The following is a 56,041-nucleotide window of genomic DNA, read 5'->3' on the forward strand; positions in this document are numbered from 1 at the left end:
GTGGCGGACTGCGATGCCGACTATCTGCGCAGGATCCTCGGCCACCTCTCCGGCCGCGGGTTGCTCCGGCAGGAGGAGCGCGGGCGGTTCGCGTTGACCGAGGCGGGGCAGCAGTTGCGGGGCGAGGGAGCTCGGCTCGGGTACGGGCTGGACGGGCTCGGTGGCCGGTTCGCGCATTCCTGGACGACCCTGCTCGAGGCCGTACGGCTCGGCCGACCGGTCTATCAGGAGAGGTTCGGCCGGCCGTTCTGGGAGGATCTGGCCGCTCATCCGGAACTGTCCGCGGACTTCGACGCGCTGATGGGCCCGGCCGGGCACGGCGATCCGGATCCGCGGATCCTGCCCGAGCAGGCCTGGGCCGGCGCGACGACGATCGTCGACGTCGGCGGGGGTGCGGGCTACAAGCTGGCCGCGATCCTGAAGGCCCGGCCTGAGCTGCGCGGGACGCTGGTCGAGCTGCCGCCGACGGCTGCGCGGGCCGAGCAGGTGCTGGCCGAGGCGGGCCTGGCCGATCGGGCCGAGGTCGTGGCGCAGAGCTTCTTCGACCCGCTGCCGGCGGGCGCCGACCTCTATCTGCTGTCCAGCATCATCAACGACTTCCCGGACCCCGAGGCCGTGGCCATCCTGACCCGCTGCGCCGAGGCCGCCGGTGCGACCGGCCGGGTGCTGGTCCGCGGCGGGGCCCTCGACGCCGAGCAGCCCAGCGGGCTCGAGGTCGAGTTGGTCCTGCTCGGCGGCCGGGTGCGGGACCTGGCCGAGTTCACCGAACTCGCGGCGGGCGCCGGGCTGTCGGTCCTCGCCGCGCACCGTCAGCCGGCCGGGCTCGTGGTCGAACTGCACCGACGGCCTGAGAACGTGCCCTCCGTCACTTAGTGAAGCCTTATTTGAAACCAAACGCAGAATAAGAGCACACTGGCGTTGTGAAAAACGCGGACGCTGATTCCTCGACCAGGCAGCGGGTCGCGTCCTCGATCCTCGAGTACGGCCCGTCGACCGCGGCGGCACTGGCCGAACGCCTCGATCTTACGGCGGCGGCCATTCGCCGCCATCTCGACGTGCTCACCGAGCAGGGCCAGATCGAGGCCCGGGAACAGCGCGTGTACGGGCATCGCGGGCGGGGCCGCCCGGCCAAGGTGTTCGCGCTGACCGACGCCGGCCGGCAGGAGTTCTACGCGGCGTACGACGAGTTGGCGATCTCCGCGCTGGACTACCTGCGCGAGCACGCCGGGCCGGACGCCGTGGCGGCGTTCGCCGACGCCCGGATCGCCGAGACCGAGCAGCGCTACGGGCGGATCCTGGCCCAGTCCGGGCCGGAGGTCACGCCGGCCGAGGCGCTGGCCACGGCGCTGTCGGACGACGGCTACGTCGCGGCGAGCCGTCCCGCCGGCGCCGGCGAGCAGCTGTGCCAGCACCACTGCCCGGTTGCGCACGTGGCCGAGCGGTTCCCCGAACTCTGCGAGGCCGAGACCAAGGCGTTCGCCCGGCTGCTCGGCGTCCACGTCCAGCGGCTGGCGACGATCGCCCACGGCGACGGCGTCTGCACCACCCATATTCCGAAGGCCACCACCGAAACCGCAACCGAAAGGTCTCACTCATGACGCAGACCCCCGACATCGCGAACCGTCCCGTCGGTACCGGTCACACCCAGGAGGAACACCTGGAGGCGCTGGGCAAATACCAGTGGGGCTGGTCCGACTCCGACACCGCGGGCGCCGCGGCGCGCCGCGGGTTGAGCGATGACGTGGTCGCCGACATCTCCCGGCTGAAGAGCGAGCCGGACTGGATGCTCGACCTGCGGCTCAAGGGACACAAGCTGTTCCGGCGCAAGCCGATGCCGACCTGGGGTGCCGACCTGTCCGGCATCGACTTCGAGAACATCAAGTACTTCGTCCGCTCCACGGAGAAGCAGGCCGCCAGCTGGGAGGACCTGCCCGAGGACATCAAGAACACCTACGACAAGCTCGGCATCCCGGAGGCGGAGAAGGCCCGCCTGGTCGCCGGCGTCGCCGCCCAGTACGAGTCCGAGGTGGTCTATCACAAGATCAACGAGGAGCTCGAGAAGCAGGGCGTGGTCTTCCTCGACACCGACACCGCGCTGAAGGAGTACCCGGAGCTGTTCCAGGAGTACTTCGGCACCGTGATCCCGGTCGGCGACAACAAGTTCGCCGCGCTGAACACGGCGGTCTGGTCCGGCGGCTCGTTCATCTACGTGCCGAAGGGCGTGCACGTGGAGATCCCGCTGCAGGCGTACTTCCGGATCAACACCGAGAACATGGGCCAGTTCGAGCGGACCTTGATCATCGTCGACGAGGGTGCCTACGTGCACTACGTCGAGGGCTGCACGGCGCCGATCTACTCGTCGGACTCGTTGCACTCCGCGGTGGTGGAGATCGTCGTCAAGAAGAACGCCCGGTGCCGCTACACGACGATCCAGAACTGGTCGAACAACGTGTACAACCTGGTCACCAAGCGCGCCACCTGCGAGGAGGGCGCGACGATGGAATGGGTCGACGGCAACATCGGCTCCAAGGTGACCATGAAGTACCCGGCGGTCTACCTGATGGGCGAGCACGCCCGCGGCGAGACCCTGTCGGTCGCGTTCGCCGGCGAGGGCCAGCACCAGGACGCCGGCTCCAAGATGGTGCACTGCGCGCCGCACACCTCGTCCTCGATCATCTCGAAGTCGGTCGCCCGCGGCGGCGGCCGGGCCTCGTACCGCGGTCTGGTGCAGGTGGACGCCGGGGCGCACCACTCGGCCTCCGTGGTGAAGTGCGACGCGCTGCTCGTCGATCAGATCAGCCGCTCCGACACGTACCCCTACAACGACATCCGCGAGGACGACGTCTCGATGGCCCACGAGGCGACCGTGTCCAAGGTGAGCGAAGATCAACTCTTCTACCTGATGTCGCGCGGGCTGGAGGAGGACGAGGCGATGGCCCTGATCGTCCGCGGCTTCGTCGAGCCGATCGCCCGCGAACTGCCGATGGAGTACGCCCTCGAGCTGAACCGGCTGATCGAGCTGCAGATGGAAGGCGCGGTCGGCTGACGCCGAGCGGCTCCTTCGACAGGCTCAGGACACAAGACCAAAGACAGAAAGCGAAACTGTGACGACGACAACCCCGAACGTCGCTGGTGCGGTCGAGACCAGCGACCGGGTGGCCAGCCACCTGCACCCGGAAGGGTCCTTCGCGGTCGATGATCATGCCGTGCCGACCGGGCTCGAGGAGGTGTGGCGGTTCACCCCGCTGAAGCGCCTCCGCGGCCTGCACAAGGACGCCCCGTTCGGCGGCGGCGCGATCACGCTCGACGCCGTGCTGCCCGAGGGTGTCACGGTGGCCGAGGTGCCGGCCGACGACGCGGTGGTCGGGTCCAGCGGCTACGTGCCGGCGGACCGGATCAGCGCGCGGGCCTGGCAGGCGGCCGAGACGGTGACCGTGATCAAGGTCGCCAAGGAGGCCGTGGTGGACGACGCGGCGGTGATCACCCACGTCGGGTCGAGCACCGAGACGGCGTCCGCCGGGCATGCGGTGATCGTCGCGGAGCCGTTCTCCAAGGCGACCGTGGTGCTCCGCTTCGAGGGCAGTGCGACCGTCGCCGACGTGATCGAGATCGTCGTCGGTGAGGGCGCCCAGCTGACCGTGGTGAGCGTGCAGGACTGGGCCGACGACGCGGTGCACCACACCTCGCAGCACGCCCTGGTCGGCCGCGACGCCACCCTGCGGCACGTCGCGATCTCGTTCGGCGGCGACCTGGTCCGGATGAACGCCTCCGTCGCGTACGAGAGCACCGGCGGCGACGCCGAACTGCTCGGGCTCTACTTCGCCGACGCCGGGCAGCACCTGGAGCACCGGCTGTTCGTCGATCACAACGCGCCGAAGTCGCGCAGCAACGTCGACTACAAGGGCGCGCTGCAGGGCGAGGGTGCGCACGCGGTCTGGATCGGTGACGTGCTGATCCGCAAGGCGGCCGAGGGCATCGAGACGTACGAGTCCAACCGGAACCTCGTGCTGACCGACGGCTGCCGGGCCGATGCCGTGCCGAACCTCGAGATCGAGACCGGCGACATCGCGGGTGCGGGCCACGCCGCGACCACCGGCCGGTTCGACGACGAGCAGCTGTTCTACCTGCGCAGCCGCGGCATCGACGAGGCCGAGGCCCGCCGCCTGGTGGTGCACGGCTTCTTCGCCGACATCATCCGTAAGATCGGCATCCCGGCCGTCGAGGACAAGCTGATGCAGGCGGTCGAGGCGGAGCTCGCAATCAACATCGGCCTGCCGGCGGCATCCTGATGACCTACATCAGGGCCTGTTCGGCGGCCGAGGTCGAACCGGAGTCGGCGATCCCCGTCGACGTCGATGATCATGAACTGGCGATCGTCCACTCGGGCGGCGCCTACTACGCGATCGCCGACGAGTGCTCGCACGCCGCGATCCCGCTCTCCGAGGGCGATGTCGGCGACGGCGAGATCGAGTGCTACCTGCACGGGTCCCGGTTCTCCCTGAAGACCGGCGAGCCGCTCGGCCTGCCCGCGACCGAACCGGTCGCCGTCTATCCCTGCAAGATCGTCGACGGCGAGGTTCTGGTCGACGTCACCAACCCCAACTCTGCAACGAACTAGACCAGGAGTCACAGCCCCACCATGTCCAATCTCGAGATCCGCGACCTGCATGTGACGGTCGAGACCGAAGCCGGCACCAAGGAGATCCTCAAGGGTGTCGATCTCACGATCAACAGCGGCGAGACGCACGCGATCATGGGACCGAACGGCTCCGGCAAGTCGACCCTGGCCTACTCGATCGCGGGCCACCCCAAGTACACGATCACCCAGGGTTCGGTGACGCTGGACGGCGAGGACATCCTGGGCCTGACCGTCGACGAGCGCGCCAGGGCCGGCCTGTTCCTGGCCATGCAGTACCCGGTCGAGGTGCCGGGCGTCTCGGTGTCCAACTTCCTGCGCACCGCCAAGACCGCGGTCGACGGTCAGGCGCCGAAGCTGCGCACCTGGGCGCGTGACGTCAACGCTGCCATGGAGCGGGTCGACATGGACCCCGAGATGGCCAACCGGAGCCTCAACGAGGGCTTCTCCGGTGGCGAGAAGAAGCGGCACGAGATCGTCCAGTTGGAGCTGCTGAACCCGAAGTTCGCGATCTTGGACGAGACCGACTCCGGCCTGGACATCGACGCGCTGCGGATCGTCTCCGACGGGGTCAACCGCTACAGCGCCCAGGGCGACCGCGGCGTGCTGTTGATCACCCACTACACGCGGATCCTGCGCTACATCAAGCCGGACCACGTGCACGTCTTCGTGGCCGGCCGGGTGGCCGAGCAGGATGGCGCGGAACTGGCCGAGCGGCTCGAGGCCGAGGGCTACGACCGTTACGTGAAGGCCGCGCGGGCCAGTGTCTGAGTTCGCGTTCGACGTCGACCACCTCCGGGCCGACTTCCCCATCCTGGAACGCCAGGTGGGTGGCCGGGACGTGGTCTACCTCGACTCGGCCAACACGTCGCAGAAGCCGCGCTGTGTGGTCGAGGCGATCGAAGATCATTACCTGTACCACAACGCCAACGTGGCCCGGGCGATGCATCAGCTGGGCTCCGAGGCGACCGAGGCGTACGAGGGAGCCCGGCGGATCATCGCCGGCTTCATCGGCGCCCCGCGGCCGGACGAGGTGATCTTCACCAAGAACGCGTCCGAGGCGCTCAACCTGTGCGCCCACACGCTCGGCGCCAAGCTTGCTCCGGGCGACGAGATCGTGATCTCGGTGATGGAGCACCACTCCAACATCGTCCCCTGGCAGCTGCTGGCGGAGCGGACCGGCGCCACGCTGCGCTGGTTCGACGTGACGGAGGAGGGCCGGCTCGACCTGGCCGGCGCCGAGCGCGACGGCTTGATCAACGAGCGGACCAAGATCGTCTCGGTGACCTACGTCTCCAACGTGCTGGGCACGGTCAACCCGGTCGCCGAGATCGGCGAACTGGCCCACGCGGTCGGCGCCGTGCTGGTCCTGGACGCCTCGCAGGCGGTCCCGCAGCTCCCGGTCGACGTCACGGCCACCGGAGCCGACCTGGTGGCCTTCACGGGGCACAAGATGCTCGGCCCGACCGGGATCGGCGTGCTCTGGGGCCGCTACGACCTGCTGGAGACCCTGCCGCCGTTCCTGGGCGGTGGCGAGATGATCGAGGTCGTCGAGCTGGAGCGCTCCACCTTCGCTCTGCCGCCGTACCGCTTCGAGGCCGGCACGCCGCCGATCGCGCAGGCGGTCGGGCTCGGCGCCGCGGCCGGCTACCTGTCCGCCGTCGGGATGGACAAGGTGGCCGCGCACGAGCAGGAGATCACGGCGTACGCGCTGAAGGGCCTGGCCACCGTGCCGGGGCTGCGCGTCCTGGGCCCCACCGAGCCGGTCGACCGGGGTGGCGCGATCTCGTTCACGCTGACCGCCGGCGGCCTCGACGTGCACCCGCACGACGTCAGCCAGCTGCTGGACAGCAAGGGGGTCGCGGTGCGCGGCGGCCACCACTGCGCCCGCCCGCTGCACAAGCGGTTCGGCGTCCAGTCCTCGACCCGCGCGTCGAGCTATCTCTACACGACCCGGGCCGAGATCGACGTTCTCGTCGACTCCCTGGAATATGTGACGCACTTTTTCGGTCGAGGTAAAGCGTGAACGTCGAGGACATGTACCAGGAGATCATCCTGGACCACTACCGGGAGAAGCATCACAGCGGCCTGCGCGAGCCGTACGGAAGCGAGGTGCACCACGTGAACCCCAGTTGCGGGGACGAGGTGACCCTGCGCGTGCAGCTGGACGGCGACCGGGTCGCCGACGTGTCGTACGACGGCGTCGGCTGCTCGATCTCCCAGGCGTCGACGTCGGTGATGACCGATCTGGTGATCGGCAAGCCGTACGCGGACGGCCTGGAGTTGCACCAGGAGTTCTTGGAACTCATGCAGGGCCGTGGTGAGATCGAACCGAACGAGGATCGGCTGGAGGACGGCATCGCCTTCGCCGGCGTGGCGAAGTTCCCGGCCCGGGTGAAGTGCGCCCTGCTCGGCTGGTCCGCCTTCAAGGACGCGGTGCTGCAAGCCCGCGGGAACGAGGAGAACTGATGACCGAGCAGCAGATCCGCGACGACCTGCCGGAGGTCGACCTGTCGGAGACCCCGCAGCCCCCGGCGCCGACCAGCAAGCCGACCGTCGAGGACCTCACCGAGGCGATGAAGGACGTCGTCGACCCCGAGCTGGGGATCAACGTCGTCGATCTCGGCCTGGTGTACGGGCTCACGGTCGAGGACGACAACTCCGTCACGATCGACATGACTCTGACCTCGGCCGCCTGCCCGCTGACCGACGTGATCGAGGACCAGACCAACACCGCCCTGGAGGGTCTGGTCACCGACTGGCGGATCAACTGGGTCTGGATGCCGCCGTGGGGCTTGGAGAAGATCACCGACGAGGGTCGTGATCAGCTCCGCGCGCTCGGTTTCAACGTCTGACACGTGCCCTGAGCCTGTCGAAGGGCCTTGGCTGTGGCCGCCCCTTCGACAGACCCAGGGCGCGAGTGATTCCGGAAAGGATTTGGCCCCGGCGGATCTCTGGGGAACCCTTGTCCCGTGTTAGTTGCCCATGATCTTGAGGTCCGTGCGGGTGCGCGGCTGTTGTTGGAGCATGCCTCGTTCCAGATCGCTCCCGGGGACAAGATCGGACTGGTCGGCCGGAACGGCGCCGGCAAGACGACGCTGACCAAGATCCTGGCCGGCGAGGGACAGCCGGAGGCGGGGACCGTGCAGCGGCCGGGCTCGGTCGGCTACCTGCCGCAGGATCCGCGGACCGGTGATCTCGAGGTGCTCGCCCGGGACCGGATCCTGTCCGCCCGCGGGCTGGACCAGGTGATCAGCAGGCTGCGCCGGGCCGAGCAGCAGATGGCCGACGCCGACGACGCCGTACGCGATCGCGCGATGAACGCGTACGCGCGGGCGGAGGCGGAGTTGATCTCCGCGGGCGGCTATGCCGCGGAGGCGGAGGCGGCCCGGATCGCGAGCAACCTCGGCCTGCCCGACCGGGTGCTCGGCCAGCCGCTGCGGACGCTGTCCGGCGGCCAGCGCCGCCGGGTGGAACTGTCCCGGATCCTCTTCTCCGGCGCGGACACGCTGCTGCTGGACGAGCCGACCAACCACCTCGACGCGGATTCGATCATCTGGCTGCGCGGCTTCCTGCAGACCTATCCCGGCGGGATGGTGGTGATCAGCCACGACGTCGCGCTGCTGGACCAGACCGTGACCAAGGTGTTCCACCTGGACGCGACCCGCGCTGTGCTGGACGTGTACGCGATGAACTGGAAGCGGTACCTGCTGCAGCGCGAGACCGACGAGAAGCGGCGGAAGCGGGAGCGCAAGAACGCCGAGAAGAAGGCCGACCAGTTGATCACGCAGGCGGCCAAGATGGGCGCCAAGGCGACCAAGGCGGTCGCGGCGCAGAACATGGCGCGCCGCGCCGAACGGCTGCTGTCCGGGCTGGAGGAGGTCCGGGTGGCCGACAAGGTCGCCAAGATCAGGTTCCCGGACCCGGCCCCGTGCGGCAGGACGCCGTTGACCGCAAGCGATCTGAGCAAGAACTACGGCTCGCTCGAGGTGTTCACCGGAGTCGATCTTGCGATCGACCGGGGCAGCCAGGTCGTGGTGCTCGGGCTCAACGGCGCGGGAAAGACCACGTTGCTGAGGATCCTGGCCGGACTCGAGGAGTCCGACACCGGTCAGGTGCACAACGGTCACGGCCTGCGGCTCGGGTACTACGCGCAGGAGCACGAGACGCTGGAGCTGGACCGTTCGGTGCTGGACAACATGAAGTCGGCCGCTCCTGATCTTGGTGAGACCGAGGTCCGCAAGGTGCTCGGCTCGTTTCTCTTCTCCGGCGACGATGTGGACAAGCCCGCGGCTGTCCTGTCCGGTGGCGAGAAGACCCGCCTGGCGTTGGCGATGTTGGTCGTCTCCAGCGCCAACGTGCTGCTGCTCGACGAGCCGACGAACAACCTCGATCCCGCCTCGCGCGCCGAGGTGCTGAACGCGATCAGGACGTACCGCGGTGCCGTCGTCCTGGTCACCCACGACGAGGGCGCGGTGCACGCTCTCGATCCTGATCGGGTGCTGCTGCTGCCGGACGGAACCGAAGATCTTTGGAGTCCGGAGTACGCGGAGTTGATCTCGCTCGCGTGATCAAGGTTGCCGGTTCGAGCAGTTGATCACCCCTCATTCGAGGCGGAATCACCGCTGATCTTGGTGCGAATTGGAAAAAAGTTCGCGAAAAGTGCTACAAATGATTGATCACTGATCTTGAAATGTCGATCATAAGTCCTGTAAGTCATCGGGCGACCCTGCGCGATGATCCCAAAGTACGAGGAGGGCATGGTGGCCAAGGCACTAGCTAAAGGCTCACGCATCACGGGCGCCCAGCGTGACACGCTGGCCAGCCAGTTTTCCAAGCGGTACGCGTCCGGGGAGAGCATCCGCAAGATCGCTGACGACGCTGGTCGTTCGTTCGGCTTCGTGCACGGCGTGCTGGTCGAGGCCGGGGTAGAGCTCCGCGGCCGCGGCGGCGCGACCCGCGGCGCGGCGAAGAAGGCCCCGGCCAAGAAGGCGGCGGCGAAGAAGGCTCCTGCGAAGAAGGCACCGGCCAAGAAGGCTCCGGCTGCGAAGAAGACGGCGGCGAAGAAGACCGTGGCGAAGGCCCCGGCCAAGAAGGCGCCGGCGAAGAAGGCTCCGGCCAAGAAGGTTGCCGCGAAGAAGGCTCCGGCCAAGAAGACGGTCGCCAAGAAGGCTCCGGCGAAGAAGGCCCCGGCCAAGAAGGCTCCGGCGAAGAAGACCGTGGCCAAGGCTCCGGCCAAGAAGGCCGTGGCGAAGAAGGCTCCGGCGAAGAAGGCTCCGGCCAAGAAGGCTCCGGCTAAGAAGACGGCGCGTAAGCGCTGACGCCGGTCCGGCACGGTCGTTGATCAGGCCCGGGTGGGGATTCCCACCCGGGCCTGATCGCGTCCCGGCGCCGATCGCACTCGGCTTGATCACGCGGCGGACCTGATCACGGCCTGGGTCCGAGCGAGCCACTGATCATGCTGCAGACGTCTGATCACGCTCGAGGGGCCTGATCACGTCGCAGGGGCTGATCACCCTGCACCGGACCTGATCACGCTGCACGGGCCCGAACACGTCGCAGGGACTGATCACGCTGCAGCGGGCCGCTGATCACGCTGCGGGGCCGCTGATCAGGCTGCAGGGCCCGAGCACGTCGCAGAGGGCCGATCAGGTCGCAGGACGGTCGATCAGGTCGCAGGACGGTCGATCAGGTCGCAGGACGGTCGATCAGGTCGCAGGACGGTCGATCAGGTCGCAGGACGGTCGATCAGGTCGCAGGGGGTCGATCAGGTCGCAGGGGGTCGATCAGGTCGCAGGGGGTCGATCAGGTCGCAGGGGGTCGATCAGGTCGCAGGGGGTCGATCAGGTCGCAGGGGGTCGATCACGTGGCAGGGGGTCGATCACGTGGCAGGGGGTCGATCACGTGGCAGGGGGTCGATCACGTGGCAGGGGGTCGATCACGTGGCAGGGGCCCGATCACGTGGCAGGGGCCCGATCACGTGGCAGGGGCCCGATCACGTGGCAGGGGGTGATCACGCTGCCAGGGGGTCTGATCGCGTCGGGGCTGATCACGCTGCAGTGGGCCGCTGATCACGCTGCGGGTCGCTGATCGGGCTGCAGGGCCCGATCACGTCGCAGAGGAGCCATCAGGTCGCAGGAGGCCCGCTCAGGTCGCAGGAGGCCGCTCAGGTCGCATGGGGCCGATCACGTGGCAGGGGGCCGATGACGTCGCAGGGGCCGATCACGTCGCATGGGGCTGATCACGCTGTCCGGGCTCTGATCACGTAGCGGGGCAGATCACGCTGCACGGGAGCCGTGAACACGCCGCAGGGGCGTGATCGTGCCGCAGTGGCCGATCCCGCTGCAGGGATCACGCCACGAGGCCCAGAACATGCCGCAGCGCGTCGGATCGCGCGGCAGGAAACCGATCACCGAGCAGACGTGATCACGGCGTGGCGGTCTGATGACCCATGAGGCTCACCACCCGAGGGCCGCGTGTCCGGGTCGCGCACATCTCCTGTGATCAACGTGGTCTGATCACCCGGTCCGGGCGGCGCGTGCCTTGCGCTCGCGAAGATCACCACGGATGAAGACCACGATGCCGGCCACGCCGATCGCGGTGAACATGAACCACTGGACGGCGTACCAGAAGTGCGGGCCGTCGGACAGTTCGGGCAGCTGGACCGGCGTCAGGTCGCCCTGCTGCGGCGGATCGACGGTGAGCGCCCCGATGTAGCCGTCCGGCACCGGGTACGGCAGCGCCTTCGCCAGTTCCGGCGAGTTGATCAAGCGGACCTGGCCGTCGGACGGCTGCACGGCACCGCCGCTGCCCTCCTCGTTGCGGCGGACGTGGCCGATCACCCGGACCCGGCCGCCCGGCGGCGCCGGCGCCACCGTGGGCAGCGGCTCTCCGGTCGGCACCGCAATGAAGCCGCGGTCCACCAGCACCCAGCCGGCGTCGGTGCGCAGCGGCGTGACGACCTCGTAGCCCTTGGCCTCGGCGCCGTTCGGGTCGGTGCCGTTGCGGAACCGGACCACGAACTGATGATCGGGATCGAAGGTGCCGACCGCCTCGACCCGCTGCCACTGGTCGTCCTCGCCGATCGGGTGGGTGAACACCTCGGTGTACGGCCGGACCGGCGCCTGTTCGTTCGCGATCGTGTGCGCGTTGTGGCCGCGCCGCTCGTCGAGCCGGGCCAGCTGCCAGCGGCCGAGCAGTACGAAGGCGGTGCCGAGCAGGATCACGAAGACGATCAAGGCCGTCCAGCGCACCCAGAGCGGGCGGGCCGGGCGCGCGTCCTCGACGTCGGTGCCGCTGGGGTCAGACACCCGCCGTGCCCTCCTCAGTGCCCTCAGCCGCCTGGGCGCCTGCCGCCGGGTGGGCGTCGCCCAGGAGCAGCTCGGTCGCCTGCGCGGCGACCGAGCCGAGCGAGGCGCCGCGGCCGACCGCGACGCCGACCAGGAACGCGGTCAGTGGCGCCGCCGGGCGCTCCACCTCATGGGCCGCGTCGCGGGCCAGATCGAGCACGATGTGCATGGCATCGGCATCCATCGGGATGTCCTCGGTGCCGATCCGGGCGGACAGGGCGGCCAGCCATTCATCGCGGTCCATGACTGACGAGGATAGTTGCGACGACTTCCGGCAACGACGACTGCCCAGCACGCAGCAGGTGCCCCGCTCCCGCACGGGTCATGGCTCCGCACCGGAGAGCAGACCCCGACGATCGACTAGGTTCACCCGTATGGGACGGCTCACCCGCAGGCATCCGGTCCTTCGACTGACGGCCGAGGAGGAGCGGCGCCGGATCGACGTCCTCGCGGTCGAGGAGCCGCTCGAGCTCCGGATCGACGGCGAACCCTTCGTGGTGACGATGCGCACGCCGGGCGACGATCTCGACCTGGTGCACGGCCTGCTGCACGCCGAGGGCCTGATCACCGGCGTCGCCGACGTCACGACGGCCCGCTACTGCGGCGGGGCGGGGGAGGACGGCGAGAATCCGTACAACCAGCTCGACGTGGCGCTGGCGGCTGGCGTGGAGCCGCCGACGGCCGCCCAGCGGCGCCAGGTGCTCACCAGCAGCGCCTGCGGCCTGTGCGGCGCCACCTCGATCGACCAGGTGCTGCGGGACGGCCGGTACGAACTGACCGACGAGCTGCGGATCGACCGGGCGGTGATCGCGGCCGCGCCGGACCGGCTGCGGGAGCGGCAGCGGACGTTCGAGAAGACCGGCGGGCTGCACGGTGCGGGTCTGATGGACGCGGCGGGCGACCTGGTCTGCGTCCGGGAGGATGTGGGCCGGCACAACGCGGTCGACAAGGTGATCGGCTGGGCGCTCCGGCAGGACCGGCTGCCGGCCCGTGACCTGGCCCTGGTGGTGTCCGGCCGAGCCTCCTTCGAACTGACCCAGAAGGCGGTGCTGGCCGGGATCGCGATGTTGATCGCGGTGTCCGCCCCGAGCTCGCTCGCGGTGGAGCTCGCCGAGCGTTCCGGGCTGACCCTGGCCGGCTTCGTCCGCGGCGGATCGATGAACGTGTACACCCACCCGGATCGGGTCGTGGCCGTGCGTAGTAGCGTCACGCAATGACACGCAGGATAGGGAGAAGCCGAGAGGAGAAGCATGGGATCCGCACGTGATCTTGGTCTGCTGGTGCTGCGGCTCGGCATCGGGGGCGCGGTGTTCGCCCACGGCGCGCAGAAGCTGTTCGGCTGGTTCGGCGGCGCCGGCCCCGAGGCGACGGCGGCGAGCCTGGAGAGCAAGGGGTTCGAGCCGGGCGACCGGAACGCCCTGCTGTCCGGAGTCGGCGAGACGCTCGGCGGGGCGATGCTCGCCGCCGGTCTCGGCACCGGCCCGGCCGCGGCCGCCGTGTCCAGTTCGATGGCGGTCGCCTCGACGACCCATGTCGACAACGGCTACTTCAACAGCAAGGGCGGCTTCGAACTGCCCGCCGCGTACGCCATCTCGGCGACCGCGATCGCGATGACCGGCCCGGGCAAGCTCTCGCTCGACCACGCGACCCGCAACGTGTTCAACAAGAAGTGGATGCGCCGGGTGGCTTACCTGGTCACCTTCGGGCTCGCCGCGTACGTGATCAGCGAGCGGCAGGCCACGCTGGACAGCCGGTCGATGGATCGGGCGAGATCGTAGCGAGGGGAGGGCGGATGCGTGCGCTGACTGACCGCTACGGCAGAGTGGCCACGGATCTGCGGGTGTCCCTGACCGACCGGTGCAACCTGCGCTGCGACTACTGCATGCCGGCCGAGGGGCTGGACTGGCTGGGCCGCGACGAGTTGCTGACCGACGACGAGACGGTCCGCCTGATCGACATCGGGGTCCGGCTGCTCGGCGTCCGTACGGTCCGGCTGACCGGCGGTGAGCCGTTGCTGCGGAAGAACCTGGAGGGCCTGGTCGCCGCCATCGCCGACCTCGCGCCGCGGCCGGAGATCGCGCTGACGACGAACGGGATCGGGCTGGACCGCCGGGCCTGGGCGCTGCGCCGGGCCGGCCTGGACCGGCTCAACGTCTCGCTGGACACCCTGGACGCCGACACGTTCGCCAAGATCACCCGGCGCCGCCGGCTGCCCGACGTGCTGGCCGGCATCCGGGCCGCCCGGGAGGCCGGGCTGTCGCCGGTCAAGATCAACACGGTGCTGCTGCGCGGCGTCAACGACCACGAGGCGCCGGACCTGCTGGCCTGGGCGCTCGCCGAGGGCGTCCGGCTGCGGTTCATCGAGCAGATGCCGCTGGACGCCCAGCACGGCTGGCGGCGGTCCGAGATGATCACCGCCGAGGAGATCCTGGCCCGGCTGTCCGAGCGGTACGACCTCGTCGAGGACCCGGCCGAGGCCCTGCGCCGGGGCAGCGCGCCCGCGGAGACGTACCGGGTGGCCGGCACCGACGACACCGTCGGCGTGATCGCCTCGGTGACCCGCCCGTTCTGCGGCGCCTGCGACCGGGTCCGGCTGACCGCCGACGGACAACTCCGCAACTGCCTGTTCGCCCGCGAGGAGTCCGACCTGCGCACCCCGCTGCGGACCGGCTGGACCGACGAGCAGATCGCCGACCGCTGGGTCGCCGCGCTCGCCGGCAAGCGGGCCGGCCACGGCATCGACGACCCGACCTTCCTGCAGCCGGACCGCCCGATGTCCGCGATCGGCGGCTGAATCCCGCCTTGGAAAGCCCTTGCCTTAGGCGTGGTAAGGCTTAGGGATCTCTTGAGTCAGCTTTGACCGCAATTGAACGTACCCGCAGTTAGAGTTTTACCCATCAGGTCCGTTATCCCGAGTTCCCGCAGGCTCGGTCGAGAGCGGGCCTGATCACTTTTCCCGGCCTTGTGTCGCAGGGGTCAGTGCCTCGGCAAGGTCCTGGCCCGGGAGTGCCGACCAGCGCCGCGGTGATCGGATGCGCACGACGTGGGCGGTGACCGTGCCCAGGGCCCAGCCAGCGACCTAGGCGCCCCACCTCACCAACTTTCCTGTCGCTATACCCGAGAAGCTTTCCTGGTAAAGCGACAGTTTTTCACGCTACGTGAAAAACTGCCCCGCCCCCTCGAGCCGGGGGTCCGTGGCCACAAGAGATGCGACGGAGACCCTGGTCGCACGGATCAATCATCCAGCGAACGGCCGGCCCAGCGCTGGTACAGCGGCTGCGCCACGACCTCGACCGCGACGTCGAGGAGTTGCGCGGCGGGCTGCTGTTCGCGCAGGCCCGACCCGGCCAGCGCGAGGTCGAGCGCGTTCCGGAAGCCGGCCACCTCGACCAGGCGGCCCACGAGCACCAGGGTGGTGTCGTCGATCAGCCGGGCGGCCGCGGCGCAGGTCTCGACGACGTCGCGTGCGGACCGCGCGACGAGCTCGGCGGCCTCCCGGTCCCCGGCCGCGGCGAGCTCGCAGACCATCAGCGCGAAGGTGGCCAGCCGTTCGACGCGGTTCGGCGTCGCGAGCAGCTCGATGGCCGCCGGGATGTCGGGGCGCCGGCCGAGCCAGGCCGTCGCCGCGGCCACCAGGCCGGGCGCGGACACGACGCCGTCGATCGCGGAGCAGGCCAGCCGGAGTCCGGCCCGGCCCAGGTCACCCGCGCTGCCGCGGTCGCCGAGGTCAGGTCCCCAGGCATCGAACCGGCGCAACCGGCCGTGCGTGTCACAGCCGACGATCGCCGTCCCCGTGCCGACCGCGGCCACCGTGCCGGGACCGCCCAACGCCGCGGCATGGTTGAGCACGCCGTCGGTGAGGACGGTGATCCCGGCACCCGGGAACAGGTCGCCGAGGCGTCGTACGGCATCGGCGATGGCCGGCCGGCTGGGCAGGAACGTGGTGCCGATCGTGACCGACGAGACGGTCCCGGCGCTCGGTGCCGCGGCCCACGGCCCGCGGACGAGTTCGAAGAGCAACGCCCCGGCCTCGGGGCTGCCGGCTCGCTCCGGCGGCGCCCCCGGGCCGGTGAGGGTGTCGCCCAGGGCCTGACGGCGGATGCGGGTGCCGGACTTGCCGATGTCGACGACGACATGACCCGCCCGCCGGCCGGCGTCGGGCCCGGAACGGTTCATCGTGCCGTGTCCAGGACGGTGACGCGACGGACCAGTTCCAGGGTGTCGGCCGCCCTCAGCGGCGAGGCCTCGGACTCGTAGCTCCGCTCGGCATGGCCGGCCGGGTCGGCGAAGTAGCCGACATAGCCGTCCGCGCAGCTGATCAACCTGGTGCCGGGGGCAGCGGCCGCCAGGTCCAGGCCGAACGACGCGACGATCTCTCCCGGGACCGCGAGCCACCGGTGCGAGCCGACGGCGATCGCCGAGATCGGCATCGACTCCGTGACCGGGGGTGCCCAGCGCGAGGGCAGCGTGACGGTGTCGCGGACCAGTCGTACGTCAGCACCGGTCAGCGGCTCGGCCTGCTCCAGCGCGGCCAGCAGCTGCTCGGCGACCAGCGAGCCGAGTCGATCGACCTCCGACGGTTGGCGTCCCTTGCGGTGGTGGCGCGTGCTCACGTCGCCGGCACAGCCCTGCGCGAACACCACCGGCAGCGCCGTCCCGAGCCGCCGGCGCAGTGCCGCCCTGGCCGCGCCCACCCAGTCGGCCGAGACCAGGCGGTTGTCCGGACCGAGGACCGTCGGATGGCAGGCGAAGTCGTACAGCAGCGCCGCCGGGGTTCCGTCCGGCTCGCGGGCCAGCAGACAGCGTGCGCTCGGGTCGAACGGCCCGTCCCGCCGGGCGCGGTTGGCACCGATGCCGTCGATCCGTGCGGTGGCGGTCTCCAGTCGTACGTCGGTCCGTCGCAGCGGCATGCCGCGGATCGCGTCGGCCAGCTCGGCGAGCAGGCGGTCGTCGACCGGTGCGGGCAGGCTGGGCAGGATCTGCCCGACCCAGCCCGACGGTGCGGCATGGGTGTGGGACGCCGTCACGACGACGTCCCCCGGGGCGCACCCGGTGACCGCCGCCACCGCCTCGACCACGACGCGGTGCAACTCCGGCTTCACGGCCAGCGCGTCGATCCCGACCCAGGTCAGGGTCCCGCGTCCCGGCGCGCTGAGTGCGGCGAGGTTGAGCTCGAGATCATCGAGGACGCCGGTGGACTCGCCGGTCCGGTCGGCGAAGCCGCCCAGCGGCACCGGCCGGCTCGGCGTGATGGCCACGGTGCCCGCGGTGAGGCTCCAGCCGGCCGCCGTGGATGGTGGGGCAGTCATGCGTCCTCCGGTGGGCTAGTCCAGCGTTCCGTCGAGTGTGGCCGGCACAAGATCCTGGGCGGCCGGCGGGGTGCCCGCCTGGCCGCTCGGGCCACGGCTGATGTCGAGGTCGTAGCGGTCGCCGCGGTAGACCGAGCGCCCGACTTCGATCACGTGCCCGGAGATATCCCGCTGGACCAGCGTGACCTCCAGGCAGGGGGCCGCGAGGCCGATCTTGAGCAGCTCGGCCTCTTCGGTGGTGGGCAGGATCGCCGTCACGTGGGCCTGCACGCTGCTGGGCTCGGCGCCCCAGCGGGTGCGGATGGTCTCGTACAGCGACGCAGTCTCGAAGTTCACCGACTCGAGACCCGGGAAGCGCTCCAGGGAGAGCGTCGACCGTTCCACCCCGGTCGGGGCGCCGTCGGTGGTCCGGACCCGGACGAGCCGCAGGGCGCGGCTACCGACGGGCACCTCGAGCAGGGCCGCGAGGCGGCTGGTCACGCGGAGCACGTTGTGCTCCTGCACGATGGCGCCGGCCCGCTGGCCACGGCGCCCCAGCTCCTGGGCGAAGGAGTAGCCGACCCCGTACCGAGGGGCGGCCGGGTCGGCCACCTCCGCCGCGACGCCGGTCCGGATCCGGATCACCCCGTCCGCGGCCAGCCGCCGGACCTCGCCCCGGACGGTCATCCTGGCGACGCCGTACGTCTCGGCCAGCTGCCGCTCGGACGGCAACCGGGCGCCGGGTCCGAGGCGGAACGCCAGGCTCTCCAGCACCTCCCGCAGCTGGTCACCCTTCGGACGGTCGTCGTCCAGCCGGTCCGGCAGCCCGAAGGCCCCCGGATCGAACGGCTCCTTGGGTCGGCGCGCCACGATGCTCGGTCCTCCCTGCCCTGTCCGGTACGTCCGGTGAGCCATGGCCGCAAGGTTCGGCCGGCCATTGCCATAGTGGGCTAGTCCACTTTACGATAACCGGGCTCGACGAGAGCAGGCGGATGCCGCGGGCCGCGTCACATTCAGGTTCAGGAGGAACACCATGTCCGAGCCGCACGACTCGGCCCGTCGACTGCAGCGGGTCACCCTCGATCGACGACAGCTGCTGGCCGGCGCCGGCATCGCAGCGGCAGCCCTTGGCCTGGCGGCGTGTGCTCCGGGCACCTCGCCCGTCGGTACGGCTCCGTCGAACGACCGGCCCACCGGGCCCGCCGAGATCACCGGCAAGATCACCTTCTGGACGATCAACCTCCGGGAGGTCTACTCCGACTACGTCACCGGGTTGATCACCGCGTTCGAGGCCGCGCACCCGGGCACCAAGGTCGACTGGGTCGACGTGCCCGGCAACCAGATCGAGCCGAAGTTCCTCACTGCCCTGGCCTCGTCGGAGGTTCCCGACGCGGTGAACATCACCAACCTGCAGGTGGCGGGCGCCGCCAACCAGCTGGTCGACCTCGGCACGATGCTGCCGGCGGACCAGTTCGCGGACTACGTGCCGGGCATGCTCGATCCCTTCAAGATCGACGGCAAGCAGGTGGCCATCCCCTGGTACCACGGCGGCGCGCCGATCATGTTCTATCGCAAGTCGGTGCTGGCGAAGGTTCCCGGGTTCGACTACGCCGCCTCGCCCAAGGACTACCCGGAGGTCGTCGACCTGGCCCAGAAGATCTACGACGCCGCGCACATCTACGGGACCACGGTGATCCCGACCGGCACGGTGATGCGGTACCACGGGATCCCGATGATCTCCGACGACAAGAAGACGGCCGCCTTCAACTCGCCGGAGGCCGCCGCGGTGATCGAGCGCTACAAGGACGCGTACGGGAAGAAGGCCATCTCGCCCGCGGCCATCTCGTCGACGGCCAATGCCACCTATCAGGTGTTCGACACCGGCCAGGTGGGTTTCATGATCAGCACGCCGTACATCCTGGCGTTCCTCAAGAAGAACTCGCCCAAGGCGTACGCCGATCTCGAGATGACCCCGGCGCCGCGGACGGCCGAGGGCAAGTTCCTGCTGGACGGCATGCAGACGCTGGTCGTGCCGGCGAAGTCCAAGAACCCGGCGACGGCCGCCGCCTTCATCCAGTTCATCACCAACGCCAAGAACCAGGTCGACTTCTGCAAGCTGGTGCCGATCTATCCGTCGTCGCTCGAGGCCATCGCCGACCCGTTCTTCAAGGAGGAGACCGGGAACGTCCTCGAGGACCGGGCCAAGCAGATGATCGCCGAGGAACTGCCCGACACCCTGTACGTCTCGTACGGCACGAAGCACGACGCCGAGCTGACGAAGGTGTTCGACGACGGGATGAAGGCCTATCTGGGTGGCTCGACACCGGCCGCGACCGAACTTGCCGACCTCGCCGACAAGTGGAACACGATCCTGGCGGACTGACCGGTGACCACGTCCAGAATCGCTCCGGTAGGCCGACTCGCTCCGCCGGGCAGGCCGTCTCGCTGGCGGCTGGCGCCGCTGGACCGACCGGTCGGACAGCGCCGGGTGACCCCGTACCTGTTCCTGGTGCCCGGCATGCTGCTCTTCGCCGTCTTCATCGTCTGGCCGGCAAGCTCGGCGATCCAGCTGGCCTTCTACGACTACGACATCTTCGATCCGCCGACCTTCATCGGCCTGGCCAACTTCCAGCGGCTGTTCCAGAGCAAGGAATTCTGGGAGACGTTCCGCAATTCGATCGTGTACCTGCTCGGGATGATTCCGTTCACGGTGGTCTTCCCGCTGCTGTTGGCGATCCTGGTGAACCAGAAGATCAGGGCGATCCAGTTCTTCCGGACGATCTACTTCCTGCCCGTCGTGACCTCCATGGTGGCGATCGCTGTCGCCTGGAACTTCGTCTACGACGATCTCGGGGTGATCAACGGCCTGTTGCGCGGCATCGGCGTGATCGACGAGCCGATCCACTTCCTCTCCGACCAGAACACGGCGCAGGCCGCGGTGATCTTCGTCGAGGGCTGGAAGGTGACGGGGACGTACATGATGATCTTCCTGGCCGGGTTGCAGACCATCCCGAGCGACCTGTACGAAGCGGCCACGGTCGACGGCGCGGGCTACTGGAGCAAGCTGTGGCACGTCACGCTCCCGTTGATCAGGCCGTTCATGGCGGTGGCGTTGACGCTGGAGATGATGGGGGCGATGCAGGTCTTCACCTCGGTGTACATGCTCACCGACGGTGGCCCGGACAACCGGACCGCATCGCTCGGCTTCTTCATCTACAAGCAGGCCTTCGTCGGCAACCGGATGGGGTACGCGAGCGCGGCCGCCCTGGTGATGGCGCTGTTCCTGGTGCTGCTGTCGACGCTCAACCATCGTCTCGGCAAGCTGGCGGACTCCTGACATGGCCACCGAAGTCGAGATGCGGCCCAGCACGGTCCACCGGGACGCTCCCGCCCTGCGGCGCGCGGTGCCGGTCGGCAAGGTCGTCCGGCGGATCGGCATGTACCTGCTGCTGGCGGCGATCGGCGCCGTGTTCATCGTGCCCTTCCTGGTGCTGCTGTCGACCGCGCTCAAGCCCGGCTTCCAGGACGTGTTCAGCAACCCGCCGGACCTGATCCCGCGGCCGCCGATCTTCGATGCCTTCGTCCGGGCCTGGACGACGATCGAGTTCCCGCGCTACCTGCTGAACTCGCTGCTGCTCATCGTGCTGATCGTCCCGGCCAACGTGGTGATCAGTGCGCTGACCGCCTATCCCTTGGCCAGAATGAACTTCCGCGGCCGGACGTTGATCTTCTTCGGGTTGATCGCCGCCATGTTCCTGCCGATGGAGGTGATGTTGATCCCGCAGTACCTGATCGTCAACCAACTCGGCCTCGTGAACAGCTACGGCGGCGTCGTGCTGCCGAACCTGCTCACGGTGTTCGCGATCTTCCTGCTCCGGCAGGCGTTCACCGCCGTGCCGAAGGAGCTCGCCGACGCCGCCCGGATCGACGGCTGCAACGAATGGCAGGTCTTCTGGCACGTCATGCTGCCGGTGACCCGTCCCACCTTGGCGATCGTCGCGATCTTCGGCTTCATCAACGTCTGGAACGAGTTCCTCTGGCCGCTGGTGGTGCTGAGCGACCAGAATCTCTACCCGGTCGCGCTGGGTGTCGCCTACCTGAAGGGGATCGGTGGCGTCGACCTGCGGCTGATGGGGGCCGGCACGGTGATCTCGGTGCTGCCGATCATCGTGTTCTTCATCATTCTCCAGCGCCAGATCATGGAGAGCGCCCAGGGTGCGGTCAAGGGCTGACCGGCCTCAACCGGCGGCGACGGCCTCGATGTCGCGCAGGAAGCCCCGGGCGGACAGGAAGGCGGCCAGGGATTCCCGGTGCTCCGGGCAGGCGAGCCACTGCTTGCGGCGGTCCGGGGTGTGGATCTTCGGGTTGTTCCAGAGCAGGGTGTAGCCGGCCGGCTCCCGGCAGCCCTTCGCCGAGCAGATCAGCTGGTCGCCGGCGTCGTCAGGCTGCGTCATCGCGCTTCCGTTCGTCGGGCTCGGGGTCGGGGTCCGGTTCGATGATCTGTACGGACTCGAGCTGCGGCCGGTCCGGCTCGGCGGCGGCTTCGGCGGCCGGCTCGCTGCGGCCGGCGATGCGCCGGGAGTCCACCTGGTTGGCCAGGATCACCGCGATGTAGGGCAGGAAGACCGCTCCCGCGCCGAGCACCCAGCGCCAGACGCCGGGGACGAAGAAGATGGCGACGAAGCAGGCCAGCCGGAACAGCATCGTGATCACGTACCGCTTCTGGCGCCGGCTCAACTCCGCACTCGCGGCGCCCGGCGCGTCGGTGATCACGGCGGCCTTTCTCACAAGGTCAGCCTACGCGTTCGCCCGCGCGGTCGGGGAGTCGGTAGCGTGTCCGCCGTGACTGCAGCTGAACAGGAATCGTCAACCGAGTCCCGCGTCGTGCTGGTGACCGGCGGCAGCCGGGGCATCGGGCGGGGGATCGCCGAACGGATGGTCCGGGCCGGGCACCGGGTGGCCGCGACGTCGCGGTCCGGCGAGGCTCCGGCCGGCGTGCTCGGGATCGAGTGCGACGTCACCGACGCGGGCCAGGTCGAGGCGGCGTTCGCCCAGGTCGAGGCCGCGTACGGTCCGGTCGAGGTGCTGGTGGCCAACGCGGGCATCAACCGGGACACCCTGGTCATGCGGATGTCGGACGAGGACTGGGACGCGGTGATCGCGGCGAACCTGACCGGTGCCTTCCGGGTCGCCCGGCAGGCCGCCCGGCCGATGATCAGGAACCGGTTCGGCCGGATCGTCTTCATCTCCTCCGTCGTCGGCCTGCTCGGGTCGGCCGGCCAGGTCAACTACGCGGCCTCGAAGTCCGGCCTGGTCGGGATGGCCCGGTCGCTGGCCCGCGAGCTCGGCTCGCGCGGCGTGACGGCCAACGTGGTCGCCCCCGGCTTCATCAAGACGGCCATGACCGACGAACTGGACGACAAGCTGGTCGCCAAGTACGCCGAGCAGATCCCGCTCGGCCGGTTCGGCGAGGTCGACGACGTCGCCGGCGTGATCGAATTCCTGGCCGGGCCGGCGGGTTCGTACGTCACCGGGGCCGTGATCCCGGTCGACGGCGGCCTCGGCATGGGCCACTGAGCCGCGAGTAGACGAGGACGGGGAAGCGATGGGAATCCTGCAGGGCAAGAACATCCTGGTGGCCGGCGTCACGCTGGACACCTCGCTCGGCTTCGCGACGGCCAAGATCGCGCAGGCCGAGGGGGCGAACGTGATCATCTCCAACTTCGGCCGGGCGATGAGCCTGACCGGGCGGGTGATCAAGAAGCTGGACCCGGTGCCGCCGCTGCTCGAGCTGGACGTCTCGAACGAAGATCATCTGGCCGGCCTGGCCGACGCGCTGCGCGAGCACGTCGACCGGATCGACGGCGTGGTCCACTCGATCGCCTTCGCGAACCCGGAGACCGCGCTCGGCGGCGGCTTCCTGACCACGCCGTGGCCCGACGTCGCGACCGCGGTCCAGGTGTCGGCGTACTCGCTCAAGGCGCTGACCATGGCCTGCCAGCCGCTGTTCGGCGAGACCGCCTCCGTGGTCGGCTTCGACTTCGACGCCACGGTTGCCTGGCCGGTCTACGACTGGATGGGCGTCTCCAAGGCCGCGCTGGAGAGCACCTGCCGCTACCTGGCACGCTATCTCGGTCCGGAGGGTGTCCGGGTCAACCTGGTCGCCGCCGGGCCGCTGGACACGCTGGCCAAGCGGGCGATCCCCGGCTCCGAGGAGTTCAACGAGGTCTGGGCCGGCCGGGCCCCGCTCGGCTGGGACACCAAGGACCTGGAGCCGGCAGCCCGGGCCGCCGTCGCGTTGCTCAGCGACTGGTTCCCCAAGACGACGGGCGAGATCATCCACGTCGACGGCGGCGTGCAGATGACCGGCGCCTGACCGACCCGGACACCGCAGCAGTGCCGAGGCCGCGCCACGAGCCGGACTCCGCCGCGACGGACGCGCTCGCCGTCGAGCCGGCCGCGCCGGACGGGCCGAAGGGCCGGCACATCAGCGACGTCCTGGCGGCCCTGGTGCTGCAGTCCCGGGACGGTGCGCTGCTGCCCTCCGAGCGGGTCCTGGCCGAGCGGTTCGGGGTGGCCAGGATGACCGTCCGCGGCGCCCTGGGCGAGTTGGAGAACCAGGGCCTGGTCCATCGCGTCGCCGGCCGGGGCACCTTCGTCCGGCAGCCGGCCCTGACCCATTCCGACATCTTCCGGTCGTTCAGCGAGGAGATGCGGATCCGCGGCCTGACCCCAGGCGCACGGAGTTTCCGGGCTCGGACCAGGCCGGCCGCGCGGGCGGTGGCGGCACGGCTCGGGATCGAGCCGGGAGCACCGGTGCACGCGATCGAACGGGTCCGGACCGCCGACGGCGTACCGATGGCCCTGGAACGGACCAATCTCTCGGCCGACCGATTCCCGGACCTGCTCGCCGCGCTGGGCCGGGACAACTCCCTCTACGACCTGCTCGCGAGCCGGTTCGGGGTGCGGCTGGAGTCGGCCGAGCAGACCGTCGCCATCGCGCGGCTGACCGCGGCCCAGGCCCGCCGGCTCGAGGTCGCCGAGCAGGATCCGGCGTTCCTGATCGAGCGCGCGGCGCTGGACAGCATGGGCCACGTGATCGAGTTCGGCCGGTCCCTCTATCGCGGCGACCGGTACTCGGTCCGGATGCACGTCGGCAGTCCGTCCGGCCGCTGAGTGAACCCTCGGGGAACTCTCGCTCTCGTACCGAACAACCCCTTGGCCTAGACCAGGCCGCCGTGTTACGTTCGCCGCGAATACCGGTCTAGACAGGAATCATCGACGCCGAGGATGTGTGTGATGAAGATCAGGTACGTACTCCTGGCCATGATCGCCTGCGCGGCGATGGCGGCCCCGATCATGAGCCTCCCGAGCCAGTCCGCCGACGCCGCCACTCAGCGGCAGGATCGCCGGATTCGCTTTCTGGACTTCAATTTCGCCGGCAACGGGTTCAACGGCGGCAGCACCGGGGCACCGGTGACCGACACCGTGGCGAAGATCGCCGAGCAGCGCGCGGAGATCATCGGGCTGAACGAGATGTGCTACACGCAGTGGGTCGCGCTGCGTGATCAACTCAAGGCGAAGCCCGGCTACGCGGGGCTGACCGAGCACGTCGTGGTGACGAACTACAACATCACGAACTGTGTCGATCCGGTGGTCAACCCGGAGGGCTGGTACGTGATGGGACTGCTCAGCAGGTACGACTCGGAGCGGGTCCAGTTCGGCGACACGCCCTATCTCGATCTTGGCTACCACTACCGGCAGCGCTTCCGGAAGCTGGTCTGCGCCGATGTCGCGGTGCCGCGGGCGAAGGCCGTCCGGGCCTGCGTGACGCATACCGAGGTGCCCCTGGTGTTGATCAACGAGACCTCCTTCCCGGGCGACCCGGCCATCGCCGACGATCCGCACTACGGCCGGTCGGTCAACTACGCCCAGGCGAAGCTGATCGGCGAGACGCTGACGCCGATGACGAAGCGGATGCCGGTGGTCCTGATGGGCGACCTGAACGAGCTGCCCTTCCTGCCTTCGCTGGACTTCTTCTACTCCCGCTGTGGCGGCAAGGGGGTGTTCGAGGAGGTCGACGGCCGGGATCCGCGCTGGCGCGGCAACGTCCGGGAGTTCAACCTCGGCACCGAGGACTGCCCGCTCCGGCAGGGCGAGTGGACGATGGGCGCCGAGGGCAATCCCGATCAGTACGACAAGCCGTATTCGAGCAATCGCCACATCGACTACATCTTCGTCGATCAACGGCACTTCAAGGTCGGCCCGGACTCCGGCTGGGTGATCACGACGCCGTACTCGGATCACCGGATCGCCGTCGGCGACGTGATCTTGAAGCGTTGAGGGGAGTCCGATCATGCGTGGGACGACCAGGCTGGCAGCGGCGCTCGGGCTCCTGATGGTGCTGGTGGCGGGCGCGCTACCGGCGCACGCCGCGGAGCAGCGGACCTTCACCGTGTGGGACTGGAACATCACCGGCAACATCTGGCACCAGGGCTCCACCACGGACGGCATCGTGGCGGCCGTGGTGGACTCGATCATCGACAGCGACGCCGACTTCGCCTCGCTGAACGAGGTCTGCTGGAACCAGTACAAGGCGATCCAGACCCAGCTCGCCGCCCGCGGCTGGCCGGCCTCGGCCGACTTCGCCCGCTTCGCGGCCACCCGCGACGATCCGGTCCCCGGGCTCTGCAACGGCGCGGAGACGTTCGGCCAGGCGCTGTTCAGTCGTGCGGATCTCGGCAACTCCCATCAGTACGTGTTGCCGGATGACGGCAAGCTGGGCACCAAGAAGCTGCTCTGCGCACCGCTCCAGGCGGACCCGCTGATGAAGTTCTGCACGGTCCACATCACCACCGTGACCGGAGCGGCCGCGCCGCAGCTGAACCGGGTGCTGGAACTGCTGAACGGTTTCCACGCAGCCGGCGAGACGTACCTGATCGCCGGCGACTTCAACGCCCAGCCGCACTACGACCGGCTGAACGGCTACTACGCGCCGTCGGTGAACACGACCTACAACGCCGACAACACCGGCGCCCACCGCGAACTCGACGACGACGACCCGGCCAACTGCCCGGGGTACGGCGCGTGGACAGCCGATGTGGTGCCGGACGATCCCAACCGCTGTGCCGAGGGACGGTGGAAGGTTGACTCGATCTTCGTCCGCGAGTCCTGGATCGTCGGCGCGTACGAGGCCCGGGCGCTGGACATCCCGGCGACCTGCACGGGCCTGCCGAAATGTTCGGACCATCGGGCGATCGTCGGCACGGTGACCGTGCGGATCGGCTGATGCGTAACGATGTAATGGGATCGTGACGTCCGGCCCGGTCGTCTGCGGACCGGACCGGGTGACAATTGGGAAAGGGCCTTCCCAAATTGCTCCAGGGGGACCCGCCGGACCTGTCCCCGTTCTGTACTTGGGGGTGCGGGGACGGTTCCGGCCAAGACCTCAGCCGAACTCGTGCCGCCCGGCGGCCAACCGCCTCGGCTCGGCACCGGCCGCCGTGACCCGCAGCGGCCGGTCGGTGATCACCGTGTACCGCAGCCGCGATCCCTCCCGTCGCCAGGCGACCTCGACCTGACCATCGGGGCCGATCGGCAGCACGCCGCGGGCACGGTCGAGCGATCCCGGGTTCGGCCGGATGACCAGCTCGGTGCCGCCGACCACCCGCGCACCGAGGACGTACCGGGTGAGTTGCCAGGTCGGCGCGCCGCTCCAGAAGTGGCACTGGCTCCAGCGGTCGTCGAAGACCTCCCACCAGGTGGTCGCGCCGCGGTCCAGCATCCAGCCCCAGCCCTGTCTCCAGAAGCCGATCGCGTCGTCGGTACGGCCCGCGTCGAGCAACACCGGCATCGAGTAGTTGGTGAAGTACGGCGTCACCACGGACCGGTCGACCCGGCCGGGGTCGCGCAGCCTGGGAGCCGCCGGATCGAAGGGGAAGCCGGCCCGGAGATGATCATGGACCACCGGGGCCGCCCGGTCCAGCGGGACCAGGCCGGCCAGGTGGCCGAGGGCGGCGGCGTGGTAGTCCAGCGGCCGCGCCGGATCGCCGAGCTGCCGGCGGAGCAGGCCGGCCAGTCGGTCCCGGCGATTCCGTACCTCATGATCATCGGGGCGGCCGAGCCGGTGCTGCCAGCCGAGCCAGGCGTCCAGACCACGCAGGACGTGCAACAGCGTCGCGACGTCCGGCCGCCCCGACTCCGGCGCGTGGCCCCAGTCGACGAAACTCCAGGGCAGCGTGGTCGATCCGTCGTTGTCGATCATGGCGAGCAGGGCCGCGGCGTTGGCCCGGCCGGCCGGCTCGAGCTCCCGCAGGACGGCATCGTCGCCGGTCGCCTCGGCCTGGTGCAGACAGACGTTGAACCATTGCGCGGCGTAGGTGCCGACGTAGATCGGCTCGCCGGGCACGCAACCGGCCACCAGCCCGTCCTCGCGCGCGCACGCGGCGGCGTGCAGCAAGGCGCGGTGCACCAGCCGTTGATCACCCCAGCCGACCGCGAGCAGGTCCACCGCGGAGGCCATCACATCGCCGACCCACTCGCCGCGCTCCCGGATCGAGTCGATCAGCACGTCCTCGGCGCAGGCCCGCAGCGTGTCCAGCCCGACCTGCCAGATCCGGTTCAGCAGCGGTTCGTCACACTCGAACGTGCCGCGGGGCGGGCCGAGGAAGTCGCGGTCGCGGAAGCCGGCCTCGCCGATCCTGGCGTCACCGGTGACCCGGACCTCGACGTAGCGGCCGCCGAGGGCGCCGAACGGCTCGATCCTGGTCCGGCCCGCCGGCACCGCGTAGCGCTGGACCATCCGGGTCGGCCCGGTGGACAGCGCGACGACCGGCGCCACCCGGCCGTGCGGATCGAGCCGGTCCGCGTAGCCGAGGGTGATCACGGCCGGCCGGTCGGTCTCGACGGTGAGTTCGAGGTGGCCGATCCGGATCCGGCCGAGGTCGTAGCGGACCCAGCTGCCGTCATGATCATCACGGTCCGGCGGGTCGAGATCGGCCAGCACGAACTGCATCGCGGGATCGTCGAAACGGTAACCGGTGAAGGATTCCCGGTACCGGCCGCGGCCGATCTCCCGGGGTTCGACGAGGGGTAGATCGGGCAGGTCGATCACGCCGGGCCGCGGCTCGCCGAGCGCCTCGGCCAGCCCGGTCGCCGGCACCGGGGCGACCCAGTGATCATCGCAGAGCTCGGCCACGGGCCTGGTCCGCCAGGCCGGGTCCAGCGGCTCGTCCAGCCACTCCAGCCAGTCCAGCAGGGGACTGGTCCGCAGCCCGGTCGCCGCGTACTCACCGAGTCGCCGGCAGCACCAGTCCAGCGCCAACACGGTCCCGTCCTCGGTCACGGCCTCGACCCAGAGGAACGACGGCAGCCCCGGGGTCATCCGGCCGACCAGCCCGCCGCCGGACGCCTGGACCGCGAGCCGATGCGGCCCGGCGTCCAGCCGGACCCGCCGGCTCGCGTACTCGGGGCGGGCGGCGGCGTAGCGGAGCGGCCCGTACCCGATCGGGGTGCCGTCGACCCAGAGCCGGAAGTTCGCCGCGGCCTGGAGCCGGACCGTCAGCTCGGTCGGCGCGGTCAGCTCGAGGTCGGCCCGGAAAGCCGCCTGGACGTCGCCGTCGGGGGCGTCGGGCAGCCACCAGCCGTCGAACATGATCATGACCTCCAGTCGTCGAACCGGCCGGGTCCGGTGATCACGGCGGTGCCGCCGCCCAGCTCCTCCGGTACGGTCACGTCGGCGACGACGCCCGCCGGCAGCGTGATCACGAAGCGGTCCTGCTGCGGATCGAGGTGGACCTGCACCGCGCCGTGCGGCGTCATGGTCCAGCCTGAGACGTACGGCAGCCCGGCGGTGGTCGGCCGGATGATCAACCGGTCCCCGCCGGGCTCGGCCGGCTCGACGCCGAGCAGGCTGTCGTGCAACCAGAGCAGCGGCATCGCGCCCCAGCCGTGCGAGCCGGTGACGTCGACCGGCTGGGCCGGGTCGATCTCACCGTCGGCGAGCCCGAGGTCCTCCCGGCTCACCCAGTACTCCGGCAGCGGACCGCCGTACGGCCCCTGCAGCTCGACCGGTGTCGGGTTCCGCGGATGCCCGGGCAGATACGGCGCGTAGCGCTCCTTGAGGTGGGCGACCGCGCGGGCGCCGAACCCGTGCCGGGTCAGTCCGCGCAGCACCCGATAGCTCCAGGTCGGGTTGTTCCATCGTCCGATGCCGACCGGCGGACTGCCGTCCGGGGCCGGGAACGCGGTCTCGATCACCTGTCGCGCCTCGTCGTCGGTGAGCAGTCCGTCCAACAGCGGCATCGCCTGGCCGGCCTGGCTGTAGCCGCGCTGCTCCGTCGGCAGCGAAGGGCTCCAGCGATCCGCGACGATCACGCCGAAGCCGGGATGGTCGGTGACCAGGTGGTGCCGGCGGAACGCCTTCCGCATCGAGGCCGCGGCCGTGTCCCAGCGATCGGCGTGATCTTGGTCGCCGACCGCCCGGGCCAGCTCGGCGCTCCAGCCCAGCCGGTCGATGATCCACGGCGTGATCACCCCGCTGGCGCCGCCCTCGGGCACCGGCGCGTTGACCCGGATGTCGGCGAACACGTGGCCGGTCCGCCACAGCCCGTCCTCGCCGAGGTGCTCCAGGACGGCGTCCCAGTAGCGGGCCAGCTGCGGCAGGTAGGTCGTGATCAACTCCGGGTCGCGGTGCCAGCGGTAGTCGTCGTGCAGCATCGCGACCCACTGCACCGACCAGTCGTAGGGCGATGACGGGAACGGATAGTTGCTGGGGAAGAAGGGATGCAGGTCGCCGTGCTCGTTCTGACCCTCGGCCAGCGTCCTGATCATGAGCCGGCGCAGGGCGGTGTCGCCGAACCAGCGCTCGGCGATCAGGGCCCGCGGCCGGGCGTCCTCGATCCACTGGCCGTCCTCCCGGCCCGGCGTGTCGACGTAGGCGTCGCTCATCGTCACCTCGGCGTGGATCAGGCACAGCTCGACCAGCTGCTCCAGCTGCCGGTCGCCGCAACGGAACGAGCCGACCGGCTCGAGCGGGTGTTGCGAGGAGACGACGCCGAGCTCGTGCACGGTGATCGTTCCGGACCCGGTGAGGTGCACGGTCAGCCAGCGGGCGGTCCGCTCGTCGGGCAGTTCGTAGCGGCGCCGGCCCGGCGTGATCATGATCAGGTCCGCGTAGCCGGTCGCCACCACGCCGTCGACGTCGATCCAGCCGTCCGGCCGGACGTGGGTGCTGCCGTCGTACGCCGACGTGACGATCTCGCCGTAGCCGAGATGCAGCTCCGCTGTTCCCTGATCGAGCTCGACCTCCAGGTACGGGAAGCCGTGCACGGGGCGATGGAAGTCGACCGTGACGTACCGGGTGCCGCCGCCGGTGATCACCAACGGGTCGCCGGCGGCCCCGGGGACCAGCGCACCGGCGGCCCGGGTCAGCTCGGCATCCGGCCTGAGGTCGGCACTCGCCAGCAGGGACGGGCGGTCGGTCGGATCGCCGGACCAGGTCCCGTGCCGGGCGGTCCCGGCCGCGACGACGCCGCCCGGCCGGGTCACGTACTCCCGTTGCGGCGGGGTCTCCACCGGTGCCGGCCGGTCCGGCCACGGCCCGTCGTCGACGACGATCGCTGCGGGCCAGTCGTGATCATCGAAGTCCGGGTCGTGCAGGTCCGGCTCGGGCGAGCGGCCGGCAGCGAGCCGGACCGGGTAGCGGATCCGCGGCGTGTGATCATGAACGCCGAGGAACTGCGGGGTGGGTGCGAACTCGTCGGCGGCGTGCCACCGCCAGTGGGTCCCGGTGCGCAGCCAGGGTGTCGATCCGCCGCCCTCGATCCAGAGCCCGGCCCGGCCAGCGGCCGTGCGTTGGAACGTGGTGATCGGTCCCCAGCTGTGGTGCAGCACGACGACGACGTTGCGACCCGGACGCAGGAAGCGGCCGGCGTCGATCACCTCGGCCCGGATCTCCGGTTGGTGGAACCGGGTCACCTTGCGCAGCACGACCGTGCCGTTGATCATGACCCGGGCCGTGCTGTCGGCGGCGATCCGAAGCGTCGGGTCGGCCGGCACCCGGTCCAGGTCGATCACCGTCCGGAACCAGGTGAACCGGCCCGCCGGTGCGGGATCGCCGGCGTCGGACCAGATCCAGGAACTCACGCGGACTGCACGCCCAGCTGCTCGGCCGCCGCGTCCAGCAGTTCCTGGCCGCCGGACTTGCGCCAGGTGTCCACGTAGGCGTCCCACTCGTCGAAGGAGCGCTGGCCGAGCGCGAACTGGATCTCCGACTTCTGGCCCAGCGTGAGCAGGTCCTGCACCGGCTTGGAATCCAGGTGCAGCCGGACCTCGAAGTTCTCCCAGCGCTTCAGCTGTTCGACCTGCTTGTTCCACTCGTAGCCGTACTTGGCCACCTTCTCCTCGTACGTCTGCCAGCGCAGGGTGTAGCCGAAGAACTGCCAGTCCGCCAGGCTGGCCAGCGACTGGTCCTTCATGTACGGCGAGTCCGGCGGGATGGTGAAGATGTTCAGCCCGGTCTTCTCGTCGAACTTCACCTCGATCACGTCCTCGCCCCAGATGGTCGGCCCACCGCCCTGGGCGACGTCCCAGTAGTTGACGTTCGGATAGATGAAGGTGTCGATCATGTGCGCGATCCGGCGCAGCTTGGCCTCGTCGTCGGCGAGCTTGGCGTTGAACACGAACAGGCCGCCCGGGCCGCTCGGCGTCGGCAGCAGGCCCTCGGGGTTGCCGGGCGAGCCGACCTGGCCCAGCGGCGCCCACGCCTCGACCTTGGAGAAGTCGTTGTCCCGGGCGGTGTAGGTCTCGGTGGCCAGGTTGCCGCCCGGATACTGCACGAGTCCGAGTTGATCATTGAAGGTGCGGGTCTTGAGCTGCTCCCAGGCCGTCGTGTACCAGTCCGGCGGCAGCAGGTCCGCGGCGCGCAGGTCGTTGACGAACTGCAGGAACGCCTTGGTCGTGCCGTCGATCATCGGGTGGTTGATCTTGCCGTCCTTGACGTTCCAGCCGGGATGCCCGAAGGCGGCGACCAACTGGGCCATCATGCCCCAGCTGGTGCCGTCGCCGCCGGTCGCCATGAACCACGGACCGTCCTTGCCCGGCGTCGGGTCGTTGTCCTTGAGCGCCTTGGCGTAGGCCATCAGTTGGTCCGTCGTGGTCGGCGGGTCCATGCCGATCTCGGCCAGGAAGTCCTTGCGGATGTAGAGACCCCAGACGTCCGGGAAGGTGGAGTAGGTCGGGATCCCGATCATCTCGTCGTCGACCGTGGCCCAGTTCTTGAACGCCTCGGTGACGTACATGGCGGCCTGCGGCATCAGGCCGATCACGTCCGCGGCGTTGAGCAGCTGGCCCTGGTCGTACAGGGCCGTGGCGACGTCGCGCAGACCGGCCGGGATCATGATGAAGTCGGGCGCGTCGCCGGAGGTGAACGACAGGGCCAGCTTGTTCCGCATGTCGTCGGCGGTCAGTGAGGCGAAGGTGATCTTGGCGTTGAACTTCTCCTCGAGGAAGTCCTTGATCGGGTCCTTCGGCCGCGGGCCGTTGAAGGCGCCGACGGTCATCAGCGACATGGTCACCTCGGTGGCCAGATCGTCGTAGCCGTACGAATCCTCCGGCACCCGGGTCGGCACCTCGGGGAAGGCGGCCGGATAGCTGTCCGGGCCCTTCGGCCGGCCGTTCGGTGCCTCGCCGGAGCCGCCGGTGCCGCCCTCGTCACCGGGCGAGCAGCCGGCGGCGACGGAGCCGGCGAGGGCGGTGGCGCCGGTCAGGGCACTGAGCTCGAGGACGCGCCGCCGCGGGATCGGGGTAGGAGACATCATCGTGTCCTTTCGATGAAGGAGTACGTGCCCTGAGCCTGTCGAGGGGCCTCGGGCGGAATCGTGGTGATCATTTGACGGCGCCCATGTAGACGCCGCGGATGAAGTGCTTCTGCAGGAACGGGTAGACCATCAGGATCGGGATGATCGCCACGACGACGGTGGCCATCTTCAGGCTCTCCGGCGACACCCGCTGGTTGGTCGCCAGCGACTGCGTCATCTGGTCGTTGACGACCTCGGAGTTGAGCATGTTGCGCAGCACCAGCTGCAGCGGATAGAGGTTCGGGTCCTGGATGTAGACCAGGGCGTCGAACCAGGACACCCAGTGCATGACGATGTTGAACATGCCGATGGCGGCGATCGCCGGCGCCGCCAGCGGGACCACGATCCTGATCAACATCTGGAGCTCGTTGACGCCGTCGAGGTAGGCGGCCTCGGTCAGCTCGCGCGGGATGTTCTCGATGAACATCTTGATCACCAGCAGTCCGAACGCGTCCACCGCGGTCGGCAGGATCAGGGACCAGACCGTGTTGAGCAGTTGCAGGTCGTGCATCACCAGGTAGGAGGGGATCAGCCCGCCGCGGAACAGGATCGTGGCCACCACGAACATCAGCAGGATGTTCCGGCCCGGCAGGTCCTTGCGGGACAGGACGAACGCGCCGATCACGGTGAGCACCAGGGTGAGCAGCGGCCCGACCACGGCCCGGAACACGGACACCCCGATCGAGCGCCAGAGGATCTCCGAGGTGAGCAGCCGCCGGTAGGCCTCCAACGTCGGCTCCTGCGGGATGATCACGAAGTAGTTCCGCTTGATCAGCTCGCCCTGGGAAGTGAGCGACATGCCGATCACGTACACCAGGGGCAGCAGCGCGGAGAGGACGATCATGGCGACCACGAAGTGGATCACCACCTGGTAGCTGGTCTCCGGGAGCGACTTGTAGCGTCTCAGGGCCATCGGGTCACCAGATCCCTCGTCCGGTGGCCCGCCGGGCCACGTAGTTCGAGCCGAGCACCAGGAACAGCCCGACGATGGACTGCAGCAGGCCCATGGCGGTGCCGACGCTGAACTGGAGCCGGCCCAGCCCCTCCCGGTAGACCCAGGTGTCGATCACGTCGGCGACGTTGTAGACGGCCGAGTTGTAGAAGGCCAGGATCTGCTCGCCGCCGGCGTAGAGGATGAAGCCGAGATTGATCGTCAGCACGAAGGTGATCACCGGCAGGATCGCCGGCACGGTGATGTAGCGGATCCGCTGCAGCGGTCCCGCCCCGTCGATCGCGGCGGCCTCGTACAACTCGTCGTCGACGGTGGCCAGCGCGGCGAGGTAGATGATCGTGCTCCAGCCGATCTCCTTCCAGATCCCGGAGCCGATCAGGATCGGCCGGAACCACGCCTCGGAGAGCAGGAAGTCGATCCGTTGCTGGCCGACGGCGTCGAGCAGGTTGTTGATCAGCCCGGAACCGGTCGAGAACATCGCGAAGACGATCCCGTACACGATGATCCAGGAGAAGAAGTGCGGGATGTAGATGATCGTCTGGCTGATCTTGGTGAAGACACGGGTGCTCAGGTCGTGCAGCAGCACGGCGAGGATGATCGGCGGGAAGAACCCGAAGACGAGCCGGAGCAGGCTGATCTCGACCGTGTTGGAGAACACCTGCAGCAGTTGCGGATCGGTGTAGATCTCGACGAAGTTGTCGAACCCCACCCACGGGCTGCGGGCGATACCGCGGCCCAGCTTGAGATCCTTGAAGGCGACGATGAAGGACAGGACGATCGGCCAGTACTGGAAGATCACGAAGTAGGCGGCCACCGGCAGGAAGAGCAGGTACAGCAGCCGGTACTTGATCATTCGTTGCCGGACCGTCAACCGCGGCCGGGACGCCACTGGAGCCAGCACCAGACTCTCCCTCTCGGCAGTGAGCGAGTCGCATCGATTGAATGGATTCAATCTGTGAAAGTCTCGCCAAGCCCGGCGGTGCTGTCAAGGGTGTCGAGTGATCCGGGTCACCCGGCGGACCCTCAGGGGGCGGAGGCTCGGACCACCAGCGAGGGCGGGAAGACCGTCGTGTCGTGCCGGTGCCCCTCACCCTCGGCGAGCTCGGCGAGCAGCCGTTCCACCGCGGTCCGCCCGATGGCGTACTTGGGCTGGACCACGGTGGTCAGCGGCACCGCCGCGTCCGGAGCGATGGCGAGGTCGCCGTAGCCGACGACGGCGACGTCGTCCGGCACCGTCACGCCTGCCGCGGCGAGGCCCCGGATCACGCCGATCGCCAACTGGTCGTTGATGCAGAAGATGCCGCGGGGCAGCGGGCCGGACCGGGCCAACCGCCGGCCGAGCTCCTCGCCGGCGGCGGTGGTCATCTCGGTCAGCTGGAACTCGACCAGGCCGGCCGGGTCCAGGCCGTCGGCGCGCAGCGCGTCGACGGCGCCGAGCCGGCGCTGGTTGCACTGCGGGATGTCGTGCGAGCCGTTGACGAGGGCGATCGGACGGGTCCGGTCGGTCGTCGTGGCGAGCAGGTGCGCGGTCGCGATCTCGCCGCCGCGCCGGTCGTCGACGACGACCGAGCAGCCCTGCGCCGGGTCGGCGAGCCGGTCGATCAGGACCAGATGGGCGCCCAGCGAACGGAGCCGCTCGAGCCGGGTCTCGTCGGCCGTCAGCGGTACGGCGAGCGCGCCGGCGGCCCGGTGCTCACCCAGCGTCTCCAACTGCCGGCGCTCCCGGTCCGGGTCGTCCTGGCTGTCGCAGAGCACCACCGCGTAGCCGGCCTCGTCGGCGGCGTCGGAGATGCCGCGGGCGATCTCGGCGTAGAACGGGTTCGTGATGTCGGGCACCACCAGCCCGAACAGCCGGTTGTGGCCGCGGCGCAGGGTCGCCGCCGCGTGATTGGGCACGAAATCGAGCCGCTGGATCGCCTCCAGCACCTTGGTCCGGGTCTGCGGCGAGACGATCTCGGGCCGGTTCAGCGTGTTCGAGACCGTCGCCGGGGACACCCCGGCCTCCCGGGCGACCTCGATCAGGTTGACCCCGCGGCGACGCGACGCAGCCACTTCTCGCCCCTTTCCTGCCCGGTCCAGCGGAAGTCTAGGAGGTCGGTTGGTCCTGAAACGCTTCAGGAGCAGCGTCGCTAGGCTGAGCCCATGACCCTGAACGATCCGGTCCAGCCGCGCGCCGTGCCCGGCACCGACCTCACGCTCAGCCCGATCACGCTCGGTACGACACCGCTGAACGACCCGGCGCTGGCCGAGGCGATGCTGACCGGGCCGTACGGTGCGATCGACACCTCGAACGCGTACGGGGCGGGGGCCAGCGAGACCGCGCTCGGCGCGGCCCTCGGCCGGCTCGGCGCCGACCGGCGCGCGGTGATCACCAAGACCGACGCGGAGCCGGGCACCGGCCGGTTCGACCGGGACCGGGTGCTGCGTTCCTACGAGGAGAGCCTGAGCCGGCTCGGGCTGGACCGGGTGCCGCTGCTGCACCTGCACGACCCGTACTCGATCTCGATCAAGGAAGCGTTCGGCCCCGGCGGGGCGGTGCAGGGGATGCGCGAACTCAAGGAGCAGGGCGCCGTCGACCTGATCGGCATCGCGGCCGGCACGAACAGCCTGATGATCGAGTACGTGAGCAGCGGTGCGTTCGACGCCGTGCTGACCCACAACCGCTACACCTTGATCGACCGGTCGGCCACGCCGTTGATCGAGGAGGCGGCCCGGCGGGACATGATCATCTTCAATGCGGCGCCGTTCGGCGGTGGGCTGCTGGCCGGCCGGGGCACCCGGTATGCGTACCAGGAGAGCTCGGCGGAACTGCTGGACTGGGTGCGCCGGGCCGGGACGGTCTGCACCGAGCACGGGGTCACGCTGACCACCGCGGCGCTGCACTTCTCGCTGCGCTCGCCGCTGATCCACTCGACCGTGGTCGGGGTCGGCAGCCCGGAGCGGCTGGAGCAGCTGGAGCGGATGCGGGCCACCGAGATCCCGGACGCGCTCTGGGCCGCCCTGGACGATCTCGGCCCGGCGCCGAGCACCGTCACGGACTGATCCGCCGGGGGAGTCGATCATGGAATCGCTGCGCCCGCGCGGCAGGATCACGTTCGCCCACCGCGGCCTGTGCGGCCGGCATCCGGAGAACACCCTGCCGTCGCTGGCCGCCGCGATCCCGTACGCCGACTACTGCGAGATCGACATCAGGGTCACCGCCGACGACCAGCTGGTCCTGATGCACGACGCGACCCTGCGCCGCACCACCGACATCGCGGTCGTCGACCCGGAGCGTGCCGACGACCCGGTGTCCACGTTCACCCTGGCCGAGCTGCGCCGGCTGGACGCCGGTCGCTGGTACGACCCCGGGGCCGGCACCGGGATCCCGACCCTGCGGGAGGCGCTGGAGCTGCTGGCCGGCACCCGCTGCGGAGCCCTGCTGGAGCTCAAGACCGACAGCATGGAGCTGGTCGCCGCCGAACTGACCCGCCACCTCACCGCGCACCCGGACGCCCGGGTGGCGGCGGCGTCCGTGGCGCCGGCCCGGTCGGCGGAGCTGCGTCGGTTGCTGCCGGACGCGACCCTCGGCGTGCTCTTCCTCGACGCCGGCACGATCACCGACGCCGAGATCGCCGGCTACGCCGAGTACGCGGACTTCCTCTGCTTCCGGACCGACCGGATCACGGCCTCGCTGGTGGACCGGGTGCACCGGGCCGGACTGTTGATCATGCACAACACCAACACCCGGGCCTTCATGGACGAGGGTGCGCGGGCCGGCGCGGACGGCACCATGACCGACTGGCCGGACCGCCGGGAGGATTCGCACCGCGGCGTCGCGGCGCCGATGATCGAGGCCGAGTCGCTGCTCGGCGTGGCCCGGACCTCCGGGCCGCTGCCCCGCCGGCGCGGTGATCACGGACTGGGCTTCAAGTTCTCCGGCCGGGCCGGGCTCGCCGTCGAGCTCGCCGCCGGCGACTGGCTCGAGGTGCCGTTCGTGGCCGACCCCGGCCGGACCGCCGTCCACTGCGTGCTGGTCCGCCACCCGGCCGGCGGGGTGTTCGACCTCGCCCTGGACGGAGTTCCACAGGTCGCCGGGTTCGACCTCCGCGGGCCGTCGCCGTCGCAGCAGCCGGTCGAGATCAGCGCAGCCCTGGCCGCGGGACCACACCGGCTGCGCTTCACCGCGGTCGATGCGGCACCGGGCACCCTGCTGCTGGACGGCTTGGCACTGCGCTCTTCCTGGCAGGGCGTGGAACATGTTCCCTGAGCCTGCCGAAGGGCAAGGCCCGATCCGGCTTGGCACCTCGACTGGCTCAGCGCGCGCGTTCGACACTGGCGCGGAGGCCTTCCGGTGATCAGCCGGTCGCCGGCACCGAGACCGTACGGGAATCCAGGCAGCCGACCGCCACGAGGGCGCCGATCGCGGTGAGCGCACCGAGGCCGATCAGCAGGCCCGGGTAGCCGGCGACAGCGAGCCCGGCGCCGCCGACGGTCGCGCCGGCGAAGACGCCGAGGCTCATTCCGGCGGCGTTCAGGGCCAGGGTCGGCGCGCGCCGGCTGGCCCGCTTGACCAACTGGTCCACCACGGCCGCGGCGATCACGGCGTGACAGATCGCGGTGGCCGCGGTGCCGGCGATCGCCACGATCAGGTTCGGCGCCGTGAAGATCAGCGCCAGAGCCGCCGTCGCGGCGATCAGAGCGATGATCAACAGCGGCTTGGCGGCGTCGCCGGCGAGCCGGGCCAGGGATCGCCCAGCGAGGAAGTTGCCGAGGAAGAACGACACCCCGCTGACGGTCCAGATCAGCGCGAACTGGGCCACGTCCAGTCCGAAACGATCATGGTAGAAGGCGGCCAGGAAGGCCAGCTGGCCCATGAATGCCGCGGTCCGCAGGAAGGCGATGATGATCAGGCCGGCGACGGTCCGGTCCCGCAGGACGGAGCGCAGGGCCAGTCCGGTCAGCGCGTCGCCGCGCCGCTTGCCGGAGGACGTCCAGGGGTTGCGGACCAGCGAGCCGGCGACCAGCAGCAGCGCGATCGCCGCCGTGAGCACGAGCGCGCCGCGCCAGCCGGGCCAGAGAGCCAGCAGACCGACCAGCGGTCCGGCCATGATCGCCGCGATGGTCTGGCCGGCGGTGATCATGGTCGCAGCCCGGCCCGACGTGGCCGCGTCGCCGAACCGGTCGGCCGCCAGCGCCAGCAGAGCTGGACTCAGCGCAGCGGTGGCGGCGCCGACGCCGAGGCAGAAGACGATCAAGGTCGGGTAGCTGCCGACCGCGCCGACCAGGCAGGAGAGGGCGAGCACCGCCAGCGCCACGGTACGGACCCGGAGCCGGCTCCAGCGGTCGATCAGCGGCGCCAGCAGCACACCGATCAGCAGGGCGGCGATCCCGCCGAGCCCGCGCAGCGTGCCGACCGTCGCGCTGTCGCTGCCGGCGTCGGCGGCGATCTGGACCAGGAAGGTGGAGAAGACCGTGAACGGCACCAGGCCGATCACGGCGCACACCAGCAGCGGCCAGATCGTGGCGGCGATCCGCCGGTCCGGCAGCGGTCCGGGCGCGCCGGCCGGCTCGTTGCCGATCATCGCGGTCGGCTTCACCGCTCCAGGTCCTGCAGGTAGGCCGAGAATCGTTCCAGGCCGTCCACGTTGCGCGGGCCGCTGATGCCCTCGTTGTAGTCGAGCACGAAGAACCGGTTCGCCTTCACGGCCGGCAGATCCTTGGTCTTCGGATCGGTCCGCAGGAAGTCGATCTTCTCCTGCGCCGGCTGGTCGTTGTAGTCCAGGATCATGATCACCTCGGGCTGAGCGTCGACGACGGCCTCCCAGGCCACCTGGGTCCAGCGCGCCTCGAGGTCGGCGAAGACGTTGCGGCCGCCCGCGTACTCGATGATGTCGTTCGGTGGCACCTGCTGGCCCGCAGTGAAGGGCTGGTCGGTGCCGGAATCGTACAGGAAGACGCGGGGGCGGTCGGCGTCCGCGACCTCCCGGGTCGCCGCGGCAACGCGCTGCCGCAGCTCGGTGATCACCGCCGCCGCCCGGTCCTCGACGCCGAAGATCCGGCCCAGTCGCTCCAGGTCCACGTACAGCCCGTCGAACGGCCGGTGCCGCTCCGGGAAGCCCGGGTAGTTGAAGCAGCTCTCGGCGTGCATGAAGCTGCCGATGCCGAGCCCGTCCAGGATCTCCGGCGTGATCCCGCGCCGGTCGCTGAACCCGGAGTTCCAGCCGGCGACGACCAGATCGCCCTTCGCGTCGACCACGATCTCCTTGTTCAGCAGGTCATCGCTGAGCAGTTCGACCTTCGCGTACTCGGCGGCCCACGGCGATTCGCTGACGGGCGGATTGGCCGGCGGCATCACGTACCCGCGGACCCGGTCGGTCAGGCCGAGGCTGAACAGCTTGTCCGCGCTGCCGCCCTCGTAGGCGATCGCGCGCTGCGGCTTGGTGTAGCTGACCTGCTCCCCGCAGCGCTGCACGGTGACGGTGTTCTCGGCCGCCGGTGGGGCGATCTGGGCGCCGCAGCCGGACGCGAGCAGGGTGCCGCAGACAAGGGCGATGCCGGCGCGTCTGATCATGATCAAGAGCCTTTCGGTACGGGATCGGAGAGGGTGTGCAACAGCTGCGGGCGGCCGCTGTCCGGGTGCGGGATGATCACGGTCTCGATGCCGAACACGTCCCGGACCAGGGACTCGGTCAGCACCTCGGCCGGCGCCCCGTGCCGGACCAGCCGGCCGTCCTGGAGCACCGCCAGCCGGTCGCAGACCAGGGCGGCGAGATTGAGGTCGTGCAGCACCACGAGCACGGTCAGCCCCGTGCCGCCCTGTTCGGATCGGCGGAGCGCGGCCAGTGCACCGACTTGGTGCCGCAGGTCGAGATGGTTGGTCGGCTCGTCCAAGATCAGGATCCGCGGCTCCTGGACCAGCACCCGGGCCAGTTGGACCCGCTGCCGCTCGCCGCCCGAGAGTCCGTGGATGCCGCGGTCGGCCAGGTGGGTCAGCTCGAGCCGCTCCATCGCGTCCAGGCAGAGCCGGCGTTCCCGCTCGCTCAGCGCCCGGTTGCCGGACTGGTGCGGCGCCCGGCCGAGGGCGATCAGCTCGGCGACGGTGAAGTCGAGGTCGGCACCGTTGTCCTGGGTCAGGGCGGCGACGTGGCGGGCCGTGGTCCGCGGCGGCAACCCGGCGATCGGCCGGCCGTCGATCATGATCACCCCGCCGGTCGGCGCCAGGGCCCGGTAGATGCAGCGCAGCACGGTGGACTTGCCGCTGCCGTTGGGCCCGATCAGGCCGACCACCTCGCCGGTGGCCACGGTGAGGTCGAGTTCGCGGACCAGGGCGGCTCCGTCGATCGTGACCGAGAGCGCGCTGAGTTCCAGTTCCATCTCAACGCCCTCCGAAGTGGTAGCCGCGGCGCCGGATCAGACCGACGAAGACCGGCACGCCGATCAGGGCGGTGATCACGCCGAGCGGCAGTTCCCGCGGCGCGACCACGACCCGGGACAGCAGGTCCACCCAGACCATGAAGATCGCCGCCGCCGGGGGAGTGATCGTGATCACCCGCGCGTGCCCGGACCCGGCCAGCAGCCGGACCAGGTGGGGCAGCACCAGGCCGACGAAGCCGATCGCGCCGCTGACCGCGACCATCGCGCCGGTCAGCACGGCGGTGATCACGAACAGCCGGCGGCGTACCTGGTCGGACCGGATGCCGAGGCTGGCCGCGGTCTCGTCGCCGAGCGACATCAGGTCGAGGGTCCGGCTGTGCCGGTGCGTGATCACCAGGCCGATGATCACGACGACGGCGAGCACCGGCAGCGAGGACCAGGTCGCGGCACCGAAGCTGCCCATCGTCCAGTAGAGGACGGTCGCCGTCGACTCGCTGTTCGGGACCAGGTAGATGATCACGCTCATCAAGGCCTGGAAGCCGAAGGAGAGGCAGACGCCGGTCAGCACCAGCCGCAACGGCTGCAATCCGACCTTGGTCCGCGCGGCCAGGAAGACCAGCACCGACGCCGCGGCCGCGCCGAGGAAGGCACCCACGGAGAGGGCGTGCACGCCGAGTACCGCGAGCAGGCCGAGACTGCCGACCGCCACCGCGCCGGCCGCCGCGCCGGAGGACACCCCGAGCACGTACGGGTCGGCGAGCGGATTGCGGACCAGGGTCTGGACGACGACGCCGACGCAACCGAGCCCGGCCCCGACCAGCGCGGCCAGCAGCACCCGGGGAGTCCTGATCTGCCAGATGATCTGGTACGCCGACGCCTCCTCGGCCGGCAGGGTCCCGCCGAAGATCGCCGCGGACAGGTAGCGGCCGGTCTCCAGCGGCCCGATCGCGGCCGGCCCGAGTCCGATCGCGACGATCACCGAGACGAGCAGGACCACGCAGAGCGAACCGGCGACGAGCCCGGCCGGGACCGTACGGCCGGCGGGCGGGCGTGAGCGGGTCCGGGTCGGCCGGGGCAGGTCAAGCACCCGACGATCCTAAACGAAAACGACAGTCAGTTGCGATTCGGCGGAGCGTGGCAGGATCCGGCCATGAACCGCAGCGCGATCATCTTCCACGGCACCGGCGCCAACCCGGACGTCTGCTGGCTGCCCTGGCTCCGGCGCCGGCTGACCGAGCGAGGGTACGCGGTCGAGGCGCCACACTATCCGGGGCTGAACGTCGAGCCGATCGAGACCTTCCTGCCCAAGGTGCTGGCGAACCACACCTTCGACGCCGGCACGGTGCTGGTCGGCCACTCCGGCGGCGCAGCCTTGCTGCTCGCCCTGCTCGAGCACCTGGACGTCACCGTGGCGCAGGCCGTCCTGGTCGCGGGCTATGCGACGGAACCCAACGAGAGCGAGGAACCCGTCCTGCAGCAGGCCTACGACTGGCCGGCGATCCGGTCGCACGTCCGCGACCTGGTCTTCCTCAACTCACCGGGTGATCCCTACGGCTGTGACGACCGGCAGGGCCGGGCGATGTTCGACCGGCTCGGCGGCACCTTGATCATCAGGGACGGCGGCCACTACGACGACCTCGACGCGTTCGACCTGCTGGACCGCCTGATCGCCTGAGCGCCGAGGGCGGTCGGCGAAGCTCGCGCTCATGCGCGGCGGGAATCCGGTCAGGAACCGCGGTCGAACGACCGGAGCGTCAGGCGGTGCCGAGGACGAGACCGGGCAGTTCGCGCAGGGTCTTGATGCGGTGGCGGGCACCGGTGAAGTCCTGGGACCCGGTGAAGTCGTGGTGCACGATGGCGCAATCGATCCCGGCCGCGACCGCGGACGCGAGGCCGCGGGCGGAGTCCTCGATGATCAGGGTCTCCGCCGGGTCGGCGCCGAGGCGGTCCAGGCCGGTCAGGTACGGCTCCGGATGCGGCTTGGCGTGCCGGTAGTCCTCGAGGGTCAGGACGAACTCCATGAACGACGTGATCTTCCGCTGCTCGTGGATGATCTCGAAGTCCGCTCGCCGCGACGTCGTCACGATCGCCATCCGGACGTGCTGGGACAGTTCCGTCAGGGTCTCGATGACGCCGTCGATCTCGATGGCCTCCGTGCGCAGATACTCCTGGTAGTAGGCATCGCGGACCTCGCGCTGCCGATCGATGGTCTGCTCGTCGATGCCGGCCGCCCCGGCCTGGGCCCAGGTGGCGCCTCCCTGCGGCATGTCCCCCGCAGGTACTGCTGCCGATCCTGGGTGAGGCCGATGTCGGCCAGGGCTCGCTCGCCGGCCCTGAAGTACCAGAGCTCCGTGTCGACCAGGACGCCGTCATGATCGAAGAGGAGGCACGTCTTCATCCCGGGATCGTAGCCGGACCGAGACGACGACCTGCCCCTTGGCGTCCTGTTCCGCGGTCGCGTGCCCGGCCCGGTTCGCCCCGTCGAGTTCGATCATGATCGGCCCACCCCCGTCGAGGAAGTTGCGCCACCAGCGCTTCCGCTCCGGCATCATCACGCCGATGATCACCCGGTCGCCGTCGCGCCGGAACGCGACCGGCGTGCTGAAGGTCCGTCCGGAGCGACGTCCGGTATAGGTCACGATGGTCAGGCTGCGCTTGAGCCAGGGGCCGAGCGGCGAGGCGTCGCGGAGGCGGAGGATGAAGGTGTTGAACCGGTCGGCGGCCTTTCGGGGAAAGGTCTTCGCAGTCGGCACGGTGACTCCCATTCGCTTGTTGATCATGAACCTTGCGTTCACCGTACCCGGCCTAAGTGGAGAACCCCATCCACTTAGCTAAAGTGAGAAGCATGACCGATCAGCACTCTCGGATCGCCGTTGATGATCAGCTCGAGCCGTCGCTGCGGGCCGACGCGCAACAGAATCGTGATCGCATCCTCGAGGCCGCCCGGGTCCTGTTCGCCCAGCGCGGCCTGGAGGTGCCGATGGCGGCGATCGCCCGCCGGGCCGGCGTCGGCGTCGCGACCCTCTACCGCCGGTTCCCGACCAAGGAGGATCTGGTCACCGCGTCCTTCGCGGAGCGGTTCGAGCACTGCCTGATCATGTTCGGCGAGGCCAAGGTGGACCCGGATCCGTGGCGGGCGTTCTGCACGGTGATCGAGGCGGTGTGCGCGCTGCAGGCGGAGGATCGCGGCTTCCGGGCGGTGCTCAGCGCGACGCTGTCCGGTACGGCCTACCTGGACGAGGCCCGGACCCACTTCGTCGAGAGCTTCGGCATTCTGGTCCGCCGGGCGCAGCGGGCCGGCGGGCTCCGCCGCGACTTCTCCCCGGACGACCTGTCGCTCATCCTGCTGGCCAACGGCGGCATCGTCGCGGGCACGCCAGAGGCGGCCGTGGCGGCGTCGCGACGCCTGGTCGGCTACCTGCTCGACTCCTTCCGGGCCGATCGGAGCGAGCCTGCTCGGCTGTCACCGCCGGTCCAGTTGGACCTGATCGCCGCGGTCCGCAGTGGCGGCTGATCGAAGATCACGAGGTCAGTCGGTCGCCAGATCAGGCAGTACGGAAGCTCGGCGGCGCCCCCACTCGAGCGCGCTGGCGATGCCGTCGGCGAGCGACTGCTCGGTCCGCCAGTCGAGCAACCGCCGGGCCTTGTCCACGTTTGCGTAGGCGCCGATCGCGTCCCCCGGCCGCGGCGGCTTCTCCCGGGTCGGCACCGGGCGGCCGTAGACCTCCTCGAAGGTCGCCAGCAGTTCCCGGACCGTGACGCCGGAGCCGGTGCCGAGATTGATCACCGAGCTCGGCGCGCCCTCGGCGGCGAGCACCTCGTCGAAGCGTTCCACGGCGGCGACGTGGGCGCGGGCCAGGTCCCAGGCCCCGATGTAGTCGCGCAGGCCGGTGCCGTCCCGGGTCGGCAGGTCGGTGCCGGTGATCTCGAACGCGTCGATCCGCCCCTCCGCGGCCGCGACCAGCCGGCCGAGCACGTGCGACGGCACCGGGTCGTAGATGCCGGTCCGGAAGTCGGGATCGGAGCCGATCGGGTTGAAGTAGCGCAGCATGATCGTCCGCAGGTCGGTCGCCTCGGCCAGGTCCCGCAGTGCCATTTCCATGATCATCTTGGTCCGCGCGTACGGCGACGTCGGCGCCAGCGGCGCCGACTCGTCCACCTCGAACCGATCACTGAAGGCGTAGATCGAGGCCGACGACGAGAACACCAGCCGCGGCCGGCCGAGGTCGACCAGGTTCTGGCACAGTTCCAGCGACTTGGTCACGTTGTTCACGTAGTAGCGGTACGGCTCCCGGACACTCTCCGGGACCACGATCAGTGCGGCACAGTGGATCGTGCAGTCGATCTGCTGGTCGGCGACGATCTTCTCCAGTAGGGCCCGGTCGGCGATGTCGCCCTCGTAGAAGACCCGGCCGGCGACGAACTCGCGGCGCCCCTTCACCAGATTGTCCAAGATCACCGGCTGGTGGCCGGCCTGCTCCAGTGCGGTGCCGATCATGCTGCCGAGGTAGCCGGCTCCGCCGGTCACGAGAACTCTCACGGCCCCGAGTCTAGACAGCCCGACCCGGACCGTCCCGACCTCGACCCGGACCCATCCCATCGCCGCGCGGGCCGGCGGCTGATGTAAAGGGTGTTTGACACGCCTGACAAGCGTGCTTTACATTCACGGCATGACGACGACTCCCGACCTGGTGTCCTCGACCGCGCCGGATCCGGCCGCGGCGACCGGCCGTCCCGGGCCGCTGTCCGCCCTGGATCGGCTCCCGGTCCTGTCGCTGCCGGTGCTGACGGGGCTGCTGCTGCTCCGGACGGCGCTGCTGTTCGCACTGGTCGGCGTGCTCCGGCTGGTCCTGCCGGACTCCTGGCCCGACGGGCTGATCCTGACGAACGCACTGATCATGGTCGTCGACGTGGCCACTCTCGGTGCCGTGATCATGGTGCTGCGGCGCGGCCGAGTCGGGCTCGGCGAACTGCTCGGCCGGTTCCGGGCCAGGGACCTGCTCTGGACGGTGCTGATCACGGTGATCACCCTGGCCGGGTTCCTGGTGGCGAGCTTCACGGGCAACCTGATCGCCTATGGCGGTCCGCCGCCCCTGGGCGGAGAAACCCTGGCCGTGCCGCTCTGGGTCGGCGTCGGCGCGATCCCGGCGGCGCTCACCATCGGGGTGGCCGAGGAGGCGCTCTACCGTGGGGTGGGGCAGGACCAACTGACCCGCCGGCTCGGCGCCCTGCCCGCACTGGTGATCGTCTCCGGGTTCTTCGCCCTGCAACACGTTCCGCTGGCTCTGCTGTCCGGCCCGGCGGTGCTGGCGAAGGTGATCATGACCTTCCTGGTCGGCCTGCTGCTGGGCGCTCTGATGATCAAGCTACGCCGGCTGTGGCCGCTGATCGTCGCCCACGCCGTGGTCGATCTGATCTTCCTCAGCCTGCCGACCCTGCTGCTGGCGCTCGCATGAACGGCGTCGGGCGCCGGTACCTGATCGAGTTCTCGGTCGCGATCCTCGGCTATTCCGGCCTGCTGGTCCTGTCGATCGTCCTGGTCCGGGCCGCCGGCGACGGGCCGTGGCGCTGGCCGGCCGTGCTGATCCCGGTGCCGGCCATGATCGCCGTGGTGTGGGCGGTCGTGCGCCAGCTCCGGCGGAGCGACGAACTGCAGAGCCGGATCAGCGTCGAGGCGCTGGCGATCGGCTTCGCGATCGGGTCCCTGGTGACCTTCACGTACGGCTTCCTGCAGTTGGCCGGCGCTCCGCAGCTGTCCTGGTTCTTCGTCTGGCCCGTGTACGCGGCCGGCTGGCTGATCGGCGCCGTGGTCGCACGGCGGCGCTACTGAGTCGGAGCGCCGGGTGCGCAACCTGATCCGGCAGCTGCGGACCGAACGCGGCTGGACCCAGGCCGATCTCGCCGAACGGCTCGAGGTGTCCCGGCAGACGATCAACTCGCTGGAGAAGGGCCGCTACGACCCGAGCCTGCCGCTGGCCTTCCGGATCGCCCGGGTGCTCGGCCGGCCGATCGAGGAGATCTTCGAGGAGGACTGATCGCCGGGTCCCGGAAGTCGATCATGAAGGCTTGATCCAGCTCACCGCGGAGACCAGTGCGTCGCTGGCGGCGTCGCGGACCCGGCGCAGCTCGCGGGAGCGTAGGTCGGACTCCCAGGACGAGATCGTGCCGCCGTCGTCGCTCAGTGCCAGGTCCGCGGCGGCCAGCATCCGCAACGCCTTGGCGATCGCGTTGCGCTGCAGCGGTGGATAGCCGGGCGCCCAGACCGAGATGTCGGGCGGGCGCCAGCCGGCCATCGCGCCGCCGGCCAGGTCGAGCGTCTCCAGGGTCCGGGCCGCCTCCAGCACCGCCTCCCGGAGCGCCCGTTCGCTCTCGTACGGACTCGGCGGCGGAGCGGGCAGTGTCGCGTTGAACACCCGCCACTGCAGTGCCCGGCCGACTCGGATCGGCACCAGTCCCAGCTCGCCGCCGCTGGCCAGCACGGCGGCCCCGGCGGACAGGGCCGCGGTGTTGAACTCGACCGGGCCGCGCAGTCCGCCGAGCACGCCGGGGCGGGGCAGCGCCAGTTGCCACTGGGCTCGTTCCACCACCAGGCAGCGCGGCAGCGCCCGCTCCCAGGTGATCGCCCGCGTGCTGTCGACGTCCAGCAGATCGTCGGGATCGACGACATGGTGGGCCACATCACCGGCCACGATCTGGGTCGCCGCCACCTCAACACTGACCCGGTTCGCCAGCAAAGCGTTGAGGTGCGTCGTCAACCGGACCGACGCATCAACCTCCATCCCGCTGAGCTTAGTGGCGCGGCCCGCCGAATCGACCAGCGAGGTTCAACGTTCCAGGGCGCGGCGCCGGTCGGTCTGCAGCGCCTTCGCCAGTCTCCGCAGGTCGCCCCGGCTCGGATGGCGTACCCGGAGCGTGCCCATGCCGACCGAGCCGCGCAGCACCAGGACCGGCTTGCCGGGCGTCGGTGTCGAGGTGATCTTGGACTTCGCCGAACCCCACGAGGTGGAGAGCCGGTCGGTGTTCGCGGCCCAGCCCTCCGGCACCACGATCACCACGGTGCCCATCGACGCGGTCACTTCGATGTCGATCACCCGGGCCCGGGTGGTGGCCTGCAGGCAGTTCAACCGGACCGTGCCGGCCCCGGCGTTGATCCGGATGAACGGCGGCAGTTCCCATTCGCCGGTCCGGGTCACCGACGAGAAGCCGCCGTCCAGGATGAGCGGATCGTCCTCGGAGAACCCGGGCAGCTGCGGCAGCGGAGCCTCGGCCAGCGGGGCCGGTTCGGGGTCGACGCCGCCGAGATCGACGAACAGCGCGTCCAGGTCCGCGTAGGTCCGGGCGGAGAGCGCTCGTTCCAGCCGCTCCTCCATCTCCTCCAGGGTGATCCGGCCGTCGGCGGCCGCATCGCGCAGCGCCTCGACGGCGGCGTCGCGTTCGGAATGGCCCACCCGGATTCGCTCCCGGCCGCTCTCGGTCATGACGACAGGGTAGATCAGCAACGCTGTCGTGATCCGCCTGCTCCTCAGGTCTCCGCTCGCCCGGCGGACCGGCCCGGTAGGTTTGTCGCATGGTGGCAGTGGCGGACCTGGCCGGGGTGAGCATCGTGCGGGGAGGCACGAAGCTGCTCGATGATGTCGACTGGGCCGTCGACGAAGCCGACCGGTGGGTCGTGATCGGCCCGAACGGCGCCGGAAAGACCACCCTGCTGCAGATCCTGGCCGCTCAGCTGCACCCGACCTCCGGGGTCGCCGGGCTGCTCGGCGAGGTGCTCGGCACCGTCGACGTGTTCGAGTTGCGGCCCCGGATCGGCCTGGCCTCGGCGGCCCTGGCCGACCGGATCCCGAAGGGCGAGCGGGTCCACGACGTCGTGGTCTCGGCGTCGTACGCGGTGCTCGGCCGCTGGCGCGAGGACTACCACGCACTTGATCATGACCGGGCCTCCGCGCTGCTCCGTCAGCTCCGGGTCGATCACCTGGCCGACCGTACGTTCGGCACGCTGAGCGAGGGCGAGCGGAAGCGGGTCCAGATCGCCCGCGCCCTGATGACCGATCCCGAGCTGCTGCTGCTCGACGAGCCGGCCGCCGGGCTCGACCTGGCCGGCCGTGAGTCGCTGGTCCGGACCCTCGGCGAGCTCGCCCAGGATCCGGCGGCGCCGGCCTCGGTGCTGGTCACCCACCATGTCGAGGAGATTCCGGCCGGGATCACGCATGCGTTGCTGTTGCGGGAGGGCAAGGTGATCGCGGCCGGGCCGCTGCGAGAGACCCTGACCGCTGAGACACTCAGCGAGACGTTCCGGCTGCCGCTCGCGCTGGCCGAGGTCGACGGCCGGTGGACAGCGCGTTCGGCGAACGGTCGAGGGGGTGTCGGATGAACCTGTTGGACTGGCTCGGCGATCACGTCTGGGCGATCTGGCTGGCGTTGGCGCTGCTGCTCGGGATCGCGGAGATCCTGTCGCTCGACCTGGTGTTGATCATGCTCGCGGTCGGTGCCCTGGCCGGTGCCGGCGTGGCTGTGGTCGCGCCCGACCTCTGGTGGCTGCAGATCGGCGTCGCCACCGCGGTCTCCTTGATCACGTTGCTGCTGCTGCGGCCCACCCTGCTGGACAAGGTGCGCAGCATGCCGGGCTACCGGTCGTCGACGGACCGGCTGCTCGGCGCCTCCGGGGTGGCGACCTCGGCGATCGACAAGACCGGCGGGGAGGTCAAGCTCGACGGGATCAGTTGGTCCGCCCGGCCGTACGACACCTCGATGGTGATCGAAGAGGGCACCGAGATCGAGGTGTACGAGATCGACGGCGCCACCGCCGTCGTCTATCCGAAGCATGATCAACTTCCGTAACCAGACTGCGCACAGCCAGGAGAGGTAACCGTGGATCCACTATCCGTCATTCTCGGGATCATCGTCATCGGCCTGGTGGTCGTCCTGCTCGGCAGCGCGATCAAGGTGGTACGGCAGCAGCGGGTCGCGGTGGTGGAACGCCTCGGCAAGTTCCGCCGGACGCTCGACCCGGGGCCGCACCTGCTGATCCCCGTCGTCGACAAGGTCCGCTACAACATCGACATGCGGGAGACCGTCGTCCCGTTCCCGCCGCAGGGCGTGATCACCGAGGACAACCTGATGGTCAACATCGACTCGGTGATCTACTTCCAGGTGATCGACCCGGTCCGGGCCGCGTACGAGGCGCAGAACTACATCCAGGCCATCGAACAGCTGACCCAGACCACGCTGCGCAACATCATCGGCGGGCTCGATCTGGAGCAGACGCTGGTCAGCCGCGAGGAGATCAACGGCAAGCTCCGGGTGGTGCTCGACGAGGCGACCGGCAAGTGGGGGATCAAGGTCAACCGGGTCGAGCTGCGCTCGATCGAGCCGCCGGCGACGATCCGGGACGCGATGGAGAAGCAGACCCGGGCCGAGCGGGACAAGCGGGCCGCGATCCTGACCGCCGAAGGTCACCGGCAGTCGCAGATCCTGGCGGCCGGCGGTGAGAAGGAGTCGGCGATCCTGCGGGCCCAGGGCGACCGCGAGGCCGCGGTGCTCCGGGCGCAGGCCGACCGGCAGTCCCAGATGCTGCGGGCCGAGGGTGAGGCGCAGGCGATCACGACCGTGTTCAACGCGATCCACGCGGGCCAGCCGGACCAGTCGCTGCTGTCGTACCAGTACCTGCAGATGCTGCCGGCGATCGCCCGCGGTGACGCGAACAAGGTCTGGGTGATCCCGAGCGAGATCGGCAAGGCGCTGGAGGGCCTCGGCGGCGCGGTCAGCTCCGCGGTGTCCAGCATCCCGACCATCGACAAGGGCGAGTTCAAGGCGCCGGAGAAGGTCGACGTGCAGGCCGAGATCGCGCAGCAGAACGCGGAGGAGGCCGAGAAGTCGGAGCGCACGGTGCAGCAGGCGATCGCCGAGGCCCGGCAGCTGGAGAAGCCGCCTCGGCCGGGGCTCGCGTCCCCGACCACCCCGCCCGCGCTCGGTCGCCAGACCGCCCAGCCGCCGGCCGCCCAGCCGCCGGCCGCCCAGCCGGAGCCGGCCGAGCCGGCGCCGTCCTTCGAGCCGCCGGTGCAGCAGCAGCCTCAGCCCGGGCCGTTCTCGCCGCCCGCCGCGCCGCCGCAGGGGCCGGGCGGGCCGGGTCCCGAGACGCCTTCCCAGCCGAATCAATAAATCCATCGTTGTTATGAAAAGCTGGGGTCATGCATTTCGACCCAGTCCTCGTCCGGCGCCGCCTTGGACGACTGCTGCCGGAGCGCCTCCGCCCGGCCGTCTACCCGCACACCCATGCGCTCACCGTCGAGCGGTACGACGTCGACGGTGAGCCGATTCCCGTCGCCGACGGGCTCGCGGCCGGCTATCAGCCGACCGAGGTGGGCGCCGCCTGGGGTTCGCCCTGGGCCACCACCTGGTTCAAGCTGACCGCCGAGATCCCGGCCGACTGGTCCGGCCAGGACCTGGAGATCCTGGTCGACCTCGGCTTCGAGGGCACCGGGCCGGGCTTCGCCGCCGAAGGGCTGGCGTACCGGCCGGACGGGACGCCGATCAAGGGCCTGCACCCGTACAACCACTGGCTGCCGGTCGAGCCGGGCAGTGACCGGATCGAGGTGTACGTCGAGGCCGCCTCGAACCCGCAGATCACGATGCGCGTGCCGACCCTGCTCGGCGACGTGCAGACCGCGCCGGCCGAGCCGATCTACCGGCTGGCCAAGGCCGAGCTGGCCGTCGTCGACGCCGAGGTACGCGAGCTGGTCGCCGACTTCGACGTGCTCGGCCAGCTGGCCGAGGAACTCCCCGCCGACGACGCCCGCGGCGCCCAGCTGTGGGCGACGATCTCCGACGCGCTGGACGCGATCGACCTGCACGACATCTCCGGCACGGCGGCGAAGGCGCGGGAGATCCTCGCCGTCGCGCTGGCCAAGCCGGCCAACGCGAGCGCGCACCGGCTGACCGCGGTCGGCCATGCCCACATCGATTCGGCCTGGCTGTGGCCGCTCCGCGAGACCGTCCGCAAGGTCGCCCGGACCGCGTCCAACGTGGTCCAGCTGATGGATGATCATCCGGAGATGATCTTCGCGATGTCGCAGGCGCAGCAGTTGGCCTGGATCGAGGAGCACCGGCCCGAGGTGTTCGCCCGGGTCAAGGAGAAGATCGCGGCCGGGCAGTTCGTCCCGGTCGGCGGCATGTGGGTCGAGTCCGACACCAACATGCCGGGCAGCGAGGCGATGGCCCGCCAGTTCATCCACGGGAAGCGTTATTTCCAGGAGAAGTTCGGCATCGACACCCAGGAAGTCTGGCTGCCCGACTCGTTCGGCTACTCGGCCGCGCTGCCGCAGTTGATCAAGCTCAGCGGCTCGAGGTGGTTCCTCACCCAGAAGATCTCCTGGAACAAGACCAACCTGTTCCCGCACCACACGTTCTGGTGGGAGGGCATCGACGGGTCCCGGATCTTCACCCACTTCCCGCCGGTCGACACCTACAACTCCGACCTGTCCGCCGGCGACCTGGCCCGGTCCGCCCGCCAGTTCGCCGACAAGGCGCGGGCCAACCACGCGTTGGCCCCGTTCGGGTACGGCGACGGCGGCGGCGGCCCGACCCGGGAGATGCTGGCCCGGGCGGCCCGGACGGCCGACCTGGAAGGCTCCTCGCGGGTGGCGATCGAGAAGCCGGAGGTCTTCTTCCAGAAGGCGTTCGACGACTATCCCGATGCGCCCGTCTGGTGGGGCGAGCTCTACCTGGAGATCCACCGCGGTACGTACACCTCGCACGCCAAGATCAAGCAGGGCAACCGGCGCAGTGAGCACCTGCTCCGCGAGGCCGAGCTGTGGGCGACCACGGCCGCCGTGCAGCACGGCGCCGAGTACCCGTACGACGCGCTGGACCGGCTCTGGAAGATCGTGCTGCTGAACCAGTTCCACGACATCCTGCCGGGCTCGTCGATCGCCTGGGTGAACCGGGAGGCGCGCGCCACGTACCAGCGGGTCGGCGAGGAACTGGAAGAGTTGATCACCGCCTCGCTCGGTGCCCTGGGCACCGGCGAGGGCCAGGCCACGGTCAACGCCGCACCGCACGCCCGCAACGGCGTACCGGCCCTCGGCGGGTCCGCGACCGGCGAGGCGGCACCGGCGACGGTGACCGCGAGCGGCAGCGGATTCCTGCTGGACAACGGAATCGTCAGCGCGATCATCGGCGCCGACGGCCTGATCACGAGCGTGGTCGATCATGGGACCGGCCGCAACGCGATCACGCCGGGAGGGGTCGGCAACCTGCTCCAGCTGCACCCGGACGTGCCGAACGACTGGGACGCCTGGGACGTCGACGCCTTCTACCGCAACACGGTCGTCGATCTTCGCGACGCCGAGTCGGTGTCGGTCGCCGACGACGTACCGGCGGGGATCCGGGTCGTCCGCAAGCACGGCGACTCGACGTTCACCCAGCTGATCAGCCTGGCCCCGGGCGCCCGGGCGCTGGAGATCACCACGGACGTGGACTGGCAGGAGCGGGAGACCTTCCTCAAGGCCGGCTTCGAGCTCGACCTGCGTGCCGAGGTGTCCAGCTCGGAGACCCAGTTCGGCCACGTGAAGCGGCCCACCCACGAGAACACCAGCTGGGACGCGGCGAAGTTCGAGATCTGTGCGCACCGGTTCCTCCATGTGGCCGAGCCCGGCTACGGGGTGGCGCTGGTCAACGACTCGACGTACGGCCACGACGTCACCCGGACCGTCCGCGAGGACGGCGGCACGTCGACCACGGTCCGGCTCTCCCTGCTCCGCGCCCCGCGCTGGCCGGACCCGGAGACCGACCTCGGCCAGCACCGGCTCCGGTACGCCATCGTGCCCGGTGCCGAGATCGCCGACGCGGTGCGTGAGGGCTACGCGATCAACCTGCCAGAGCGGACCGTCGCCGGCGGCGGTGTCGAGCCGTTGATCACGGTCGACAACCCGTCCGTGGTGGTGGAGTCGATCAAGCTCGCCGAGGACCGCAGCGGCGACGTCGTGGTGCGGCTCTACGCGGCGGACGGCGGCCGGGCCACGGCCAACGTCCACGCGACGTTCGCCGCGACTGCCGTGACCACGGTCGATCTGCTGGAGCGCCCGCTGACCGACGCGGACGGCCTGTCCAGCACCACCCCGGCCGACCTGTCGCTGTCCTTCCGCCCGTTCCAGATCGTCACCCTCCGCTACTCCCGCTGAACAAACCCGCCGACCGGTCACCAAAGCAGCGTTCTGTACGGCGTGTCGCTGCACACGTGACCGGTCGGCGGGTCGGGGGAGTGTGGTCAGCCGGCGGGGAGGAGAACCGCCGGCTTCAGAGCCTCCTCGCACCACTGCCGGAACGTGGTCGGCGAACGCGTTTCCGGCGTGCGCTCGACTCCGCGATCGAGCCCGTTCCGCTTGGCCTGTGCCATCTCGACCATCCCGTCGGCCATCGCCGGCGTCCGGCCGGAGTTGATCATGAACTCCCGGTACGCGGCGTCCGGCACCTGCCGGTAGCGGACCGGCCGGCCGATCACCTCGGAGATGATCATGGCCTGGTCGTCGGGGGACAGGTCCTCGGGACCGAGCAGCGGGACCTCGGCCACGCCGGACCAGGCCCGGTCGAGCAGCAGCCGGGCCGCGGCGTCCGCGATGTCGCGGGTGGCGCAGGCCGGGTCCGGGCGATCGCCCGGCAGCGGCCCGGTGATCAGCCCGTGGTCGCGGATCGACGCCGCCTGCCAGGCGAGGTTGTCCATGAAGGACGGCAGCGCCAGGGCTCGATAGCCGGCTCCGCTGGCGGCGATCAGGTCGTCCGCGGCGAGCGTCGCGGTGACCAGACCGGCCCGACCGGCCGGTGCCGTTCCGCGGCCCAGGGCCGAGATGCCGACCACCCGGGGCACCCGGTGATCATGGAAGGCCTCCGCGGCCGGCCGGGTGAAGTCGACGAACGCCGACTCCAGGCTCTCGGCCCGCGGGTTGGGCGGGATCAGCCAGAAGACGGCGTCGGCGCCCTCGACGGCGCGTCGCACGGTGTCCCGGTCGCCGTGTGATCCGGTGATCACCTCGACCCGGTCGCGCAGGCCCGCGGGCAGCTTGTCCGGGTCGCGGGCGATCACCCGTACCTTCTCGTGGTCGACGACGCGCTGCAGGACCTGCCGGCCGAGCTGGCCGGTCGGTGTGGTGATGATGATCATGGACTCAGTCAACGCGCGCGAAGCCCGGTGCTGAAGGATCACCTTGATCACGATTGATACCTTGGCGGTATGAGTGACCTCGAGGTACGCGAGCTGCGGTACTTCGTCGCGGTCGCCGAGGAGTTGCACTTCGGCCGCGCGGCCGAACGGCTCGGCATCGCCCAGCCGCCGCTGTCCCGCGCGATCCTCCGGCTCGAGCGGAGGCTCGAGGTGCCGCTGTTCCGGCGGACCACGAGGGAGGTCACCCTCACGCCGGCCGGGGAGTCACTGCTCGTCGATGCCCGGATCGCGCTCGACGCGGTGACCGCCGCCGAGCGGAGGGCTCGGAACCTCGGCCGGCCGACGCCGACGCTGCGGGTCGCCTTCAAGGCGGACTTCGACGCCGGCCTGTTGCCGTCGATCCTGGAGGCATTCGACCGGGACCCCGAGGCCCGCCCGGTGGAATTGA

At 70.1% G+C, this 56,041-nt stretch carries 57 protein-coding genes (2 of these 57 only partly in view); 34 read left to right on the top strand and 23 right to left on the bottom strand.

Annotated features, from left to right (window positions below):
* The 11 genes from AC6CCG_RS06450 to AC6CCG_RS06500 all read left to right on the top strand — a co-directional run.
* A protein-coding gene (locus AC6CCG_RS06450) for a methyltransferase (RefSeq protein ID WP_496653647.1) crosses the window boundary here: on the top strand, positions 1-873 show its 3' portion. Its footprint begins 126 nt before the window's first position; the window shows 873 of its 999 coding nt (coding positions 127-999); its start codon lies off the left edge, out of view; it ends in the stop codon at positions 871-873.
* A gap of 47 nt (positions 874-920) precedes the next feature.
* A complete protein-coding gene (locus AC6CCG_RS06455; protein ID WP_496653648.1) occupies positions 921-1,598 on the top strand; it encodes a helix-turn-helix transcriptional regulator in 678 nt (225 codons plus the stop codon).
* Entirely contained in the window at positions 1,595-3,046 is a 1,452-nt protein-coding gene (sufB, locus tag AC6CCG_RS06460) for a Fe-S cluster assembly protein SufB (protein WP_496653649.1), read from the top strand. The genes AC6CCG_RS06455 and sufB overlap by 4 nt, the downstream gene beginning before the upstream one ends.
* 58 nt (positions 3,047-3,104) lie before the next feature.
* On the top strand, positions 3,105-4,289 hold the full coding sequence (gene sufD / locus AC6CCG_RS06465) for a Fe-S cluster assembly protein SufD (RefSeq protein WP_496653650.1): 1,185 nt from the start codon (positions 3,105-3,107) through the stop codon (positions 4,287-4,289).
* Positions 4,289-4,618 (top strand): non-heme iron oxygenase ferredoxin subunit, encoded by a 330-nt coding sequence (locus AC6CCG_RS06470; protein WP_496653651.1) that lies wholly within the window; start codon positions 4,289-4,291, stop codon positions 4,616-4,618. Before sufD ends, AC6CCG_RS06470 begins: the two co-directional genes overlap by 1 nt.
* Positions 4,619-4,639: 21 nt before the next feature.
* Positions 4,640-5,407, top strand: coding sequence for a Fe-S cluster assembly ATPase SufC (sufC, locus tag AC6CCG_RS06475; protein ID WP_496653652.1), 768 nt, complete (start codon positions 4,640-4,642; stop codon positions 5,405-5,407).
* Positions 5,400-6,662, top strand: a complete 1,263-nt coding sequence (locus AC6CCG_RS06480) for a cysteine desulfurase (RefSeq protein WP_496653653.1) — start codon at positions 5,400-5,402, stop codon at positions 6,660-6,662. Before sufC ends, AC6CCG_RS06480 begins: the two co-directional genes overlap by 8 nt.
* Positions 6,659-7,105, top strand: a complete 447-nt coding sequence (gene sufU, locus AC6CCG_RS06485; protein ID WP_496653654.1) for a Fe-S cluster assembly sulfur transfer protein SufU — start codon at positions 6,659-6,661, stop codon at positions 7,103-7,105. The genes AC6CCG_RS06480 and sufU overlap by 4 nt, the downstream gene beginning before the upstream one ends.
* Positions 7,105-7,491 carry a metal-sulfur cluster assembly factor gene (locus AC6CCG_RS06490; protein ID WP_496653655.1) on the top strand — a complete coding sequence of 129 codons (387 nt, stop codon included), beginning with the start codon at positions 7,105-7,107 and terminating at the stop codon, positions 7,489-7,491. Before sufU ends, AC6CCG_RS06490 begins: the two co-directional genes overlap by 1 nt.
* Before the next feature lie 117 nt (positions 7,492-7,608).
* Positions 7,609-9,207: an ABC-F family ATP-binding cassette domain-containing protein gene (locus AC6CCG_RS06495; protein ID WP_496653656.1), complete on the top strand. Its 1,599-nt coding sequence runs from the start codon at positions 7,609-7,611 to the stop codon at positions 9,205-9,207.
* 165 nt (positions 9,208-9,372) lie between these two features.
* Positions 9,373-9,957 (top strand): helix-turn-helix domain-containing protein, encoded by a 585-nt coding sequence (locus tag AC6CCG_RS06500; protein WP_496653657.1) that lies wholly within the window; start codon positions 9,373-9,375, stop codon positions 9,955-9,957.
* 1,197 nt (positions 9,958-11,154) lie between these two features.
* Here the strand turns inward: AC6CCG_RS06500 and AC6CCG_RS06505 are convergent.
* Together AC6CCG_RS06505 and AC6CCG_RS06510 are read right to left on the bottom strand one after the other, a co-directional pair.
* Positions 11,155-11,946, bottom strand: coding sequence for an SURF1 family protein (locus AC6CCG_RS06505; protein WP_496653658.1), 792 nt, complete (start codon positions 11,944-11,946; stop codon positions 11,155-11,157).
* On the bottom strand, positions 11,939-12,229 hold the full coding sequence (locus tag AC6CCG_RS06510; protein ID WP_496653659.1) for a DUF6457 domain-containing protein: 291 nt from the start codon (positions 12,227-12,229) through the stop codon (positions 11,939-11,941). The genes AC6CCG_RS06505 and AC6CCG_RS06510 overlap by 8 nt, the downstream gene beginning before the upstream one ends.
* A gap of 130 nt (positions 12,230-12,359) precedes the next feature.
* Here AC6CCG_RS06510 and fdhD point away from each other — a divergent pair, with 130 nt between their 5' ends.
* Genes fdhD through moaA form a run of 3 tightly spaced genes read left to right on the top strand, consistent with a single transcriptional unit; the run spans position 12,360 to position 14,779 of the window.
* Positions 12,360-13,202: a formate dehydrogenase accessory sulfurtransferase FdhD gene (fdhD, locus tag AC6CCG_RS06515; protein ID WP_496653660.1), complete on the top strand. Its 843-nt coding sequence runs from the start codon at positions 12,360-12,362 to the stop codon at positions 13,200-13,202.
* A gap of 33 nt (positions 13,203-13,235) precedes the next feature.
* On the top strand, positions 13,236-13,763 hold the full coding sequence (locus AC6CCG_RS06520) for a DoxX family protein (protein ID WP_496653661.1): 528 nt from the start codon (positions 13,236-13,238) through the stop codon (positions 13,761-13,763).
* Between the two features lie 14 nt (positions 13,764-13,777).
* On the top strand, positions 13,778-14,779 hold the full coding sequence (gene moaA, locus AC6CCG_RS06525; RefSeq protein ID WP_496653662.1) for a GTP 3',8-cyclase MoaA: 1,002 nt from the start codon (positions 13,778-13,780) through the stop codon (positions 14,777-14,779).
* Positions 14,780-15,219: 440 nt separating this feature from the next.
* On the opposite strand, the gene AC6CCG_RS06530 is transcribed toward moaA, so the two are convergent.
* From AC6CCG_RS06530 to AC6CCG_RS06540, 3 genes are read right to left on the bottom strand one after another with little or no spacing between them, the layout of a single operon-like run.
* Positions 15,220-16,161, bottom strand: a complete 942-nt coding sequence (locus tag AC6CCG_RS06530; RefSeq protein ID WP_496653663.1) for a BadF/BadG/BcrA/BcrD ATPase family protein — start codon at positions 16,159-16,161, stop codon at positions 15,220-15,222.
* Entirely contained in the window at positions 16,158-17,294 is a 1,137-nt protein-coding gene (locus AC6CCG_RS06535) for a hypothetical protein (RefSeq protein ID WP_496653664.1), read from the bottom strand. The genes AC6CCG_RS06530 and AC6CCG_RS06535 overlap by 4 nt, the downstream gene beginning before the upstream one ends.
* Positions 17,295-17,309: 15 nt before the next feature.
* Positions 17,310-18,143, bottom strand: coding sequence for a GntR family transcriptional regulator (locus tag AC6CCG_RS06540; RefSeq protein WP_496653665.1), 834 nt, complete (start codon positions 18,141-18,143; stop codon positions 17,310-17,312).
* Positions 18,144-18,306: 163 nt separating this feature from the next.
* Here AC6CCG_RS06540 and AC6CCG_RS06545 point away from each other — a divergent pair, with 163 nt between their 5' ends.
* The 3 genes from AC6CCG_RS06545 to AC6CCG_RS06555 are packed head-to-tail and all read left to right on the top strand — an operon-like array spanning position 18,307 to position 21,505.
* Positions 18,307-19,656 (top strand): ABC transporter substrate-binding protein, encoded by a 1,350-nt coding sequence (locus AC6CCG_RS06545; protein ID WP_496653666.1) that lies wholly within the window; start codon positions 18,307-18,309, stop codon positions 19,654-19,656.
* A gap of 3 nt (positions 19,657-19,659) precedes the next feature.
* Positions 19,660-20,610 carry a carbohydrate ABC transporter permease gene (locus AC6CCG_RS06550; protein WP_496653667.1) on the top strand — a complete coding sequence of 317 codons (951 nt, stop codon included), beginning with the start codon at positions 19,660-19,662 and terminating at the stop codon, positions 20,608-20,610.
* A gap of 1 nt (position 20,611) precedes the next feature.
* On the top strand, positions 20,612-21,505 hold the full coding sequence (locus AC6CCG_RS06555; protein ID WP_496653668.1) for a carbohydrate ABC transporter permease: 894 nt from the start codon (positions 20,612-20,614) through the stop codon (positions 21,503-21,505).
* A gap of 6 nt (positions 21,506-21,511) precedes the next feature.
* Here AC6CCG_RS06555 and AC6CCG_RS06560 read toward each other — a convergent pair whose 3' ends face one another.
* Together AC6CCG_RS06560 and AC6CCG_RS06565 are read right to left on the bottom strand one after the other, a co-directional pair.
* On the bottom strand, positions 21,512-21,727 hold the full coding sequence (locus AC6CCG_RS06560) for an acetone carboxylase (protein WP_496653669.1): 216 nt from the start codon (positions 21,725-21,727) through the stop codon (positions 21,512-21,514).
* The gene (locus AC6CCG_RS06565) at positions 21,714-22,061 is read right to left on the bottom strand and encodes a DUF3099 domain-containing protein (protein WP_496653670.1); all 348 of its coding nucleotides are present in this window, start codon (positions 22,059-22,061) and stop codon (positions 21,714-21,716) included. Before AC6CCG_RS06565 ends, AC6CCG_RS06560 begins: the two co-directional genes overlap by 14 nt.
* 54 nt (positions 22,062-22,115) lie before the next feature.
* Here AC6CCG_RS06565 and fabG point away from each other — a divergent pair, with 54 nt between their 5' ends.
* From fabG to AC6CCG_RS06590, 5 genes are all read left to right on the top strand, one after another.
* Positions 22,116-22,850, top strand: a complete 735-nt coding sequence (fabG, locus tag AC6CCG_RS06570; RefSeq protein ID WP_496653671.1) for a 3-oxoacyl-ACP reductase FabG — start codon at positions 22,116-22,118, stop codon at positions 22,848-22,850.
* A gap of 28 nt (positions 22,851-22,878) precedes the next feature.
* Positions 22,879-23,649, top strand: coding sequence for an enoyl-ACP reductase FabI (fabI, locus tag AC6CCG_RS06575; protein WP_496653672.1), 771 nt, complete (start codon positions 22,879-22,881; stop codon positions 23,647-23,649).
* A 20-nt stretch (positions 23,650-23,669) separates the two neighbouring features.
* Positions 23,670-24,449 carry a GntR family transcriptional regulator gene (locus tag AC6CCG_RS06580; RefSeq protein ID WP_496653673.1) on the top strand — a complete coding sequence of 260 codons (780 nt, stop codon included), beginning with the start codon at positions 23,670-23,672 and terminating at the stop codon, positions 24,447-24,449.
* A gap of 123 nt (positions 24,450-24,572) precedes the next feature.
* Positions 24,573-25,616, top strand: coding sequence for an endonuclease/exonuclease/phosphatase family protein (locus tag AC6CCG_RS06585; RefSeq protein ID WP_496653674.1), 1,044 nt, complete (start codon positions 24,573-24,575; stop codon positions 25,614-25,616).
* A 13-nt stretch (positions 25,617-25,629) separates the two neighbouring features.
* Positions 25,630-26,562 carry an endonuclease/exonuclease/phosphatase family protein gene (locus AC6CCG_RS06590; RefSeq protein ID WP_496653675.1) on the top strand — a complete coding sequence of 311 codons (933 nt, stop codon included), beginning with the start codon at positions 25,630-25,632 and terminating at the stop codon, positions 26,560-26,562.
* 159 nt (positions 26,563-26,721) lie between these two features.
* On the opposite strand, the gene AC6CCG_RS06595 is transcribed toward AC6CCG_RS06590, so the two are convergent.
* From AC6CCG_RS06595 to AC6CCG_RS06620, 6 genes are all read right to left on the bottom strand, one after another.
* On the bottom strand, positions 26,722-28,932 hold the full coding sequence (locus AC6CCG_RS06595) for an alpha-L-rhamnosidase-related protein (RefSeq protein WP_496653676.1): 2,211 nt from the start codon (positions 28,930-28,932) through the stop codon (positions 26,722-26,724).
* Entirely contained in the window at positions 28,929-31,418 is a 2,490-nt protein-coding gene (locus tag AC6CCG_RS06600) for an alpha-L-rhamnosidase-related protein (protein ID WP_496653677.1), read from the bottom strand. Before AC6CCG_RS06600 ends, AC6CCG_RS06595 begins: the two co-directional genes overlap by 4 nt.
* Complete coding sequence (locus AC6CCG_RS06605; RefSeq protein WP_496653678.1) at positions 31,415-33,091, bottom strand: extracellular solute-binding protein; 1,677 nt, start codon at positions 33,089-33,091, stop codon at positions 31,415-31,417. The genes AC6CCG_RS06600 and AC6CCG_RS06605 overlap by 4 nt, the downstream gene beginning before the upstream one ends.
* Positions 33,092-33,158: 67 nt before the next feature.
* Entirely contained in the window at positions 33,159-34,043 is an 885-nt protein-coding gene (locus AC6CCG_RS06610; protein ID WP_496653679.1) for a carbohydrate ABC transporter permease, read from the bottom strand.
* A gap of 4 nt (positions 34,044-34,047) precedes the next feature.
* A complete protein-coding gene (locus AC6CCG_RS06615; protein WP_496653680.1) occupies positions 34,048-34,983 on the bottom strand; it encodes an ABC transporter permease in 936 nt (311 codons plus the stop codon).
* A gap of 122 nt (positions 34,984-35,105) precedes the next feature.
* Positions 35,106-36,134 carry a LacI family DNA-binding transcriptional regulator gene (locus AC6CCG_RS06620; RefSeq protein ID WP_496653681.1) on the bottom strand — a complete coding sequence of 343 codons (1,029 nt, stop codon included), beginning with the start codon at positions 36,132-36,134 and terminating at the stop codon, positions 35,106-35,108.
* Positions 36,135-36,224: 90 nt separating this feature from the next.
* Here AC6CCG_RS06620 and AC6CCG_RS06625 point away from each other — a divergent pair, with 90 nt between their 5' ends.
* Positions 36,225-37,124: an aldo/keto reductase gene (locus AC6CCG_RS06625; protein ID WP_496653682.1), complete on the top strand. Its 900-nt coding sequence runs from the start codon at positions 36,225-36,227 to the stop codon at positions 37,122-37,124.
* A gap of 19 nt (positions 37,125-37,143) precedes the next feature.
* Complete coding sequence (locus AC6CCG_RS06630) at positions 37,144-38,331, top strand: glycerophosphodiester phosphodiesterase (RefSeq protein ID WP_496653683.1); 1,188 nt, start codon at positions 37,144-37,146, stop codon at positions 38,329-38,331.
* Between the two features lie 88 nt (positions 38,332-38,419).
* Here the strand turns inward: AC6CCG_RS06630 and AC6CCG_RS06635 are convergent, their stop codons facing one another.
* From AC6CCG_RS06635 to AC6CCG_RS06650, 4 genes are read right to left on the bottom strand one after another with little or no spacing between them, the layout of a single operon-like run.
* Positions 38,420-39,661, bottom strand: a complete 1,242-nt coding sequence (locus AC6CCG_RS06635) for an MFS transporter (RefSeq protein ID WP_496653684.1) — start codon at positions 39,659-39,661, stop codon at positions 38,420-38,422.
* Positions 39,658-40,635 (bottom strand): ABC transporter substrate-binding protein, encoded by a 978-nt coding sequence (locus AC6CCG_RS06640; protein WP_496653685.1) that lies wholly within the window; start codon positions 40,633-40,635, stop codon positions 39,658-39,660. The genes AC6CCG_RS06635 and AC6CCG_RS06640 overlap by 4 nt, the downstream gene beginning before the upstream one ends.
* A gap of 2 nt (positions 40,636-40,637) precedes the next feature.
* Positions 40,638-41,438, bottom strand: a complete 801-nt coding sequence (locus tag AC6CCG_RS06645; protein WP_496653686.1) for an ABC transporter ATP-binding protein — start codon at positions 41,436-41,438, stop codon at positions 40,638-40,640.
* A gap of 1 nt (position 41,439) precedes the next feature.
* Complete coding sequence (locus tag AC6CCG_RS06650; protein WP_496653687.1) at positions 41,440-42,525, bottom strand: FecCD family ABC transporter permease; 1,086 nt, start codon at positions 42,523-42,525, stop codon at positions 41,440-41,442.
* A gap of 63 nt (positions 42,526-42,588) precedes the next feature.
* Between AC6CCG_RS06650 and AC6CCG_RS06655 the strand changes: the two genes are divergently transcribed.
* Positions 42,589-43,113, top strand: coding sequence for an alpha/beta hydrolase (locus AC6CCG_RS06655; RefSeq protein WP_496653688.1), 525 nt, complete (start codon positions 42,589-42,591; stop codon positions 43,111-43,113).
* A 79-nt stretch (positions 43,114-43,192) separates the two neighbouring features.
* On the opposite strand, the gene AC6CCG_RS06660 is transcribed toward AC6CCG_RS06655, so the two are convergent.
* Both AC6CCG_RS06660 and AC6CCG_RS06665 read right to left on the bottom strand, forming a co-directional pair.
* Positions 43,193-43,705 (bottom strand): HAD family hydrolase, encoded by a 513-nt coding sequence (locus AC6CCG_RS06660; RefSeq protein WP_496653689.1) that lies wholly within the window; start codon positions 43,703-43,705, stop codon positions 43,193-43,195.
* Positions 43,706-43,807: 102 nt separating this feature from the next.
* Positions 43,808-44,218 (bottom strand): nitroreductase/quinone reductase family protein, encoded by a 411-nt coding sequence (locus tag AC6CCG_RS06665; RefSeq protein ID WP_496653690.1) that lies wholly within the window; start codon positions 44,216-44,218, stop codon positions 43,808-43,810.
* 65 nt (positions 44,219-44,283) lie between these two features.
* Between AC6CCG_RS06665 and AC6CCG_RS06670 the strand changes: the two genes are divergently transcribed.
* Positions 44,284-44,952 carry a TetR/AcrR family transcriptional regulator gene (locus AC6CCG_RS06670; protein ID WP_496653691.1) on the top strand — a complete coding sequence of 223 codons (669 nt, stop codon included), beginning with the start codon at positions 44,284-44,286 and terminating at the stop codon, positions 44,950-44,952.
* 15 nt (positions 44,953-44,967) lie between these two features.
* Here AC6CCG_RS06670 and galE read toward each other — a convergent pair whose 3' ends face one another.
* Entirely contained in the window at positions 44,968-45,978 is a 1,011-nt protein-coding gene (galE, locus tag AC6CCG_RS06675; RefSeq protein ID WP_496653692.1) for a UDP-glucose 4-epimerase GalE, read from the bottom strand.
* A 130-nt stretch (positions 45,979-46,108) separates the two neighbouring features.
* Between galE and AC6CCG_RS06680 the strand changes: the two genes are divergently transcribed.
* From AC6CCG_RS06680 to AC6CCG_RS06690, 3 genes are read left to right on the top strand one after another with little or no spacing between them, the layout of a single operon-like run.
* On the top strand, positions 46,109-46,894 hold the full coding sequence (locus AC6CCG_RS06680) for a CPBP family intramembrane glutamic endopeptidase (RefSeq protein WP_496653693.1): 786 nt from the start codon (positions 46,109-46,111) through the stop codon (positions 46,892-46,894).
* The gene (locus tag AC6CCG_RS06685) at positions 46,891-47,268 is read left to right on the top strand and encodes a hypothetical protein (RefSeq protein ID WP_496653694.1); all 378 of its coding nucleotides are present in this window, start codon (positions 46,891-46,893) and stop codon (positions 47,266-47,268) included. Before AC6CCG_RS06680 ends, AC6CCG_RS06685 begins: the two co-directional genes overlap by 4 nt.
* Before the next feature lie 13 nt (positions 47,269-47,281).
* Entirely contained in the window at positions 47,282-47,473 is a 192-nt protein-coding gene (locus AC6CCG_RS06690; protein WP_496653695.1) for a helix-turn-helix transcriptional regulator, read from the top strand.
* 21 nt (positions 47,474-47,494) lie between these two features.
* On the opposite strand, the gene AC6CCG_RS06695 is transcribed toward AC6CCG_RS06690, so the two are convergent.
* Both AC6CCG_RS06695 and AC6CCG_RS06700 read right to left on the bottom strand, forming a co-directional pair.
* Entirely contained in the window at positions 47,495-48,217 is a 723-nt protein-coding gene (locus AC6CCG_RS06695) for an Rv1486c family protein (RefSeq protein ID WP_496653696.1), read from the bottom strand.
* A 45-nt stretch (positions 48,218-48,262) separates the two neighbouring features.
* Complete coding sequence (locus tag AC6CCG_RS06700; protein ID WP_496653697.1) at positions 48,263-48,916, bottom strand: DUF1707 SHOCT-like domain-containing protein; 654 nt, start codon at positions 48,914-48,916, stop codon at positions 48,263-48,265.
* 89 nt (positions 48,917-49,005) lie between these two features.
* Between AC6CCG_RS06700 and AC6CCG_RS06705 the strand changes: the two genes are divergently transcribed.
* The 4 genes from AC6CCG_RS06705 to AC6CCG_RS06720 are packed head-to-tail and all read left to right on the top strand — an operon-like array spanning position 49,006 to position 54,616.
* On the top strand, positions 49,006-49,809 hold the full coding sequence (locus tag AC6CCG_RS06705; RefSeq protein ID WP_496653698.1) for an ABC transporter ATP-binding protein: 804 nt from the start codon (positions 49,006-49,008) through the stop codon (positions 49,807-49,809).
* Positions 49,806-50,276, top strand: coding sequence for an NfeD family protein (locus tag AC6CCG_RS06710; RefSeq protein ID WP_496653699.1), 471 nt, complete (start codon positions 49,806-49,808; stop codon positions 50,274-50,276). Before AC6CCG_RS06705 ends, AC6CCG_RS06710 begins: the two co-directional genes overlap by 4 nt.
* A gap of 30 nt (positions 50,277-50,306) precedes the next feature.
* Complete coding sequence (locus AC6CCG_RS06715; protein WP_496653700.1) at positions 50,307-51,596, top strand: SPFH domain-containing protein; 1,290 nt, start codon at positions 50,307-50,309, stop codon at positions 51,594-51,596.
* Positions 51,597-51,625: 29 nt separating this feature from the next.
* Positions 51,626-54,616 carry an alpha-mannosidase gene (locus AC6CCG_RS06720; RefSeq protein WP_496653701.1) on the top strand — a complete coding sequence of 997 codons (2,991 nt, stop codon included), beginning with the start codon at positions 51,626-51,628 and terminating at the stop codon, positions 54,614-54,616.
* A gap of 86 nt (positions 54,617-54,702) precedes the next feature.
* On the opposite strand, the gene AC6CCG_RS06725 is transcribed toward AC6CCG_RS06720, so the two are convergent.
* Positions 54,703-55,593 (bottom strand): NAD(P)H-binding protein, encoded by an 891-nt coding sequence (locus AC6CCG_RS06725; RefSeq protein WP_496653702.1) that lies wholly within the window; start codon positions 55,591-55,593, stop codon positions 54,703-54,705.
* A gap of 69 nt (positions 55,594-55,662) precedes the next feature.
* Here AC6CCG_RS06725 and AC6CCG_RS06730 point away from each other — a divergent pair, with 69 nt between their 5' ends.
* A protein-coding gene (locus AC6CCG_RS06730; protein ID WP_496653703.1) for a LysR family transcriptional regulator crosses the window boundary here: on the top strand, positions 55,663-56,041 show its 5' end (the start). 524 nt of this gene lie beyond the right edge of the window; the window shows 379 of its 903 coding nt (coding positions 1-379); the start codon lies at positions 55,663-55,665; its stop codon lies off the right edge, out of view.

The organism is Microlunatus sp. YIM B11417 (assembly GCF_059617205.1).

Coding starts and splice junctions, on each gene's coding strand:
- fdhD (WP_496653660.1), top strand. CDS start 12,360: ATGGGACGGCTCACCCGCAGGCATCCGGTCCTTCGACTGACGGCCGAG.
- AC6CCG_RS06700 (WP_496653697.1), bottom strand. CDS start 48,916: ATGACCGAGAGCGGCCGGGAGCGAATCCGGGTGGGCCATTCCGAACGC.
- AC6CCG_RS06630 (WP_496653683.1), top strand. CDS start 37,144: ATGGAATCGCTGCGCCCGCGCGGCAGGATCACGTTCGCCCACCGCGGC.
- AC6CCG_RS06660 (WP_496653689.1), bottom strand. CDS start 43,705: ATGCCGCAGGGAGGCGCCACCTGGGCCCAGGCCGGGGCGGCCGGCATC.
- AC6CCG_RS06610 (WP_496653679.1), bottom strand. CDS start 34,043: ATGGCCCTGAGACGCTACAAGTCGCTCCCGGAGACCAGCTACCAGGTG.
- AC6CCG_RS06520 (WP_496653661.1), top strand. CDS start 13,236: ATGGGATCCGCACGTGATCTTGGTCTGCTGGTGCTGCGGCTCGGCATC.
- AC6CCG_RS06605 (WP_496653678.1), bottom strand. CDS start 33,091: ATGATGTCTCCTACCCCGATCCCGCGGCGGCGCGTCCTCGAGCTCAGT.
- AC6CCG_RS06535 (WP_496653664.1), bottom strand. CDS start 17,294: ATGACTGCCCCACCATCCACGGCGGCCGGCTGGAGCCTCACCGCGGGC.
- AC6CCG_RS06695 (WP_496653696.1), bottom strand. CDS start 48,217: ATGGAGGTTGATGCGTCGGTCCGGTTGACGACGCACCTCAACGCTTTG.
- AC6CCG_RS06685 (WP_496653694.1), top strand. CDS start 46,891: ATGAACGGCGTCGGGCGCCGGTACCTGATCGAGTTCTCGGTCGCGATC.
- AC6CCG_RS06595 (WP_496653676.1), bottom strand. CDS start 28,932: ATGATCATGTTCGACGGCTGGTGGCTGCCCGACGCCCCCGACGGCGAC.
- AC6CCG_RS06680 (WP_496653693.1), top strand. CDS start 46,109: ATGACGACGACTCCCGACCTGGTGTCCTCGACCGCGCCGGATCCGGCC.
- AC6CCG_RS06705 (WP_496653698.1), top strand. CDS start 49,006: ATGGTGGCAGTGGCGGACCTGGCCGGGGTGAGCATCGTGCGGGGAGGC.
- AC6CCG_RS06545 (WP_496653666.1), top strand. CDS start 18,307: ATGTCCGAGCCGCACGACTCGGCCCGTCGACTGCAGCGGGTCACCCTC.
- AC6CCG_RS06665 (WP_496653690.1), bottom strand. CDS start 44,218: ATGATCAACAAGCGAATGGGAGTCACCGTGCCGACTGCGAAGACCTTT.
- AC6CCG_RS06725 (WP_496653702.1), bottom strand. CDS start 55,593: ATGATCATCATCACCACACCGACCGGCCAGCTCGGCCGGCAGGTCCTG.
- AC6CCG_RS06585 (WP_496653674.1), top strand. CDS start 24,573: ATGAAGATCAGGTACGTACTCCTGGCCATGATCGCCTGCGCGGCGATG.
- sufC (WP_496653652.1), top strand. CDS start 4,640: ATGTCCAATCTCGAGATCCGCGACCTGCATGTGACGGTCGAGACCGAA.
- AC6CCG_RS06670 (WP_496653691.1), top strand. CDS start 44,284: ATGACCGATCAGCACTCTCGGATCGCCGTTGATGATCAGCTCGAGCCG.
- AC6CCG_RS06625 (WP_496653682.1), top strand. CDS start 36,225: ATGACCCTGAACGATCCGGTCCAGCCGCGCGCCGTGCCCGGCACCGAC.
- AC6CCG_RS06645 (WP_496653686.1), bottom strand. CDS start 41,438: ATGGAACTGGAACTCAGCGCGCTCTCGGTCACGATCGACGGAGCCGCC.
- fabI (WP_496653672.1), top strand. CDS start 22,879: ATGGGAATCCTGCAGGGCAAGAACATCCTGGTGGCCGGCGTCACGCTG.
- AC6CCG_RS06640 (WP_496653685.1), bottom strand. CDS start 40,635: ATGATCAGACGCGCCGGCATCGCCCTTGTCTGCGGCACCCTGCTCGCG.
- AC6CCG_RS06710 (WP_496653699.1), top strand. CDS start 49,806: ATGAACCTGTTGGACTGGCTCGGCGATCACGTCTGGGCGATCTGGCTG.
- moaA (WP_496653662.1), top strand. CDS start 13,778: ATGCGTGCGCTGACTGACCGCTACGGCAGAGTGGCCACGGATCTGCGG.
- AC6CCG_RS06510 (WP_496653659.1), bottom strand. CDS start 12,229: ATGGACCGCGATGAATGGCTGGCCGCCCTGTCCGCCCGGATCGGCACC.
- AC6CCG_RS06655 (WP_496653688.1), top strand. CDS start 42,589: ATGAACCGCAGCGCGATCATCTTCCACGGCACCGGCGCCAACCCGGAC.
- sufB (WP_496653649.1), top strand. CDS start 1,595: ATGACGCAGACCCCCGACATCGCGAACCGTCCCGTCGGTACCGGTCAC.
- AC6CCG_RS06490 (WP_496653655.1), top strand. CDS start 7,105: ATGACCGAGCAGCAGATCCGCGACGACCTGCCGGAGGTCGACCTGTCG.
- AC6CCG_RS06720 (WP_496653701.1), top strand. CDS start 51,626: ATGCATTTCGACCCAGTCCTCGTCCGGCGCCGCCTTGGACGACTGCTG.
- AC6CCG_RS06500 (WP_496653657.1), top strand. CDS start 9,373: ATGATCCCAAAGTACGAGGAGGGCATGGTGGCCAAGGCACTAGCTAAA.
- AC6CCG_RS06530 (WP_496653663.1), bottom strand. CDS start 16,161: ATGAACCGTTCCGGGCCCGACGCCGGCCGGCGGGCGGGTCATGTCGTC.
- AC6CCG_RS06555 (WP_496653668.1), top strand. CDS start 20,612: ATGGCCACCGAAGTCGAGATGCGGCCCAGCACGGTCCACCGGGACGCT.
- AC6CCG_RS06560 (WP_496653669.1), bottom strand. CDS start 21,727: ATGACGCAGCCTGACGACGCCGGCGACCAGCTGATCTGCTCGGCGAAG.
- AC6CCG_RS06470 (WP_496653651.1), top strand. CDS start 4,289: ATGACCTACATCAGGGCCTGTTCGGCGGCCGAGGTCGAACCGGAGTCG.
- AC6CCG_RS06590 (WP_496653675.1), top strand. CDS start 25,630: ATGCGTGGGACGACCAGGCTGGCAGCGGCGCTCGGGCTCCTGATGGTG.